At 63.1% G+C, this 57,306-nt stretch carries 50 protein-coding genes and 1 tRNA gene (1 of these 51 running past the window's edge); 25 read left to right on the top strand and 26 right to left on the bottom strand.

What is annotated here, in order from left to right:
* The 4 genes from JQ641_RS03400 to JQ641_RS03385 form a co-directional block, all read left to right on the top strand.
* A protein-coding gene (locus JQ641_RS03400; RefSeq protein ID WP_211994427.1) for a LysR substrate-binding domain-containing protein crosses the window boundary here: on the top strand, positions 1-518 show its 3' portion. 385 nt of this gene lie to the left of the window's left edge; the window shows 518 of its 903 coding nt (coding positions 386-903); the start codon falls outside the window, past its left edge; it ends in the stop codon at positions 516-518.
* Between the two features lie 17 nt (positions 519-535).
* Complete coding sequence (locus JQ641_RS03395) at positions 536-1,222, top strand: site-2 protease family protein (RefSeq protein WP_211994426.1); 687 nt, start codon at positions 536-538, stop codon at positions 1,220-1,222.
* Between the two features lie 66 nt (positions 1,223-1,288).
* A complete protein-coding gene (locus tag JQ641_RS03390) occupies positions 1,289-1,699 on the top strand; it encodes a hypothetical protein (protein WP_211994687.1) in 411 nt (136 codons plus the stop codon).
* Positions 1,700-2,271: 572 nt separating this feature from the next.
* Complete coding sequence (locus tag JQ641_RS03385; protein WP_211994425.1) at positions 2,272-3,492, top strand: ABC transporter substrate-binding protein; 1,221 nt, start codon at positions 2,272-2,274, stop codon at positions 3,490-3,492.
* Between the two features lie 132 nt (positions 3,493-3,624).
* Here JQ641_RS03385 and JQ641_RS03380 read toward each other — a convergent pair whose 3' ends face one another.
* From JQ641_RS03380 to JQ641_RS03370, 3 genes are all read right to left on the bottom strand, one after another.
* Positions 3,625-6,024, bottom strand: coding sequence for a hypothetical protein (locus tag JQ641_RS03380; protein WP_211994424.1), 2,400 nt, complete (start codon positions 6,022-6,024; stop codon positions 3,625-3,627).
* 183 nt (positions 6,025-6,207) lie between these two features.
* Positions 6,208-6,390, bottom strand: a complete 183-nt coding sequence (locus JQ641_RS03375) for a hypothetical protein (protein ID WP_211994423.1) — start codon at positions 6,388-6,390, stop codon at positions 6,208-6,210.
* Positions 6,391-7,062: 672 nt separating this feature from the next.
* Positions 7,063-7,470: a GFA family protein gene (locus tag JQ641_RS03370; RefSeq protein ID WP_192740635.1), complete on the bottom strand. Its 408-nt coding sequence runs from the start codon at positions 7,468-7,470 to the stop codon at positions 7,063-7,065.
* 155 nt (positions 7,471-7,625) lie between these two features.
* Here JQ641_RS03370 and JQ641_RS03365 point away from each other — a divergent pair, with 155 nt between their 5' ends.
* The gene (locus JQ641_RS03365; RefSeq protein WP_211994422.1) at positions 7,626-8,111 is read left to right on the top strand and encodes a DUF4240 domain-containing protein; all 486 of its coding nucleotides are present in this window, start codon (positions 7,626-7,628) and stop codon (positions 8,109-8,111) included.
* Between the two features lie 45 nt (positions 8,112-8,156).
* On the opposite strand, the gene JQ641_RS03360 is transcribed toward JQ641_RS03365, so the two are convergent.
* The 5 genes from JQ641_RS03360 to JQ641_RS03340 all read right to left on the bottom strand — a co-directional run bounded on the left by JQ641_RS03360 (position 8,157) and on the right by JQ641_RS03340 (position 13,036).
* Positions 8,157-8,969, bottom strand: a complete 813-nt coding sequence (locus tag JQ641_RS03360) for a DUF3658 domain-containing protein (RefSeq protein WP_211994421.1) — start codon at positions 8,967-8,969, stop codon at positions 8,157-8,159.
* A gap of 199 nt (positions 8,970-9,168) precedes the next feature.
* The gene (locus tag JQ641_RS03355) at positions 9,169-10,629 is read right to left on the bottom strand and encodes an ammonium transporter (protein ID WP_211994420.1); all 1,461 of its coding nucleotides are present in this window, start codon (positions 10,627-10,629) and stop codon (positions 9,169-9,171) included.
* Positions 10,630-10,665: 36 nt separating this feature from the next.
* Complete coding sequence (locus JQ641_RS03350; protein ID WP_008142813.1) at positions 10,666-11,004, bottom strand: P-II family nitrogen regulator; 339 nt, start codon at positions 11,002-11,004, stop codon at positions 10,666-10,668.
* A gap of 305 nt (positions 11,005-11,309) precedes the next feature.
* Positions 11,310-12,617, bottom strand: a complete 1,308-nt coding sequence (locus JQ641_RS03345; protein ID WP_211994419.1) for an ammonium transporter — start codon at positions 12,615-12,617, stop codon at positions 11,310-11,312.
* Positions 12,618-12,697: 80 nt separating this feature from the next.
* A complete protein-coding gene (locus JQ641_RS03340) occupies positions 12,698-13,036 on the bottom strand; it encodes a P-II family nitrogen regulator (RefSeq protein WP_192740630.1) in 339 nt (112 codons plus the stop codon).
* 32 nt (positions 13,037-13,068) lie between these two features.
* Here JQ641_RS03340 and JQ641_RS03335 point away from each other — a divergent pair, with 32 nt between their 5' ends.
* Entirely contained in the window at positions 13,069-13,311 is a 243-nt protein-coding gene (locus JQ641_RS03335) for a hypothetical protein (protein WP_211994418.1), read from the top strand.
* Positions 13,312-13,384: 73 nt separating this feature from the next.
* Entirely contained in the window at positions 13,385-14,299 is a 915-nt protein-coding gene (locus tag JQ641_RS03330) for a DUF4339 domain-containing protein (RefSeq protein WP_211994417.1), read from the top strand.
* 20 nt (positions 14,300-14,319) lie between these two features.
* On the opposite strand, the gene tesB is transcribed toward JQ641_RS03330, so the two are convergent.
* On the bottom strand, positions 14,320-15,183 hold the full coding sequence (gene tesB, locus JQ641_RS03325; protein WP_211994416.1) for an acyl-CoA thioesterase II: 864 nt from the start codon (positions 15,181-15,183) through the stop codon (positions 14,320-14,322).
* Between the two features lie 278 nt (positions 15,184-15,461).
* Here tesB and JQ641_RS03320 point away from each other — a divergent pair, with 278 nt between their 5' ends.
* Positions 15,462-16,682 carry a ubiquinone biosynthesis hydroxylase gene (locus JQ641_RS03320; protein WP_211994415.1) on the top strand — a complete coding sequence of 407 codons (1,221 nt, stop codon included), beginning with the start codon at positions 15,462-15,464 and terminating at the stop codon, positions 16,680-16,682.
* Between the two features lie 142 nt (positions 16,683-16,824).
* On the opposite strand, the gene JQ641_RS03315 is transcribed toward JQ641_RS03320, so the two are convergent.
* The gene (locus JQ641_RS03315; RefSeq protein WP_211994414.1) at positions 16,825-17,019 is read right to left on the bottom strand and encodes a Trm112 family protein; all 195 of its coding nucleotides are present in this window, start codon (positions 17,017-17,019) and stop codon (positions 16,825-16,827) included.
* A 44-nt stretch (positions 17,020-17,063) separates the two neighbouring features.
* Complete coding sequence (locus JQ641_RS03310; RefSeq protein WP_211994413.1) at positions 17,064-17,603, bottom strand: TetR/AcrR family transcriptional regulator; 540 nt, start codon at positions 17,601-17,603, stop codon at positions 17,064-17,066.
* 94 nt (positions 17,604-17,697) lie between these two features.
* Between JQ641_RS03310 and JQ641_RS03305 the strand changes: the two genes are divergently transcribed.
* The 3 genes from JQ641_RS03305 to JQ641_RS03295 all read left to right on the top strand — a co-directional run bounded on the left by JQ641_RS03305 (position 17,698) and on the right by JQ641_RS03295 (position 21,141).
* On the top strand, positions 17,698-18,048 hold the full coding sequence (locus JQ641_RS03305) for a hypothetical protein (RefSeq protein WP_211994412.1): 351 nt from the start codon (positions 17,698-17,700) through the stop codon (positions 18,046-18,048).
* 19 nt (positions 18,049-18,067) lie between these two features.
* Entirely contained in the window at positions 18,068-18,313 is a 246-nt protein-coding gene (locus JQ641_RS03300) for a Clp protease/crotonase-like domain-containing protein (protein WP_211994411.1), read from the top strand.
* A gap of 329 nt (positions 18,314-18,642) precedes the next feature.
* Entirely contained in the window at positions 18,643-21,141 is a 2,499-nt protein-coding gene (locus tag JQ641_RS03295; protein WP_211994410.1) for a bifunctional diguanylate cyclase/phosphodiesterase, read from the top strand.
* Positions 21,142-21,152: 11 nt separating this feature from the next.
* Here JQ641_RS03295 and JQ641_RS03290 read toward each other — a convergent pair whose 3' ends face one another.
* Together JQ641_RS03290 and trxA are read right to left on the bottom strand one after the other, a co-directional pair.
* Entirely contained in the window at positions 21,153-21,830 is a 678-nt protein-coding gene (locus tag JQ641_RS03290; protein ID WP_211994409.1) for an LON peptidase substrate-binding domain-containing protein, read from the bottom strand.
* An 89-nt stretch (positions 21,831-21,919) separates the two neighbouring features.
* Complete coding sequence (gene trxA, locus JQ641_RS03285) at positions 21,920-22,843, bottom strand: thioredoxin (RefSeq protein WP_192739452.1); 924 nt, start codon at positions 22,841-22,843, stop codon at positions 21,920-21,922.
* A 459-nt stretch (positions 22,844-23,302) separates the two neighbouring features.
* On the opposite strand from trxA, the gene JQ641_RS03280 reads away from it, so the two are divergent.
* The 7 genes from JQ641_RS03280 (at position 23,303) to JQ641_RS03250 (ending at position 32,198) form a co-directional block, all read left to right on the top strand.
* Positions 23,303-23,377 (top strand) — tRNA-Gly (locus JQ641_RS03280).
* A gap of 369 nt (positions 23,378-23,746) precedes the next feature.
* Positions 23,747-25,213, top strand: coding sequence for a caspase family protein (locus JQ641_RS03275; RefSeq protein WP_211994408.1), 1,467 nt, complete (start codon positions 23,747-23,749; stop codon positions 25,211-25,213).
* A gap of 139 nt (positions 25,214-25,352) precedes the next feature.
* Positions 25,353-26,639 (top strand): DUF2157 domain-containing protein, encoded by a 1,287-nt coding sequence (locus JQ641_RS03270; RefSeq protein WP_211994407.1) that lies wholly within the window; start codon positions 25,353-25,355, stop codon positions 26,637-26,639.
* Entirely contained in the window at positions 26,639-27,250 is a 612-nt protein-coding gene (locus JQ641_RS03265) for a GDYXXLXY domain-containing protein (RefSeq protein WP_211994406.1), read from the top strand. The genes JQ641_RS03270 and JQ641_RS03265 overlap by 1 nt, the downstream gene beginning before the upstream one ends.
* Before the next feature lie 106 nt (positions 27,251-27,356).
* Positions 27,357-29,684: a T6SS phospholipase effector Tle1-like catalytic domain-containing protein gene (locus JQ641_RS03260; RefSeq protein WP_211994405.1), complete on the top strand. Its 2,328-nt coding sequence runs from the start codon at positions 27,357-27,359 to the stop codon at positions 29,682-29,684.
* Positions 29,685-30,148: 464 nt separating this feature from the next.
* A complete protein-coding gene (locus tag JQ641_RS03255) occupies positions 30,149-31,411 on the top strand; it encodes a PQQ-dependent sugar dehydrogenase (RefSeq protein ID WP_211994404.1) in 1,263 nt (420 codons plus the stop codon).
* Between the two features lie 208 nt (positions 31,412-31,619).
* Entirely contained in the window at positions 31,620-32,198 is a 579-nt protein-coding gene (locus JQ641_RS03250; protein ID WP_211994403.1) for a c-type cytochrome, read from the top strand.
* A gap of 149 nt (positions 32,199-32,347) precedes the next feature.
* Here JQ641_RS03250 and panE read toward each other — a convergent pair whose 3' ends face one another.
* The 4 genes from panE to JQ641_RS03230 all read right to left on the bottom strand — a co-directional run bounded on the left by panE (position 32,348) and on the right by JQ641_RS03230 (position 35,607).
* Positions 32,348-33,268 carry a 2-dehydropantoate 2-reductase gene (gene panE / locus JQ641_RS03245; protein WP_211994402.1) on the bottom strand — a complete coding sequence of 307 codons (921 nt, stop codon included), beginning with the start codon at positions 33,266-33,268 and terminating at the stop codon, positions 32,348-32,350.
* A 149-nt stretch (positions 33,269-33,417) separates the two neighbouring features.
* Entirely contained in the window at positions 33,418-34,155 is a 738-nt protein-coding gene (locus tag JQ641_RS03240; RefSeq protein WP_211994401.1) for an SDR family oxidoreductase, read from the bottom strand.
* A 132-nt stretch (positions 34,156-34,287) separates the two neighbouring features.
* Positions 34,288-34,872, bottom strand: coding sequence for a 2-hydroxychromene-2-carboxylate isomerase (locus JQ641_RS03235; protein WP_211994686.1), 585 nt, complete (start codon positions 34,870-34,872; stop codon positions 34,288-34,290).
* A gap of 144 nt (positions 34,873-35,016) precedes the next feature.
* Complete coding sequence (locus JQ641_RS03230; protein ID WP_211994400.1) at positions 35,017-35,607, bottom strand: DUF2239 family protein; 591 nt, start codon at positions 35,605-35,607, stop codon at positions 35,017-35,019.
* Positions 35,608-35,785: 178 nt separating this feature from the next.
* On the opposite strand from JQ641_RS03230, the gene JQ641_RS03225 reads away from it, so the two are divergent.
* Complete coding sequence (locus JQ641_RS03225; protein ID WP_211994399.1) at positions 35,786-36,451, top strand: glutathione S-transferase family protein; 666 nt, start codon at positions 35,786-35,788, stop codon at positions 36,449-36,451.
* A 170-nt stretch (positions 36,452-36,621) separates the two neighbouring features.
* Here JQ641_RS03225 and JQ641_RS03220 read toward each other — a convergent pair whose 3' ends face one another.
* From JQ641_RS03220 to ggt, 3 genes are all read right to left on the bottom strand, one after another.
* Positions 36,622-37,992 (bottom strand): serine hydrolase domain-containing protein, encoded by a 1,371-nt coding sequence (locus tag JQ641_RS03220; RefSeq protein ID WP_349628490.1) that lies wholly within the window; start codon positions 37,990-37,992, stop codon positions 36,622-36,624.
* 31 nt (positions 37,993-38,023) lie between these two features.
* On the bottom strand, positions 38,024-38,914 hold the full coding sequence (locus tag JQ641_RS03215; protein WP_211994397.1) for an SDR family oxidoreductase: 891 nt from the start codon (positions 38,912-38,914) through the stop codon (positions 38,024-38,026).
* A gap of 213 nt (positions 38,915-39,127) precedes the next feature.
* The gene (gene ggt / locus JQ641_RS03210; RefSeq protein WP_211994396.1) at positions 39,128-40,876 is read right to left on the bottom strand and encodes a gamma-glutamyltransferase; all 1,749 of its coding nucleotides are present in this window, start codon (positions 40,874-40,876) and stop codon (positions 39,128-39,130) included.
* 129 nt (positions 40,877-41,005) lie between these two features.
* On the opposite strand from ggt, the gene JQ641_RS03205 reads away from it, so the two are divergent.
* Positions 41,006-42,394, top strand: a complete 1,389-nt coding sequence (locus JQ641_RS03205) for an MFS transporter (protein WP_211994395.1) — start codon at positions 41,006-41,008, stop codon at positions 42,392-42,394.
* 165 nt (positions 42,395-42,559) lie between these two features.
* On the opposite strand, the gene purH is transcribed toward JQ641_RS03205, so the two are convergent.
* From purH to JQ641_RS03190, 3 genes are all read right to left on the bottom strand, one after another.
* On the bottom strand, positions 42,560-44,152 hold the full coding sequence (purH, locus tag JQ641_RS03200) for a bifunctional phosphoribosylaminoimidazolecarboxamide formyltransferase/IMP cyclohydrolase (RefSeq protein ID WP_211994394.1): 1,593 nt from the start codon (positions 44,150-44,152) through the stop codon (positions 42,560-42,562).
* A 209-nt stretch (positions 44,153-44,361) separates the two neighbouring features.
* Positions 44,362-46,116, bottom strand: coding sequence for a heparinase II/III family protein (locus JQ641_RS03195; protein ID WP_349628489.1), 1,755 nt, complete (start codon positions 46,114-46,116; stop codon positions 44,362-44,364).
* Positions 46,117-46,233: 117 nt separating this feature from the next.
* A complete protein-coding gene (locus JQ641_RS03190; protein ID WP_211994392.1) occupies positions 46,234-47,580 on the bottom strand; it encodes an RsmB/NOP family class I SAM-dependent RNA methyltransferase in 1,347 nt (448 codons plus the stop codon).
* Between the two features lie 219 nt (positions 47,581-47,799).
* On the opposite strand from JQ641_RS03190, the gene JQ641_RS03185 reads away from it, so the two are divergent.
* On the top strand, positions 47,800-48,024 hold the full coding sequence (locus JQ641_RS03185) for a DUF1674 domain-containing protein (RefSeq protein ID WP_211994391.1): 225 nt from the start codon (positions 47,800-47,802) through the stop codon (positions 48,022-48,024).
* 51 nt (positions 48,025-48,075) lie between these two features.
* Positions 48,076-48,651 (top strand): thermonuclease family protein, encoded by a 576-nt coding sequence (locus tag JQ641_RS03180; RefSeq protein ID WP_211994390.1) that lies wholly within the window; start codon positions 48,076-48,078, stop codon positions 48,649-48,651.
* 132 nt (positions 48,652-48,783) lie between these two features.
* On the opposite strand, the gene JQ641_RS03175 is transcribed toward JQ641_RS03180, so the two are convergent.
* The gene (locus tag JQ641_RS03175) at positions 48,784-49,296 is read right to left on the bottom strand and encodes a L,D-transpeptidase (RefSeq protein WP_211994389.1); all 513 of its coding nucleotides are present in this window, start codon (positions 49,294-49,296) and stop codon (positions 48,784-48,786) included.
* Positions 49,297-49,719: 423 nt separating this feature from the next.
* Here JQ641_RS03175 and JQ641_RS03170 point away from each other — a divergent pair, with 423 nt between their 5' ends.
* Both JQ641_RS03170 and JQ641_RS03165 read left to right on the top strand, forming a co-directional pair.
* Complete coding sequence (locus JQ641_RS03170) at positions 49,720-50,547, top strand: DUF6600 domain-containing protein (protein WP_211994388.1); 828 nt, start codon at positions 49,720-49,722, stop codon at positions 50,545-50,547.
* A 13-nt stretch (positions 50,548-50,560) separates the two neighbouring features.
* Positions 50,561-52,093 (top strand): DUF6600 domain-containing protein, encoded by a 1,533-nt coding sequence (locus JQ641_RS03165; RefSeq protein ID WP_211994387.1) that lies wholly within the window; start codon positions 50,561-50,563, stop codon positions 52,091-52,093.
* A 217-nt stretch (positions 52,094-52,310) separates the two neighbouring features.
* Here JQ641_RS03165 and acs read toward each other — a convergent pair whose 3' ends face one another.
* A complete protein-coding gene (gene acs / locus JQ641_RS03160; protein WP_211994386.1) occupies positions 52,311-54,263 on the bottom strand; it encodes an acetate--CoA ligase in 1,953 nt (650 codons plus the stop codon).
* A gap of 374 nt (positions 54,264-54,637) precedes the next feature.
* Here acs and JQ641_RS03155 point away from each other — a divergent pair, with 374 nt between their 5' ends.
* Positions 54,638-55,819, top strand: a complete 1,182-nt coding sequence (locus JQ641_RS03155) for a DNA topoisomerase IB (RefSeq protein WP_211994385.1) — start codon at positions 54,638-54,640, stop codon at positions 55,817-55,819.
* A gap of 100 nt (positions 55,820-55,919) precedes the next feature.
* Here JQ641_RS03155 and JQ641_RS03150 read toward each other — a convergent pair whose 3' ends face one another.
* The gene (locus JQ641_RS03150; RefSeq protein WP_211994384.1) at positions 55,920-57,239 is read right to left on the bottom strand and encodes a GGDEF domain-containing protein; all 1,320 of its coding nucleotides are present in this window, start codon (positions 57,237-57,239) and stop codon (positions 55,920-55,922) included.
* Positions 57,240-57,306 lie beyond the last annotated feature (67 nt).

Here is a 57,306-nt window from a genome sequence, read left to right as displayed (position 1 = left end):
CCGGGCTCACAGCCTCGATGCCGGCAAGGCTCGGCGAGGCCTACGACCTCGTCATCGCAATGCATCCCGAAGGCCGCGGCGACGGCGAATTCCTGCGCCGCGAACAAGCCGTATGGGCAACCAGCGCTTCTCACCCGGTCGAACAGCAGGAGCCGCTGCCGGTGGCGCTGTATCCGCAGGGCTGCCTGTTCCGGAAATGGGCAATCGACGCGCTGGATGCCGCCAGGCGTCCGTGGCGGCTGGCTTTTGTCAGCCACAGCCTTGCCGCCGTGGAAGCGGTCGCAGCGCTGGGTCTGGCCGTGACCGTCGTCAAGGCCGGCACCCTTCCGCCGCGGTTGCGCGTGCTGTCGGACCATGACGGCCTGCCGAGACTGCCGGCTGCCGACATTTGCCTGCATCGCGCCACTGACCTATCACCGGCAGGCGCGCTGCTCGCCCATCATTTACGCACCGGCATCTCGAACCGTCGCGATGAGGTGTTATCAAGGCGCGCACGTGACAGCGTTCGCGTTGCCTGAACTGAGTGGACAGTCCCTTGTTTTCAAACATCTCATTGTACGCCGTATCGGTCTGGGTATTGCCGCTCCTGCTCGCCATCACCCTGCATGAGGCCGCCCACGCCTTCGCCGCCTATCGCCTCGGCGACAACACCGCCTGGCAGCTCGGCCGGGTCAGCCTCAACCCCTTCAAGCATATCGACCCGTTCGGGACCGTCATTCTCCCCGGATTGCTGCTGCTTTCGCAATCGCCGTTCCTGTTCGGCTACGCCAAGCCGGTGCCGGTGAATTTCCGCAATTTGAACCATCCCCGCCTCGACATGGTCTGGGTGGCGCTGGCGGGCCCGGCCACCAACATCGTCCTGGCCGTGCTGGTGGCCCTTGCCTTCCATATCATGCCCCTGGTGCCCGCGGATGCGGCGCAATGGACCGCGGACAACCTCAAAAATGCGTTCCTGATCAATATCGTGCTGGCGATCTTCAACATGCTGCCGATCCCGCCGCTGGACGGCGGGCGGGTCGCGGTGGGGCTGCTGCCGCGGGTGCTGGCTTACCCGCTGTCGCGGCTGGAACCCTATGGCATGCTGATCCTGATCGGCCTGCTGATCCTGCTGCCGATCCTGGGCAGCCAGCTCGGCCTAAATCTTGATGTTATTTCGGCAATACTGCGAACACTGACCGGCTATGTGATCCGTGCGCTTCTCTTTATCACGGGCAACGCATAAACCTTAGATAGAGAACGCCGGACACGGAGGAGTTGGCTTGGAGCCATGGTGATCAAAGCTGCCGACATGTTGATCGCACGACGCGCCGACACCCGCGCGAGGGCGGATTTTGCCACCTGGAAAATGCTCGCCAAGCTCAACGGCGCTTCCGCCCTGCCCGCCGAGGCGCAAGGTTTTCTCGTCAGCTACAGGCAGCTGCTCGAGAAGATGACGGATGCGGATGCTTCCGAGGCGACGATCCAGCTGATGTACAAGAGCTATTATGCGGAGATGGGCGGCGCCGGAACCCCGCCGGAAATTCCCGCGCGCTCCAGCGATCCCGCCGCCGACACCGGCAACGTCACCGCCTTTCGCCGGCCGCCGGCCAAGCCAAAGGCCGCGGCATCAGGACCACAGGCAAAACCGCGGCTTCCGGTGGCGCTGATCTTTGCGTGCCTCGTCGTCGTCTATGTCGGCATCCGCTATTACTGGCGGTAGGCGACCCTCGCGCAAGAAAGCGAAATGAGCAACGAAGCAGATCCGCTTGCACAGTTCGGGATCGACGCGGTCGATCTCAGATGGACGTTGCGGGACATTGCCGGAAGGCGATCGTTCAACAGGGATCATTTGGCGAAGCTGATCGAGCTTGGCCTCGTCGCAATGCGCGGAGACGCTCCGTACCTAACGCCAATTGGGCAGGATGCGGCATGGGGGAAACAGAGCTGACCGTGACGCTGCATACGGTTGCAGCGTAACGCGTGATTGCCGGGATGACGGTGGCCCTCGCCGCCGTACGATGCCTCCGAGCTACGGCCTTCTATTCCAGGGCGGCATGATTTTGAATCCGCGCTGATCGACGTGATACGTCTTCGCGACATTTTCGCGTCTCAGTGGCACGCAGCGCCGGCGCGTGCCCGGAATTCACCGCGACATGGAATATTCCCTGCACGCACGATCCATCGCAGCCCGCTAGGCGGCGAACACGATGCCGGGCATAATGGCGCTGCGAGTTTTGCAAACATTCAAAAATATCCTTGCAAAAATATCTTGAAAGATTCCTTGGAGGGGAAATGAAGCGATCCATTGCAGCTTTGGTGATGACCACGAGCCTGGTATTTGCAGGCGCAGCGTTTGCGCAAACGCTCGACAAGGTCGTCAAGGTCGGCAGCCTCGGAGATCAATCGGGCCTGTATGCCGACATCGGCGGCCCCGGCTCCAGCGTCGCCGCGCAGATGGCAATCGATGATTCCGGCTTGCTGGCGAAAGGCTGGAAGATCGAACTGATCTCGGCGGACCACCAGAACAAGCCTGATGTCGGCGTCAACATCGGCAAGCAGTGGATCGACGTCGAGAAGGTCGACGTGTTCGTCGATCTCGCCAGCTCCGGCGTCGGCCTTGCGATCGCCAACCTTGCCAAGGACAAGAACGTCGTCAATTTGAACTCCGGCTCGGCGTCGTCCGATCTGACCGGCGCGCAATGCTCGCCGAACACGATTCACTGGGTCTACGACACCTGGATGCTGGCCAACGGCACCGGCAAGGCGCTGGTCAAGTCCGGCGGCGACAGCTGGTTCTTCCTGACGGCGGACTACGCCTTCGGTCACGCGCTCGAACGCGATACGGCAGCCGTCGTCACCGCCAATGGCGGCAAGGTGCTCGGCGGCGTCAAGCATCCGCTCAACAATGCCGACTTCTCCTCTTTCCTGCTGCAGGCGCAGAGCTCGAAGGCGAAGATCATCGGCCTTGCCAATGCCGGCGGCGACACCACCAACTCGATCAAGCAGGCGGCGGAGTTCGGCATCGTCTCCGGCGGGCAGAAGCTCGCGGGCATGCTGATGTTCATCACCGACGTTCATGCGCTCGGGTTGAAGGTCGCGCAGGGCCTGAACTTCACCGAGACGTTCTATTGGGACGCCAACGACAAGACCCGGGCCTTCACCAAGCGCTTCAACGAAAAGCACAAGAAGGGCCCGCCCACCATGGTGCAGGCCGGCGTCTATTCCTCGCTGATCCATTACTTCAAGGCGCTGGAAGCGCTCGGCGGCAACCCGCATGACGGCCGCGCGGTGGTCGCCAAGATGAAGGAAATGCCGACCGACGACGACCTGTTCGGCAAGGGTACGGTCCGTGCCGACGGCCGCAAGATCCACCCGGCCTATCTGTTCGAGGTGAAGAAGCCGGCGGATTCGAAATATCCGTGGGACTATTACAACCTCGTCGCCACCATCCCCGCCGAGGAAGCCTTCATCCCGCTCGACAAGAGCGTCTGCCCGATGTTGAAGAAGACCTGATCCGGCGAGCGATCGCCGGCATTTTTGTTCGGGCGATTCCCGACGCCAGCAATCTCACGAAGAGCAATCTTCAGTATGATGTGGCCCCGCCACGCGGGAGCGTGACGGGGCCGATCATCATCGTCAACCGGCTCAGAACAGCTGGTGGGCGAATTCGCTCTCGGGCATCCTCAGCGACTCGAACTGCGCCATCAAGGTGGTGTCGAGATGCGGTTCCTGCTGCTGCGGCTGCGAATGCTGCATCATGCCTTCCAGCGTCTCCATCGCGTCGAACGATGCGTCGTGCAGGATATTCTGCAGCAAGGCCTTCAACTCGTGGCCAAGGACGATGGCCTCGCCCGGGTCTGGCGGCAGCGGTTGCGGGTTCAGCGCCGCCAGGGTGGCGTGACCTGCGAACGTGCTTTCCGTGGATTCGGGATCGCCGAAGGAAGGCACAATGGGTTGCGCCTGCAGCACCGGGATGTCCGCGTTGGCCACCGCCGAAGCGGCCGTGCCTTGCGTCAGCGCCTGCACCACCGTCGGAGAGTCGAGGCCATGTCCATCGCCTTGACCGGCCTGATCCCAGAAGCTGCTGACCGACGATTCCGCAGCCGGCTCCATGGTGAGGGCCGCATGCGCCGTCCCCGTGGGGGCCGCCTCCGCCGCATGCGCGGCGGCGTCGCCATTGGCATGGTTGCCGTCAGTCATGCCAAGCAGCTTGCCGAGCGCGCCAGCAAATCCCTTGTCGTCGGCATGATCCTTGATCCCGTCGGCGATCTGGGTAAGCAGCCATTGCGGATCATGCATCGTGTTCTGGATGGCATTGTCCACCTTGTCGATCAAGCCATGGGCCGCGTTGTCAACGGCGTGCTGTCCCCGTTCCATCAGCGACTCATCCTTGTGGGGCGCTGCGGACGAGGCCGCGCTTCCAGCGGTGCCGCCCGGCGGCGGGCTCGCGTTACCGTTGACGGCATCGAGCCCCTTGCCGGCCGCTGAGCCAGCGAGATCCCGCATCGCGCTCTTGATGCCATCGGCGGCAGCGTCGCCACCAGCCTTGATGGCATCACCGGGGATTCCGCCGAGCTCATTGCCGAGCCAGTTGGTGCCGTCCTGGAGACGGTCGCCAAGCCACTCGCCGCCGAGGCCACCGAGTTCCTTCGCGCCTTCCTTCGCCGCCCCCTCAAGATCGCCCTGGACGAGGTCCGAAGCCAATTCCGTCTTCTCGCCAAACCAGTCGCCGGCATCCTCGAGAGCCTCACCCACATCGCCGCCGAGCGTCTCGCCGACCGCCGAGACAAACCCGCCGCCCGCCTTGGCCATGGCTTCGTTCAGACCGTTCAGCACGGTCTTGATGCCGGATGCGATCTCGGCCAGCGCCTTGACGCCATCGACCTGGGATTCGCCGAAGTCTTTCAGCGCATCGACTCCGTCTTCAAGGAGTTCACCCAGGTGCTCCGCCGCGGCATCGAAATCGCCACGGGAGATATCGTCGACCACCTGGCCGGCATCATGGCCGAGCGTGTCGGCATTTTCTCCGAGCATGTTGACATACTCGCCGCCCCAGCTGGTGCCCGCGTCGACACCACCGTTGATGGTCTCGCGCATATGATCCAGCGTGCTGGTCACGGCTTCGCCGTAGTTGTGGATGACGTTGCCGTAAAATTCGCCAAGCGGACCTCCAACCGTGTCCGCGGCGATTTCCGCCCCGCCGTACAGGATCTTGACTTCGGCCTCTGCGATCGCGCCCACCACCTCGACGCCGCTGGTCACGATCTTGCCTGCTGCCTGCATGTAATCCTTGCCAACCTCGCCCGCCATACCAGCGGCGGTGCCGGCCATATCGAGCGCGCCCTCGGCCGCGGCAGAACCGGCTTCGACCACACCTTCGGCGGCACCCGCCGCAGCTTCCGCCACGTGTTCTGCGGCGTTGCCGACACCATCCACCAGGTGCTCGCCGGCCTCCAGGACGTCACCCTCAAGCAGCGCCCCGCCAGCCTTGCCGACGGTACTTACACCGTCGTTGAAGACATTGACGAAACCGTTGCCGAGAGCGCTGCCGGCATTACCGAGTCCGCCGCCAATGCCTCTGATCGTGTTGAAGCCTTCATCGGCAAGGGTCGAGAAACCGTCCGTAACAACCGTGAACGAGTTCGACCCGCGCTGCCACAAGGTCTCGCCGAGGTCGACGCCGATGTCGGCAATTCGTCTCGCGCCCGAGGTAAGTTCATACACCCCGAGGTCCACGAACTTGTTTGCGCCATTCCAGATGTCGGTCGGCGCCGATTCCAGGAAACGTCCAACCAGACCTGCTCCCGAGCCGATGCCGCTCCCGATGGTACTGAATGCCGACGTAGCAAAGTTGCCGATCTCGACTACGGCATCTTCCGCTGCATTCCAGCCCGCACTTGCGCCGCTGCCGACGGCATCGACGCCATCCGAAATGCCGCCTGCGATGGCATCAACGCCATCCGAAATGACCTCACCCGCATCCTCTGCCCGATCTCCCACCCAGTCGACGGCATCCCCGAAAGCATTCCCGATAGAGCCAAACATCCACGCCTCCATTGGTTTGAACGATGGCGCCGTGTTTGCCAGATCACACTCGGGCAGAACTGTGCGCCAAATCACAGTGGCGCCGCCTGCAACGAACCAGACGCGAAGATTGCACGACCAAGGCTTTCGCATTTGCGACGACGGATAGCGCTTGGCTAATTTGCGTGCTGATCAAGCGAATGATCAAACAAAAATGCCGGCGAGCGATCGCCGGCATTTTTGTTGGCGATCGGTTCGTGGTTTTCCCTTGCGACGAGGCAACGCGCCCGCCGGGAGATGTTCTGATTCAATTTTCAAACAACCCTTGCTGTCATCGCCCGGCTTGACCGGGCGATCCAGTACGCCGCGACTTCTCGGTTCAATCATCGCGGTCTCTGGAATACTGGATCGTCCGCCTTCGCGGACGATGACACTGAATATGAGTTTGCGTTCTCGCGGCCTGATAAGCCCGAGGTTTGCAAGTAACTTCCCGCCCGAAATAAGAGGGCGCAGGGAAGACCAGGTGCGCGCTGCACCCGCGGTCTCGTGTGCGATTTGCACTAAAAAAGCTGCACACGAGCATACAGGGCAGCGGTGAACACCCGGCCTTCCCTGCGCAATGGCTTTACGGCTTATGCCGTGATCTCCCCGGAGACGAGTTCTGGGTTGACTCCGTCGCTATCGTTTCCGCTCACGCTTCTCCGACAGCTTGACGCCGGCAACGGGCGCCAGGACCACACGGTTTTGCCGTACGCTTAATCCACGCCGTCGTCAGACGTGAACCAGCGTCCACCGCAACCCGCCCAACGTCCGTGACGACGGCCGACGCCCTCTGAGTGGGACGGGATGGCGATAGATGCGCACTGATTTGGGTCGGCCGACTACAGAAATATTTTTGATTTACGGAAATTTTCCGCTTGACACGATTTCTGAAACTCAGAACTGATTTGCCCGTCGGGTTGTTTTGTCGCAGCCTCCGTCATTGTAAGCGAAGCAATCCATGCCACCGCCTGGAGCAATATGGATTGCTTCGCTCCGCTCGCAATGACGATTGTTGATCTACCTTTGCGGCAACCGCTCGAAACTCGGCATGCCTTCGGGGACGTGGTGATAGGGCTGCTTGTCGACGGTGTAGATCGCGATCTGCGGGCCGTCGAACAGCGAGGGGTCGTCGAGCGTGCCGACCTTGACGACGACACCCGGCAGTCCCGGTGGCCGCGTCACGACATGGGTGCCGCATTCGGCGCAGAATTCCCGCGTCACCGCGCGTTCCAGATCGGTGCGCTTGAACTGCTTGGGAGTCTCCTTGGTGTATTTGAAACCCGCGATCGGCATCACCAGGAACATGTTGGTCGAGCCGCCGGTGATATACTGGCATTCGCGGCAATGGCACTGCGCCTTCATCATCGGGTCGCCCTCGGCCTGATAGCGCACTTTGCCGCAATAGCATCCGCCTTCGAGCTTCATGACGTCCTCCCGGTTATTGTTGCGGTCAATTCTGCGCCGCGTGAGGGATTTGGCAATGCTTTTTTAGCTCTGGTTTCTGTTCCATCGTGATTTCTGCCATTCCCGGATTAGTTTGTGCACGACGCCAAAGGCGAGCCCACTGGCAGGAGCATGCAATGGACGAGGACGGATTCTGGAAAATCGTGCAGCGTGCGCACGATAGTTCGGGTGGCGATATGGATCAGAAATGCGACGCCCTGCGCCAGCAAATCGCGGCACTGTCGAAGGACGAGGCGCTCGAGTTCGCGCGGTTGTTCAATGAAAAGATGGACCAGGCTTATGACTGGCCGCTCTGGGGCGCGGCTTACGTCATCAATGGCGGCTGCAGCGACGATACCTTCTCCGATTTTCGCGCCGCGTTGATTTCCCGGGGACGTCAGGCGTTCAAGCGCGCGCTGTCGGATCCGGACTCACTGGCGGACGACGGCTTTGATGAACTGGACTGGTTCTACGAAGGCTATCAATACGCCGTCACCGATGGCGTCGAAGCGGTTGCCGGCAATCCACCGCAACGGATTGCGCCGGCTCAGCCTTCCGGAACCGAGTGGCAGGAAGACGAGGTCTACGACCTGTATCCGAAACTCAGTGCGAAGTTCGGCTGACAGTTCGAGCAACCTAAGCGCTGCCGGGCTTTCCCTGCAGTTTGCCTATTGTGTTCTCGGCAGTCTCACGAGACTCTGCATTTCAAGAGCAGATTTGCCCTGAATTTCCAGCTGACCGCTCGCAGCCATGGCATCGATGCGTGCCGCCAGGACGATATCTCCGACCTGAAGGACTTCATCGTCCATCTCTGCAGCCAAAACCTCTCCGACGATTATCGCTACCTTTTGCCAATCGTTCGTTGCGTAAGACATCAACCGCTCGTCGAAGAAGGAGATTGGCGCCGATACAAGCTCGCCACCTTCGATCACACGCAGCGGCGCGTTTTCGAAGCGAAGCCGCTGCCAGAGATCCCGATATCGCTGCCGTTCGGTCGCCGGCAAAGGTTCGGCCAAATCCCAAAGCTTCTCTTGGCGTATCGTGTTCGCGTTGATCAAGCCGAGACTCATGGGCAAGGCGGGCGGTCGAGATAAGCCATTCTCCGGTGGGCAGGCTATTCTGACTTCGCTCAGGTCGACTACTTCGCACGGTGCGTCGTGCATTCGCCACAGCAACTCGAGAAAGCCGGCGTATTCCATGGCCGATCGTCGCGACAGCCAGGCGACCTTTCGGCGGCCAGGGGAAAGCGCCTCGCGCCAGAACGCCTCTGTTTCGGGAGCGATTTTGTTCCATCCGGTCCAGCCAAGTTCATCCTCAACCCATTTCGATCGCAACGGCAATTCGAGAGGATTTATTGGCCCGAAGCTGAGGCAGTCGAACGAGGAGATGACCTGATCGTCGCGGCCGGCATCTTCCAACGCCGTTCTCAGGCTCTTGGCGCCGGAAGGCGTGAAAACGACGTGGAGCAGGCCGTGCGTCATCGAGAGTCCTCGGTAGAGGCTTCCGATGCCATGGTCCGAGTTGAGCGTCCACTCAAGTTCGATTCAAGTTTCAAATTCGAAACAAAAAGAAAGGGGCTCCAGCTTGCGCTGGAGCCCCTCAACGGTCAGGGCATTGCCGGGTATGTGCCCGAACCGGAGTTGTGGGTGCGACCCCCAGGGGATCGCACCCCGGGAGAACTCACATATTGTAAGCGCGCTCGGTGTGCTCGGTGACATCGAGGCCTTCACGTTCGGTCTCGACGTTGACGCGCAGGCCGACGATGACATCGACGACCTTGAACAGGATCGCAGAGCCGATGCCCGACCACACCAGCGTGGTGGCGACGCCCCAGAACTGCGAGACCATCTGGGCTGCGAAGTCGTATTCCGCGATCTTGCCGATGGTGTAATCCATGACGCCGGTACCGCCGAGCGCCGGGTTCACCAGGATGCCGGTGCCGAGCGCGCCGACGATGCCGCCGACGCAGTGGACGCCGAACACGTCGAGCGAGTCGTCATAGCCGAGCGCATTCTTCACCACGGTGCAGAAGAACAGGCAGACGATTCCGACCACGAGACCGAGCACGATCGCGCCCATCGGACCGGCGTAACCGGCCGCAGGCGTAACCGCCACGAGGCCCGCGACAGCACCCGACAACGCGCCGAGCACCGAGGGGTGACCCTTGACGATCCATTCCGCGAACATCCAGGCCATCGCCGCCGCTGCGGTTGCAACGAAGGAGTTGGTCATGGCGAGCGCGGCGCCGCCGGAGGCTTCGAGGTTAGATCCGGCATTGAAGCCGAACCAGCCGACCCAGAGCAGCGAAGCGCCGATCATGGTCATGGTCAGCGAGTGCGGAGCCATCAGCTCCTTGCCGTAACCGACGCGCTTGCCGATCAGGAGCGCGCCAACGAGACCGGCGATGCCGGCGTTGATGTGCACCACGGTGCCGCCCGCGAAGTCGATCGCGCCCTTCTTGAAGATCCAGCCCTGGTCATCCCCGAACGCGGTCTTCGCCGCATCGAAGGCGGCCTGCGCAGCGGCCTTGTCCGTCGCGGCTTCGAAGGTCTTGAGCGCGGCAGAGATCGCGTCCGGTCCGGCCCAGTACCAAACCATGTGCGCGATCGGCAGATAGATCAGGGTTACCCAGAGCGGCACGAACAGCGCGACAGCCGAGAACTTCATGCGTTCGGCGAAGGCGCCGACGATGAGTGCGGGGGTGATGCACGCGAAGGTCATCTGGAAGCAGATGTAGATCAGCTCCGTGATGTTGACGTCTGCGGAGAAGGTCGCCGCCTGGGCGTCGAGGATCGTCTTGCCTTCCGGCGCGATCTTCAGGAACGCCTTGGAGAAGCCGCCGATGAAGTCCGATCCGCCGGTGAAGGCGAGGCTGTAGCCGTAGACCGCCCAGATCAGGACGACGATGCAGACCGTGTAGAAAACCTGCATCAGGACCGAGAGCATGTTCTTGGAACGGACCAGGCCACCATAGAACAGTGCAAGGCCGGGGATCGTCATCAACAGCACCAGCACCGTCGACGTGAGCATCCAGGCGTTGTCGCCCTTGTTGACTGTGGCTTCCGCGTAAGCGGAGGTTGCGGCGAACATGCCGACGGCGAGGGCCGTCAGTCCCGCGCTATAGGGACGTTTGAACGTCATTTGTTGTACTCCTGAGTGTCTGGGTTGAGCGCGAGATCAGAGTGCCGCGGCATCCGCCTCACCGGTGCGGATGCGAACCGCATGGTCGAGGTTGATGACGAAGATCTTGCCGTCGCCGATTTGTCCGGTTTTTGCTGCCGAGGTGATGGCGTCGATGGTCTTGTCGACCTGGTCCGAGGCCACAGCGACCTCGATCTTGATCTTGGGCAGGAAGCTCACCGCGTATTCAGCGCCGCGATAGATTTCCGTGTGGCCTTTCTGCCGACCATAGCCTTTGACTTCCGTCACCGTGAGACCGTGAACGCCAATGGCGGTCAGGGCGTCCCGGACTTCTTCGAGTTTGAATGGCTTGATGATCGCCATAACAATTTTCATGGGTCCTATCCCCGCTAGGCCCGGTTCAGACAGACCGGGCGTTCTCGACTGAGGTTCACCACGCGGAGAAGTTCACTTCGCGGGCACAGCCAGGACCCTTAGAATCAAATGCCGTGCCAGAACGGCGGATTTCCCTAACGGTTTATGAATCCGGGGCTTTTCGGCCTTTCGGGGAGGGGAACCAAACTGCGCCATTCCGTCGCGCTTAAAAAATAGGCACGGCTGGTCAAGGCGCGGGCACGCCAGACTCCGGACATAATCCTGCCCAGTGCGAGGGCAGAAAGGCGGTATCCAGATGGGTAGTTCTACTGAAGCGCCTCGCCGTGCTGCGAAATATCCAGGCCTTCGAGCTCCTGCTGCAGTGACACCCGCAGCGGCACGAACGCGCTCACCAGCTTGAGCAGCACATAGGTGACGCCGCCCGACCACACCAAGGTGACGCCGATGCCGTAGAGCTGGATCATCACTTGCTGCGGGTTGTTTTCGATCAGGCCGGCGCTGCCGCCGATGGCTGACGTTGCAAACACGCCGGCGAGCAGGGTGCCGGTCATGCCGCCGATGCCGTGGACGCCGAACACGTCGAGCGAGTCGTCATACTTGAAACGGTGCTTGAGCCAGGTGCAGGCCCAGAAGCAAACCAGACCCGCCACCACGCCGATGACGATACCATGCCACGGTGCTACGTAACCGGAGGCCGGCGTGATCGTGCCGAGGCCTGCGATCGCGCCGGAGATCATGCCGAGCACGGAAGGCTTGCGCCGCGTCGCCCATTCGATCGCGCCCCAGGTCAGCGCGCCGGCGCAGGCCGCCAGATGCGTTGCGGTGATGGCCATCACGGCGCGTGAATTCGCCGCCAGCGCCGAGCCGCCGTTGAATCCGAACCAGCCGACCCACAGCAGTCCGGTGCCGATGACGGCGAGCGACAGGTCGAACGGGGAAAGATTGTCGCTGCCATAGCCGTGACGCTGTCCCATCACCTTGGCGGCAACCAGACCGCCGATGCCCGCGGACAGATGCACGACGAGACCGCCCGCAAAATCCAGCACGCCCATGGTGGCGAGGAAGCCGCCGCCCCACACCCAATGCGCCAGGGGCACATAGACGAACATGAACCAGCCGATCGAGAACAGCAGATAGGCCGAGAACCGCATCCGGTCCGCCACCGCGCCCGCCACCAGCGCCACCGTGATGATCGCAAACGTCATCTGGTACAGCATGAACAGTATTTCCGGAATCGTCTTCGCCGCCGGGTTGACGCTGTCCATCGTGACGCCGATGAGGAACCAGCGATCCAGCGTGCCGATCCAGCGGCCATCGCCGACGAACGCCAGCGAATAGCCGAAACACACCCAGAGTATCGAGATGATCGCGACCGCAGCGAGGCTCTGCGCCATCGTCGCCAGCACGTTCTTCTTGCGCACCATGCCGGAATAGAACAGCGCCAGGCCCGGGATCGTCATCATCAGGACGAGCGCGGTGGCGACGATCATCCACGCGGTGTCGGCGGCGTTGATGGTCGATTCCTGCGCAAAGGCCGGTGTCGCCGGCCAGGCGTTCATCGCAAGAATGCTGAGCGCAGCGAGCTTCGCTGCACGAATCGAGAGTGCCCCCATGGAATTTCCCCGGCCTGTTGTCGTTTTTTGTTCGCGCGTCAGGCGTCGTTGCCGGCGCGCGTTGAACTGAAATGAAAACCTTAGAGCGCGTCGCTGTCGGTTTCTCCGGTGCGAATGCGAAGTGCGTGATCGATCGGCGTCACGAAGATCTTGCCGTCACCGATCTGGCCGGTGCGCGCATGCGCGGTGATGACCTCAACCGCCTTGTCAGCGACGTCGGAGGCGACCGCGATTTCGATGCGCAGCTTGGGCAGGAAGTTCACGACATATTCGGCGCCGCGATAGATTTCGGTGTGGCCCTTCTGGCGGCCGTACCCCTTGACCTCGGTGACGGTCATGCCGTGCACGCCGATGGCCGTCAGCGCCTGGCGCACCTCGTCAAGCTTGAATGGTTTGATGATCGCGACGACGAGTTTCATGGTCAGGCCTTCATGTCTCTTGGGATGCACTCTTGGAAGTTGCTCTTGGAAGTTTCTCTCGGAAGTTCTCGGATGGTCTTCTGGACGGTCTTCTTAGAGGTGTTTTTGACGATCTTTTTGACGTTCGTTCGGCGGGTTCGGCGGGCTGGCCGCCCGACGGTTCGCTGCCAAAATGCAAATCTGGCATCTTTCTATGCAAATGGCACAAAAAACTTGCAGGTTTAAGGGGAAAACATTTGCAGCCGGTGACCTCGGTCACTGTACAGGGAATATGATCCTCCGACAGAATGGGTTTTTCGCCAGCCGCCCCGCCGGCTTCCCCCGTTTCCACGACCAAAGGGATTAAAAATGTCGAACCGATCGTGGTTTTATGCAGCGAATGGCCAGCAACAGGGGCCCTTTCCGGAAGCCCAGCTGCGCGATCTCATTACACGGGGCACGGTCAGGGCCGACACGCTGGTCTGGTCCGAGGGAATGTCCGGCTGGCAGCGCGCGGGCGAAATTCCCGGCCTGATGCCGGCGGGAGGCGCCCCGCCGCCGGTTGCGCAACCGGGCGGCCCGCCGCCGATGAGCAGCGGCGCTGGCGGTTATGCGGGCGGAGGCGGTTACGGCGGCGGCCCGCTGTCGATCGATTTCGGCATCCTGGAGTTTGTCTGGCGCAGCCTCCTGATGATTATCGGAATGGTGTTGGTGATCCCGGCGCCGTGGGTCCTGGTCTGGTACCTCAACTGGCTCGTGCCGTGCATCAAGGTGCCGGGCCGGCCGAATCTCAGCTTCACCGGCAATGCGATGACCCTCGTGCCCTGGTACTTCGGGGCGATCGTGCTTCTCATCGCGGTGGCCTTGCTCGGCAGTGACGTGCTCAGCAATCTGGCGAACCTCGTCCAGTTTGTTCTCTACTGGCTTTTCCTGAAATGGTTCATCGCGAACCTCGCGTCCAACGGGCAGCCGCTCGGGCTCAGCTTCTCAGGTTCGATCTGGGCCTATCTGGGATACTCGATCCTCGGGGTGCTCGCCATCTTCACCATCATCGGCTGGGCGTGGGTTTATACAGCGATGATGCGTTGGGCTTGTCGCAATATCCAGGGCACGCAGCGTGAAGTCCTGTTCATCGGCACCGGGCTGGAATTCCTGTGGCGCGCGATCGTGGCCGGAATTGCCTCGCTCTTCATCATCCCGATTCCATGGGTGTATCGATGGATGTGGCAGTGGCTGGCGTCGCAGACGGTGTTGGCCGAGCGAGGCGCGCAGCCGAACGGGTAAGGCGTGATCGCTTGAAAACGCTATGCCCTGCGCTGGCGGATCGAGCCTTCCTGGGCCACCGACGCCACCAGCGTGCCGTCGGGCTTGAAGATCAGGCCGCGGGCCAACCCGCGGCCGTCCTGTGCGCTCGGTGAATCCTGCGAATAAAGCAGCCATTCGTCGGCGCGGAACGGCCGGTGAAACCACATCGCGTGATCGAGGCTGGCCGGCATCACGTTAGTGTCGAACAGCGTGCGGCCGTAGCGCGCCATCACGGCATCGAGCAGCGAGAAATCCGACGCATAGGCCAGCGCGCACATATGCAGCGCCGGATCGTCAGGGAATTTTGCCGCGGTGCGGATCCAGACATTGATGCGGCCGTCGTCGATCTTCTCGCCGAAATAGCGGCCGAGTTCGACCGGGCGCAACTCGATCGGCCGGTCCATCTCGTAATAGCGCTGGATGAACTCCGGCATCTCCTTGAACACCGGTTGTTTTGCTACTTCCTCGGCGGAGAGTTTTTCCGGCGGCGGCACGTCCGGCATCTTGTCCTGGTGGTTGAAGGCGCCTTCCTCCTCGGCATGGAACGAGACCATGATCGAGAAGATCGCGTTGCCATGTTGAATGGCGGTGACGCGGCGGGTCGAATAGCTCTTGCCGTCGCGCAAGCGCTCGACCTGGTAGATGATCGGTACCTGCGGGTCGCCCGGCAGGATGAAGTAGCAATGCAGCGAATGCGGCAGCCGGCCTTCGACGGTGCGGCACGCCGCCACCATCGCCTGTCCGATCACCTGGCCGCCGAACACCCGCTGCCACGCGGTCTTCGGGCTGTTGCCGCGAAACAAATTCACCTCGATCGGTTCGATGTCGAGGATCGAAATCAGGTCGGTCACGCTTGCGGACATGGCGGCACTTTCGGTGTTGTCGTCATTCCGGGGCGATGCGCAGCATCGAACCCGGAATCCATTAGGCGGCAAGTTACGTAGATGAATGGATTCCGGGCCTGCGCCATCCAAGTCGGCTGTTGCCGACTTGGACAATTACATTGGCCGAACCTCGGGTAAACCCGAGTTCGGTCGGCGCATCCCGGAATGACGTGATTGCCCTTGTTTCTCGCCCCTGTTTCACCCAGCTAATATCAGGTAGCAAGGGTCTCTGAGGGCGTAACCGGGTTAAGGATTGCATGCCGGCACAGCGAAGTATTGTCATCTGCGGCGGCGCCTTTGCGGGGCTGGCGCTGGCGCTGGCGCTGCGTCAGGGCCTGGGCCGTGATATTCCGGTCATCGTGGCCGATCCGGCGCTGGCCTCAAAGCCGAGCCGCGATCCGCGCGCCACCGCGATCGTCGCCGCCTGCCGGCGGCTGTTCGAGGCGCTCGGCGTCTGGGGCCAGATCGCGCCCACCGCGCAGCCGATAACAGACATGGTCGTCACCGATTCCAAGCTGGAAGACGCCACCCGCCCGGTGTTCCTCACCTTCGCCGGCAATGTCGAGCCCGGCGAGCCCTTCGCGCATATGGTCGAGAACCGCTATCTGATCGATGCGCTGGTGGCGCGCACCGAGGCCGAGGGCATCGAGCTGCGCGCGACCGCCGTTGCCTCGTTCGATTCACGCACTGACGGCGTCGACGTGACGCTCGCCGACGGCACGGTCATCGAAGCGAGCCTTTTGGTCGCCGCCGACGGCGCGCGCTCAAAGCTGCGCGAGCGCGCCGGGATCGCCACCCATGGCTGGGACTATGACCAATCCGGCATCGTCGTCACCGTCGGTCATGAGCGCGATCATGGTGGCCGCGCCGAAGAACATTTTCTGCCCGCAGGACCGTTCGCGATCCTTCCCTTGACCGGAAAGCGCTCGTCGCTGGTGTGGACCGAGAACCGCGCGGAAGCCGCGCGCATCACCGCGCTCGGCGAGGACGAATTTCACGGCGAACTCGAGCAGCGCTTCGGCCTGCATCTCGGCGAGGTCAAGGTACTCGACAAGCCGCGCGCATTCCCGCTCGGCTATTTCGTCGCGCGCTCCTTCATCGCCGAACGCCTGGCGCTGATCGGCGACGCCGCGCATGTGATCCATCCAATCGCGGGGCAGGGTCTCAACATGGGACTGAAGGATGTCGCAGCGCTCGCCGAAGTCGTGGTCGATGCGGCGCGGCTCGGTATGGATCTCGGCCAGGCCGACGTTCTCGAACGCTACCAGCGCTGGCGCCGCTTCGACACCATGGCGATGGGAGTTGCGACCAACTCGCTGAACTTCCTGTTCTCGAACGAATCGACGCTGCTGCGCACCGTGCGCGACATCGGATTGGGCCTGGTCGATCGCGCGCCACCGCTGAAAAGCCTGTTCATTCGCCAGGCCGCGGGATTGTCAGGTGAAGTGCCGCGGCTGCTGAAGGGCGAGGCGTTGTAGGGCTCTTGTCGTCCCGGCCTTGAGCCGGGACCCATAACCACCGCAGTCAATAATAAGAAAAAGGTGTCGGCTTCCCTGCCTGAACGAGAGGTCACGGCGTATGGGTCCCGGATCGCGCTTCGCTTGTCCGGGACGACATAGACTAATCGATCTTCCTGGCCTCTTCCGGCAGCATGATCGGGATGCCGTCGCGGATCGGGTAGGCGAGTTTGGCGGAGCGGGAGATCAGTTCCTGCGTGGAGGCGTCGAACTCCAGCGGGCCCTTGGTGATCGGGCACACCAGGATTTCCAGCAATTTCGGATCGACGGTGCTGTCGAGGCGTTCGGTCGAATTCATTGTGTGATCTCCAGCTTGGCCGGTCCCTTAGCACACCAAATTTGTCATCGCGAGGTGGCTATCCGCAGCATTTCGTCGAGCATGGCCTGTTGCTGCGCTTTCGGCAGCGGCTGGTCCGACAGGGCAAAACCGAGAAACGCCCAATAGAGGATTTGCGCGCGGGCGCGGGCCACTTCCGCGGACAATCCGGACTGCGTCAACAGGCTCTCGACATAGCCGAGCCTGCGGCGGTCGATCGCCTGCACCGCCGCCCGCGCCGCGGGATCGACGCTGGCCCAGGTGCGGACCGCGTTTTCCAGCGCCAGTCTTGCGCCGAACACCCGGCGCAGCAGCACCTCGAGCGGATTCTCGTCCTTTGATGCGGCCTCGACCCCGGCGATGATCTGTTCGGCGGCGATTTCGCGCCATTGCTTGAGGATCTCGGCATGGAACGCGGAAATATCCGCGAAATGCCAGTAGAAACTGCCGCGCGACACCCCGATCGCCTTGGCCAGCGGTTCCGCCTTCAGCGCCGTGAAGCCGCTTTTCGCCAGCGTCTTCAGACCCCGGTCGACCCAATCCTGCCCCGAGAGTTGATCGCCCATGTTCCCGTCCTGCGACATCCTTCCATACACTACTGTATTGACAGCCGCCAAGCGGCAAGTCATAACCATACACAACTGTATGGAGACCTGTCCGATGCGCGATATCATTCTGCAATGCGCCGGCGTCGCCGGAATAGCGGTGTCCCTGATTCACGGCGTGCTCGGGGAAACCAAGGTGTTCGCCAAAGCGACCATTCAGCCCGAGAGCCTGCGGACCCTGATCCGGCTGGTGTGGCAGGCCGGCACCGTGGCGTGGATCGGCGGCGCCGTGCTGCTGATCGCAGCTCCTTCATTCGGCTCCGAGAGCGCGCGGCACTGGATCGTCATTACCGTGACCGCGATCTACGCCTTTGCCGCCGCGGCGAATGCGTGGTGGTCGCGCGGACGCGGCTTTGGATGGAAGGCGCTCACCGCCGTCGTTGCGCTTGCGGTCGCGGGATACTAGGCACCTTCCTGCGCCGACCTTGCGGACGGCGGCCCTGGCCACGGCGCGCGAGATCGCATCACTCAGCCCGCACGCGGTCCGCGCCGCCAAGCGGCGGCTCCATCAAGCCGTCGCGCGCGACGCCGAAGCGGCACTCACCGCCGAAACCTGCGAGCGGAAGGCGTTGCTCGGCAGCGCCAATCAAGTGGAAGCGGTGCGGGCAAATCTTGAAAAGCGCCTGCCGAATTTCAGCAACCCGTTAATACCGACCGGGAGTCCACCCTGATCGCAGCGAACGCATCCAGGGCCAATCACCGCAGCTCCGTATCACTACGGGGCAAGCTCCGTACCGCTACGGATGCGCATCGTCGCGAGTTCCATTTCGCTGCGCGACAAGTAGTCCCGCGCGCGGTTCCGGATCGCGCGATTCAATCGATCAAATGCCCACTAACGGGCAGATAGATCGAGGTTTTCCGTAGAATCCCTGATGTATTCAACCATTATACATTCGCTCTTTACGTGCGGATAACTACGCCCTCGGAAGCTGCAAGAAAATTAAGGAGTCGAATAGCCAGCGCGGGTAACCATGGTGAGGTACAACCATGGCCGAATGACATGTTCCGCGTTCTTAGCTGCCTTACGGTCGAACACGACTGGCGATTTGTTCTCCTCGCCGGCCTCGTTTGCTTCGTTGCAAGCGTCGTCGCCATCCATATTTTTCATCGCGCGATCTCGTCGCAATCGAGGACGCGGCTGATCTGGATTGCAATTGCGGGCGCCGCGATCGGGTACGGGATCTGGGCGACGCACTTCATCGCGATGCTCGCCTACGAGCCCGGCGTTGCGACCGGATACGGCGTGGCCTTGACGGCACTGTCGCTCGCCGTGGCAATGATACTGACTTCCGGCGGGTTCGGTTTCTCCGCCAATGCGCCCGGCCGGTGGCGAGCGCCCATCGGAGGCGGAATCATCGGCGCGGGCATTGCCAGCATGCACTATCTCGGCATGTGGGCGCTCGAAGTCCCGGGCCGGGTCACCTGGTCGCTCGATCTCGTGTTCGCCTCCATCCTTGTCGGCATGGCGTTCGGTTATGCGGCGCTCGCGTTCGCGGTCCGCTACAAGGATTTGTGGGGAACATTTGTCGCGGCGGTTTTCCTGACGCTCGCAATTGTCTCGCATCATTTCACGGCAATGGGCGCGGTGGAGATTGTCCCCGATCCGACGCGGGCACCTGACGAGATGTCACTTTCCCCCGCCTTCCTCGCCGTGGCGATTGCGGGCGTGGCACTGACGGTGCTCGGGATGAGCCTGGTCGGCGTGCTGGCGGATCGCCGCCTCGCCAACCGGACGCGCAAGTTCGAGGAAATCATCGATCAGCTATCGCTCGCGCGGCAACAGGTCGAAGGCTCGCAAAGGGAACTGCAGGAGCAGAAGCTCAGGCTGGATTCGGCGATCAATAACATGGGCGAGGGCCTCTGCATGTTCGATGCGGAGAAGCGGCTTGTCGTCTGCAACGATCGTTACGCCAAAATGTATCAGCTGCCGCCGGAACTGTTGCGGGCGGGAACATCACACCGGGAAATCATCGAGCATCGCATCAGCAACGGCATCCTCAAGGCCGGCACCAATGACAGCGCCGCAAAGGTGATGTCGGCCCTGAATGCGCTGCCATCCAACGTCCCGGCAAGCCGTGTCGACGAGCTAGCCGATGGTCGATTGATCTGCGTTACGAGGCAACCGATGTCCGGCGGTGGCTGGGTGGCGACGCACCAGGACGTCACCGAGCAGCGCAGGTCCGAGGCCAAGATCACGCATATGGCCCATCATGACGCGCTGACCGATCTGCCAAATCGCGTCCTCTTGAGGAAGCGATTGGAGCTCGCCCTTTCCATCACGCGCAGGGGTGGCGCCGATCTCGCGGTGCTCATGCTTGATCTTGACCGCTTCAAGGAGGTCAACGACACGCTGGGGCACCCCACGGGAGACGCGCTGTTGCAAGCCGTTGCCGCGCGGCTGCTGGCGTGCGTCAGGGAAACGGCGATGGTCGCGCGGCTGGGCGGCGACGAGTTCGCCGTCATTGAGTGCGTGGAAAATCCGCTGGTGGAAGCCGTGGCGCTCGCCGAACGTATCAAGGCCGCGCTGTGCGAACCTTTCGATCTTGGCGATCACCGGGTCACCGTCGGAACCAGCATCGGCATTGCCGTCGCGCCACGCGACGGAACCGATTCCGATGAAATTCTCAAGAAAGCGGACCTCGCTTTGTACTCCGCCAAGAATGGCGGGCGCGGTTCGTTCCGCTTCTTCGAGCCGGAACTCGACGAACTCATGCATGCGCGCCGCAACCTCGAACGGGATATGCGCAGCGCGATTGCCAACAATGAGTTCGAACTGCGCTACCAGCCGATCGTCAATTTCCAGAGCGGCAAGATCGGCGGCTTTGAGGCGTTGCTGCGTTGGCATCATCCCCAGCGCGGCTGGGTGATGCCCGGCGACTTTATCCCGCTGGCGGAAGAAACCGGCTTGATCGTGCCGATCGGAGAGTGGGTGCTGCGGACGGCGTGCGCGGAGGCGGCAAAATGGCCGGCCCATCTCAAGATCGCGATAAATCTGTCTCCGGCTCAATTCAGAAGCAAGGATCTGGTTCGGGTCATTGTCAGCGCCCTGGCGAGTTCGGGAATTGCGCCACCAAGACTTGAGCTCGAGGTGACCGAAACGGCCATCATGCACGACAGCGAAGCGGTGTTCGCTGCGCTCGGCCAGCTGCACGAACTGGGCGTGCGAGTTGCCCTGGATGATTTCGGCACGGGCTACTCATCGCTGAGCTTCTTGCAAAAGTTCTCGTTCGACAAGATCAAGATCGACCGCAGCTTCGTCAGCGAGCTGACCAGCCCGCAGGAAGAGTCGCGCGTCATCGCGCGTGCGGTGGTTCGATTTGCCGTAAGCCTCGGCAAGACCACCACGGCCGAAGGCGTGGAAACCCAGGAACAATGGGACATCCTCCGCGGAGAGGCCTGCGTCGAATCGCAAGGCTATTACTTCAGTCCGCCGGTAACGAGCGCCGAAGTTGCGAAAATGGTGCGCTCGCGGGCCAAGGCAGCCGCGAACGCGGCGTAGCCGGCGCGGGCTTACTGCAGCCCCGTATCGCCGCCGCTGGTGCGCTTCTTGGCGAGGTCCATCTCTGTCACCGCGATCAGGATTTCCGCGCGCGTCTTCAAATCGGGCGCTTCCAGCATCGCCTGCTTTTCGGCGGGGCCATAGGGCGACATCATCGCCAGCGCATTGACCAGCGCCTCGTTGGGCGCGCTCTCGATGCCTTCCCAATCCACTTTCAAATTGTTGGCGTTGAGAAAATCGGTCAGCACCTCGAGCAGCGCCTCGCGGTCGACGGCTTCTTCGCCCTTGCGCGCGGTGAAGTCGTCAACGAAGGGGAAGAAATCCACCTTGCATTGCCGGTACGCGGTCAGCACCGTCAGCTCTTCGACCACCCGAAAGCGCGAGACGCCGGTGAGTTCGAGGATGTAGCGGCCGTCGCCGGATTCGGCGAGCTGGGTGATGCGGCCGACGCAGCCGACCTTGAACAGCATCGGCCGGTTCTCGTCCTTGCTGTGGGAAATATCCGGCTGGATCATCCCGATCAGGCGGTGGCCGTCGCGTAAGCTATCGTCGACCATCGCAAGGTAGCGCGGCTCGAAGATGTTGAGCGGCATCTGGCCGCGCGGCAGCAGCAGTGCACCCGGCAGCGGAAACACCGGAATGATTTCGGGAAGCTCGCCGGGTCCGCGGTATTCGGCATTGATCGGCATCTGCGGCCCCGGCTCTACTGCATGAGAGGTCTATGTCTTGTGCGTATTCTTAATCCAGAACCGGTGTCCACGGTTGCGGAATACACAACTCACGAGAACAGGATCGTCGACAGCCGCCTGCGTCCATCCACGGTCGCTTCATCGGCGCCGCCCCACGCTTCGAAGAACTGCACCAGCTGCTTGCGCGCGCCATCCTCGTTCCACTTGCGGTCCCGCTTGACGATTTCGAGCAGCTGATTGGTCGCTTCGGCACGGTTGCCTTGGGCGTTGAGCGCGGTTGCCAGATCGAATCGGGCCTGATGATCAAGCGGGTTTGCGGCGACTTTCTGTTCCAGCTCGGTGACCGGGCCGACCGATTGCGCCTGTTCGGCGAGATCGATCGAGACCTGCACGGCCTTGACGGCGGCGTCATTGCGTTTGGATTCCGGCACCATCGCGATGGTCTGCTTGGCCTGCTCGATGGCACCGGTCGTCACGTAGCATTTCGCGAGACCCGCCAACGCGGCGATATTGGTGGAATCGATCGACAGCACCTCGGCATAGATCTGCGCCGCGGCGGCCGCATCGCCTTCCGCCAGCACGGCTTCGGCCTCCTGCAGAATTTCGGCAATGTTCGGTTCGCCCGGTGCGGCCATGCCCTTGGTGAGCTTGTCGATGAAGGCGGTGACCTGGCTCTCCGGCACCGCGCCCATGAAGCCATCGGCGGGCTGGCCGTTGACGAAGGCGATCACGGCCGGGATCGACTGGATTCCCATCTGGCCGGGGATCTGCGGATGCTGGTCGATGTTCATCTTGACCAGCTTGACCTTGCCCTTGGCGGCGCGGACGGCCTTTTCGATGATCGGCGTCAACTGACGGCACGGACCGCACCACTCCGCCCAGAAGTCGATCAGCACCGGCTGGCGCTTCGATTCCTCGATGACGTCCTTCACGAAGGTCTGGGTGGTGGTGTCCTTGATCAGATCGGGTACGGCCTGCGGCGCGGGGCCGCCGCCCTGCTCAATTATCGTCACGATGTATCCTCGCCTGATGTCTTGAGAATTGGTCTCGAAAGCTGTCCCAGAGAATGGCGCCCTTCTAGCACGGAAGGGCGCGAAGTTCTCATCCGCTAGATGGCGGCTTGGTCACAAAATTCAATCGGGCCCGGCCGCGGCGTGCCGCCCCGAACGACGGGCGGCCTGCCCATCACGTGTCCAGCCGGCGCGACGAATTGACCGGGAGGGCGGATCGGGGGCATCCGGGCGGAAGTGACGAATCGCCGGGATTCCCGACAATTTGACCAGGGAATTCGCGCTGGGGAGATCGGGGAACCGATTACCGCGGTTTGGGCGCCGTTTCGGACCGATTCTCGCCAATAAATTAAGAAAATCGGGCTATCCCGGTGGCTTCGGCCGCGTTCGCACTGTTGCATTCACGGCCTGCATTTGGCATAGCTCTGCCGTTGCCGGCGAGCGATCGCCGACATCTCGGATGCGGGTGTAGCTCAGTGGTAGAGCACGACCTTGCCAAGGTCGGGGTCGAGGGTTCGAGCCCCTTCGCCCGCTCCAAGATTTTCCAATGACACAACGGAAAGTGCGGAGCCGTCCGAATTCGTTCGGGGACATTCTCGGGTATTTTCCGGGGACGTTGCCCCGCACCAATCGGTGCCAGCAACCAGATCAGCCAAAAGCGGAAGGCCAGTCGGCGTCGACCAGGAATCATGCTGGTCATCGTTCGCGACGCCGTTACGCGCGCAAGGCGGTCAGTCCAACAGTCCGGGTTGGAATGGGCCAAGATGACTGACGCAGCTGCAGGCCATTCCAACCAACCATGCTTCACGCTATTCTGACGTGATTAGGACGGAATGACGCTTTGGAAACTATTGGGTAATTTTGCGAACGCGACCCCTTGCTGAAAAATACGATGAGGGCATCGCCATGGGAAACTGGACCAGGTTCCTCGCAAAGCTGATTTTTGCAATTTCAATCATGGCCGCGGGGTTTTCCGGGACGGCACACGCGCAAAAGCGCATTGCGCTCGTCGTCGGAAACTCGGCCTACAAGAATGTCTCTCACCTCGATAACCCGAAGAACGACGCGAGATTGATCGCCGACACGCTGCGTGCGCTCGGCTTCACCCTGACCGGCGGTGCTGCCCAGGTCGACCTCGACAAGGCCTCGCTCGACCGGGCGGTGCAAAGTTTCGGCAATCAGCTGATGGGCGCCGAGGTCGCGCTGTTCTACTTTGCGGGTCATGGCGTCCAGCTGCGCAATTCGAACTATCTCATTCCCGTCGATGCGAACCTCATCAAGGAGTCCGACGTCGATTTCCAGATGGTCGATGTCGGTTTGGTGCTCCGGCAGATGGAAGGATCGGGGACCAAGCTCAATCTCGTCATCCTGGATGCCTGCCGAAACAACCCCTTCGGTGGCCGCGGCTTGCGCGCTGCGTCCAGAGGCCTTGGCCGGATCGACGCGCCGGAAGGCACCATGATCTCCTTTGCAACGCAGCCCGGCAACGTTGCGCTCGATGGTAACGATGGCAACAGCCCGTTCACCAAGGCGCTGGCGACAACGATGCGGAAGCCGGGCCTCGACATCTTCCAGACCTTCAACGAGGTGGGAATAAGCGTCAAACGCGCCACCGCGGGCGCCCAACTGCCGTGGGTGTCATCCTCGCCGATCGACGGAAGTTTCTATTTCACTTCGCCGAAGACCGGTGCGCCGTCGGCGGCTGCGCCGGCGCAGGTCGACAAGGCAAACGAAGCAGCGCGGGCCTGGAGCTTGACCAGGGACACCACCAGTCAGGCCGTGCTGTCCGACTTCATCCGGCAGTTTGGAGGCACCGTGTATGGCAGCATGGCGCGCGCCCGTCTGGAGGAATTGAAAAAAGACCAGATCGCCGCGATCACGCCCCCTCCAGCATCCGGAAAGCCCTCGCAAGCTCAGGAAGCGGCTTTGCCCGCGATAGCAGCCGACGCAAAATTACTGGGGAGGTTTGATCATTGGAGCGCGTACACGGCGACGGCGAGAGGCTCGCGCATCTGTTTTGCCCTGACGGCTTCGCCGAAAGCCAGATCCGGGGGCAAGGCCTACGCAATGGTGACGACCCGCCCCAACGACAAAGTCGTCAATGAGGTCTCAATTCTCACGGACTATAAGGTGATGGGTGGGTCCGACCCCTCTACGCTGGAGGTCGGTAGTGAAAGCTACGCGATGTACGGACAGGGCAACAGCTATTGGATCAAGAATCTCTCCGACGAATCCCGCCTCGTCGGTGCCATGCGCGTCGGCACGGAGATCGCGTTGAAGGGACGCACCGCGGAAGGGTCGGCGAAGAATGATTCCTATTCGCTCAAGGGCTTTGCGCAAGCGCTTGACCGGGCCAACAGGGAATGCCGTTAGGAGAACCGTGCGAGGCGCTGGGCCTTGCCGCCTTCTTTCCTGCTCTGCCGAACCTATGTGCCATCTTCGGATACCAAGGATGGCAGCGCCGTGTTATGCGGCGCCGCAAGGATCGTCGTGACGCAAGCGAGGGTGGCAATTGTTTGAACGGGGATATCGGCAGCGCCTTGAGGCGGACCTGGTCAAATGGGTCGCAGACGGCGTGATCTCGGGCGACGCGGCCCATTCCATCCGCAAGGCGCGATTTGGCGAAGAGGCGACCTCGCGCCTGCCCGCCATCTTCGCGATGCTTGGCGCCTTGATGCTGGCCGCCAGCGTCAGCGCCTTTGTTGCCGCGAACTGGCAGGAGATTCCACGCCTGGTCAGGCTGGTCGGCATCCTCACGCTGATTGCGGCCTGTTTCCCGATCGCCCTTCTGCTCGGCCGGCGCGCGATCCCCTGGGGCGCCGATGCCGCCGTGACATTCGCCACGCTGTGCTTTGGCGCGGGCGTGGCGCTGGTCGGCCAGATGTATCATCTGCCGGGAGATTGGCCGGCTGGCGCGATGCTGGTGGCGATCGGCGCAGTGATCGCGGCCGCGCTGACGGGCAAGAGCGGTCCGCTGGTGATTGGCTTTGCGGCGATGGCGGCCTGGACGCTCGGAAGGTTCGACGACGCGGAATGGCGCGAAATCCATTGGCCGTTTTTCCTGCTGTTCGTTCCGGCATTTGCGTTGGCGCTGGGCCGCGAAAACCGCCTGGTGGCGCACGCGGCCGTTCTGGCGCTGGGCCTCTGGCTGGCCGCAACGATATGGTCGCCGGCGGATCGGCTGATCCATGGCGGCATTGCGTTCTCGGTAGCCTACATCGCGATCGGCCTGCTGGCGCTGGACCGGGACTGGCCCGCCGAGTTCCGGGCGCTGTTGCCATGGGGCGGCTGGGCCTTCGGCGTGCTGCTCTGCTTTGAAATCGAGCTCGTTCTGGAAAAATATGTCCGCTTCGCGCACGCCATCGATGCGCATGTCGGCCTTGGTTTTGTCGCGGCGGTGCTCGCGCTCGCGGCCCTCGCGGTGCTTGCGCGGGACAGGGACAAGGGGCGGCTTGTGATCATCGCGGCCTGCGCCATTGGCTTGACGATTCCGCTGATGCTGGCGGGCGGCCCCGCCATTCCGAGCCGGGTGCTGATTCCCATCGCCGTGCTCGTCAGCGCGGTGGCCTTGATCGCAGGCGGCCTTCTCGTCGGCTTGCGGACATTTGTCATCGTCGGCTACGCGGTGTTCGGCGTTTCGATATTGATCCTGCTCTGGCGCACGGTCGGCACGTTGCTCGACCAGTCGTTGTTCTTCCTTGCTGCCGGCGTCGTGCTGCTGGGCCTCGCCCTGGGGGCGCGCAAACTCGCAAGCTGGTCTAGAGGTGCCAATGAGCAACCCTCGGGGAGTGCGGCCTGATGAGTACCGTCGACAGCCTGATCGGGCGCGTGCCGCTGCTTCCGCGCTACATCCTCGCCGCGCTGCTGCTCTGCGGACTGATCCTCGCGATGGTCTATCAACGCGCGGAAATATTGCGAAACGGCCAGGAAGTCCGGCTCGAGATCGTACCCGTCGACCCGCGCGACCTGTTTCGCGGCGATTACGTCATTCTCGATTATAAAATCTCATCAGTTGACTTGCCAAAGGACGCGACGAGTGAGTTCAAACGGGGACGAAAAGTATTCGTGACCCTGCGGCCCGACGAGAACGGCAAGGCGCGGGCGGTCGCGATCTCATCCGAGCGGCCGGCGGCGTCCGGCGCCGATATCGTCATTCTGGGCACGGTGAGCGCGGGATCGGTCTGTCCGCCTAACGAGGCGGGGCTCAGGGTCTGCAAGCCCGGAATCCGCGCCGCGCTCGTGAAATATGGGCTCGAGAGCTATTTCGTGCCGCAGGGCGAGGGCAAGAAAATCGAGACGACCGAAAAGACACGGCTGGAGATAGTCGCGGCCGTGACGCCTTCCGGCCAGTCGGCGATCAAGCGCCTGCTGATCGACGGCAAGCCCGTCTATGACGAGCCGCCGTATTGACTGAAGGCGCCCTGCCCGCGGTATGCTTCTCTATTCGAAGAGAACGTGGCAACCTCTAGTACCCTAGGTTGCATGTTCATTTCATGCCGCGGGCGAGGCATGTCCCATGAGCCGAAAAATCATTCTGCTGTCCGACGGCACCGGTAATTCCGCGGCAAAAGTCTGGCGCACCAATGTCTGGCGCACGTTCGAGGCGCTGGATCTTTCCGGCAACGACCAGGTCGCGTTCTATGACGACGGCGTCGGCACCTCCTCGTTCAAGCCGATGGCGATCCTCGGCGGTGCGTTCGGTCTCGGCCTGCGCCGCAACGTCATCGCGCTCTACAAGTTTGCCTGCCGGAATTATCGCGACAAGGACGACGAGCTGTTCGGCTTCGGCTTCAGCCGCGGCGCCTTCACGATCCGGATCGTGATGGGGCTGATCGACAGCCAGGGCCTGGTCAAAGCCGACAACGAAGCCGAACTGCACAGTCTCGCGAGTGCGGCCTACCGCGCCTATCGCCGGGATCGCTATCATGACCTGAGGCTGGAAGCACCCTACCAGTGGTTCCGCAACAAGTTCGGTCCGCACTACCCGCCCAAGGAGGTTCGCAGGAACGTCAAGGTCAGGTTCATCGGCGTCTGGGACACGGTTGCCGCCTACGGCATGCCGGTCGACGAAATGACCCGCGGCATTCATAAATATCTCTGGCGGCTCGAACTGCCGGGCAAGCATCTGCCCGCGAGCGTCGCGCGCGCCTGCCAGGCGCTGGCGCTCGACGAGGAACGCACCACCTTCCACCCGCAGCTCTGGGACGAGACCGCCGGCACCAATGGCGGCGCGGCGGTGGCGGATCCCTCAGCAAAGCGCTTCATCAAGGACGAACGTATCAGCCAGGTCTGGTTCGCCGGCGTGCATACCAATGTCGGCGGCGGCTACCCCGACGATGCGCTGGCCCACATCCCCTTCGTCTGGATGATCACCGAGGCGAGGCGCTGCGGGCTCAAATTCAAGTCGGATTATGCGGGCCAGCCGCCGAGCCCAGACCGCATGATATCAGATCCCGATACGTTCAAGAACGCGATCTCGAAGCGAGACAAGGACGGACGGCTCTACGATCCGCGCAAGGGCCTTGGCGGATACTATCGCTACGGGCCGCGCAAGCTGGTGCCGGCGTTCTATCCGAAGAAACTGGAAGAAGACGAGGTCGACGTCGTCAGCGCCAAGATTCACGAAAGCGTCTTCAGGCGCATCGAGAACAACGCGCATGGCTACGCCCCGGTCGGCCTGCCGCCATATTACGACGTCGTCAAGGAGGACGGCGAGATCGTCGCGCCCGACAAGTTCAGCATCGCGCCCGCCACGCAACCCTTTGAGACGAGCCCCGCCGCGGCGCAACGCGCGCTGGCGCAGGAGCATGTCTGGAACTGGGTCTGGCTGCGCCGCATCACCTATTTCGCCACCGTCGGCGCGACGCTGTGGCTGCTCGTCTTTCCGCTCCTCAGCAGCGCGCAACGCTACGACGAATATACCAGTCCGATCCGCTGGGTGTCCCACCTCGTACGGTTTGTCGGCGGATTCCTGCCGGGCTTTGCGACGACCTGGATCGACGGTTACGCGCGCGCGCCGGGCTGGTTCGCCTTCATCGCTGTCCTGGTCACAGGCCTGCTGGTCCTGTCCTCGAAGATCGCGGCCCGAACGTCGAACGTGATGGCCTCGATCTGGCGCAAGTCGCCGGAAGCGCCGTCAGGGCTCCCCGACAACTGGATCTATGATCTGCGCAGCAGCCCGCTTTACATCCGCATCCAGGACACTTTGAAGCAAAAGATCGCTCCGGGCTTCTTCGCGGCGGTGTTCGTCTATCTCGGATTTGCGCTTGTCAGTCACCTTGCTTACGACGGCTGGGACATGGCCGGATATACCTGCGTGCATCGCGATACCGATCCGAAACCCGCGGTGCTGGCCGTCAACCAGACCGCGCGCGTCGAATTCAAGACGTCGGATTTGTGCAAGGCGACGGGCATCCTGCTGCAGCATCGCGGCCGCTATTATGTGACCATTCAGCCCGGCGGCAAAAACGGCGAAGACAAGCAATGGTTCAATGGCCTTGCCCGCATCGGCACGCCGGTCGGGGGCTTCTCCAGCAAAGAGCGGCCGCAATGGTACGAGCGTGTCTATCTCTCGCTATTGCTGCCGATGCGGCGGGAATTATCCAAGGACTGGTTCCGCATCGTGCTGCGTTTTGGCGATGTCGGCGGCGAGGAGGACTCCTACGAACCCGATCCCTATGACGACATCATCCAGTTCAATATCACGCCGACGATTGCGCCCAACGGCAAGGAAGAACTGTTCGTCTTCGTCAACGACGCCGTGATCGGCATTCCCGGTCTTTACGATTTGCTCTACCGCAACAATCACGGCACCGCCGTGCTGTCGGTAACGCGAAGAAGGTAACGGGACGGTCGCCGGAAATCGCATCACGCCAAATTGACCAAGCCTTTTCGCGGAAAAGCTGGATCGTGCCCGGCTGAATGATTCTTGCCCGCGCCCAGCGAGCTGCCGCGCCACGGCAGAGCCTATCAGGTCTCTCCCACAGAGAACGAACACACGCAGGGCTTGCAGCTTTTGCGGACGCCCGCCCATCGGACGCGCATCGTTCGATCCGGGCGTCACGTTCGCTTGCAACAAATATTGCGGTGCAGCGCGCACCTTGCACAAAGTCCGAAAACAAAACCCGACGAAGAAAATTTTGCACTCAATCTAATTTCGTCTGACAGGGTAGCGCAGCCCACGCTTTTCTCCTGCAATGGATGTGCTACCATTTTACGGTCTATTCCACCTCACCTGACCAAGTTCGCCTCTCGAACGTTCAAAATAATAACAGGCGCAGCCCCCCAGGCTGCATAGGGAGTGACGCGATGAAATCGGCTTTCCATCGATCTATTCTTGCGCTCACGGCGATCGTCGTCGTGGCGGGGGCCAGCCAGGCCAACGCGCAGCAGAAGGCGCTGAAGAAATACGAATCCGGCACCAAGGAATTCTGGACCAACCCGCCGCCCGACTGGTTCCTCGGCGACGAGACCGAGGCGCAGAGGGGGCAGGCGCCGCCGTCCGGCCCGCCGACCGGCGCATCGGAGGCCGAACTCGCCAAGCTGATCCCGAAGATCAAGTTGCCGGCGGGCTTCAAGATCGAGGTCTACGCCTCCAACGTTCTGGAGGCGCGGCAGATGGCCCGGGGCGACAAGGGCACGCTGTTTGTAGGCTCCTTCAGCCTCGGCAATGTCTACGCGATCAAGGACAATGGCGGCAAGAGAGAGGTCAAGACTGTCCTCAAGGGCCTCACCATGCCGACCGGCCTCGCCTTCGTCGATGGCGCGCTCTACGTCGTCGCGATCAACAAGTTGATCAAATACGAAAACGCCGAAGCCAATCTCGACAATCTCGGCGCCGGCAAGGTGGTGTATGACGACATGCCATCCTACGTCGCGCATGGCTGGAAATACATCGCGGTCGACAAGGAGGGCTGGTTCTACCTGCCGTTCGGACCTCCCTTCAACATCGGCCTCCCGCCCACCAGCCTCTCGCAGATCCGCCGCGTCGATCCCAAGACCGGCAACGCCGAAATCTGGGCGCTTGGCGTCCGCAACAGCGTCGGCGGCGACGTCGATCCACGCACCGGCCGCTACTGGTTCACGGAAAACGCCCGCGACTGGATCAGCGACGACCTGCCGAGCGACAAGCTCAACATGATCTCGAAGATCGGCGAGCATTTCGGCTATCCCTATTGCCATCAGGGCAATATGCCGGATCCGAAATTCGCGATGGGTCACAAGTGCTCGGAATTCACCCCGCCCGTGCTCAATCTCGGCGCGCATGTGGCGCCGCTCGGCATGAAGTTCTATACCGGCAGCCAATTCCCCGCCGAGTACAAGAACAACATCCTGATCGCCGAACACGGCTCCTGGAACCGGAAAAAGTACCAGGGCGCCCGGATCAAGCGCGTCATCGTCGGTCCCGACGGCAAGAACGCCAAGCAGGAAATCTTTGCTTCCGGCTGGCTCGAAGGCGACCAGGGCTATCTCGGCCGTCCCAACGACATCATCATCGACAAGGACGGCTCGATCCTGGTGTCCGACGACTGGGCCGGTGCGATCTATCGCATCAGCTACGCCAAGAAGTAAGGCTTTCACGATCAGGGGCTGCGGTTGCTCGGGAACGAGTGGCCGCAGCTTCGCGTTTTAGGAAACCCAACATCCGTCATTCCGGGATGCGCCTCTTGGCGCAGGCCCGGAATCCATACTCATTATCGTGGTTATGGATTCCGGGCTCGCGCTTTGCGCGCCCTCAGATGCGCAATTGCGCATCGGGGAATGACGAGAGGAGATAATGATGCGGAATGCGTTAGCCGGAAGCCTGCTTGCAGCCATGATGATCTGCAGCCCCACCCATGCCGCCGATATCGCCGCCGGCAAGGCGAAAGCCGAATTGTGCGTTGGCTGTCACGGCGAAAACGGCATCTCGCAGCTGGAAAACATTCCCTCGCTGGCGGCGCAGCCGGACATGTTCATCCAGTGGCAGTTGGTGTTCTACCGCGCCGGTGCCCGCAAGAACGAGCAGATGCAGCCGATCGTCGAGCAGCTCAACAACGAGGACATCCGCAATCTCGGCGCCTATTTCGCGCAGCTGCCGCCGCCGAAGCCGCCGGCCGACGACAAGCCGGATCTGTCGAAGAAGGGCGCGCAGGCGGCGGTGGGCGGGCGTTGCGCGGCTTGCCACCTGCCAGACTACGCCGGCACCAAGGCGGTCGCCCGCGTCGCCGGGCAGCGTCAGGATTATCTCTCAAAGGCGCTGCACGACTACAAGTCGGGGGTGCGGTCCGGCGGCGGCATGGCGGCGATGGCGAGTGTCGCCTACTCCCTCAGCGAAGAGGAGATCGAGGCGCTGGCGCATTATCTGGCGCATCTTTAGCTGTCGTCCCGGCGAAGGCCGGGACCCATACTCCGTGAAGTTTCTTGTCTTAGAAGGCATCCAACGCCAGCGTACTCACCGACAGGCCGCGGCGTATGGGTCCCGGCCTTCGCCGGGACGACGCCAAAATTAGATCCCGCGGGTTGTCACTACCCCCGCTGCTTTTCATACGCCTTGAGATGGGTGTAGGCGATGCGCAGTTTTGGCACCGGAATTTTCGCGGCGTCGGCGCGGGCGACGAGATCGCCAATGACGTGATCGGCTTCGACCGGAAAACCTCCCTTGATGTCGCGGAACATCGACGCCGTCATCGGGGAACCTTCGGCGGTCAGCAGACCGCGCGTGCGCTGGAAGAACGGGCCTGTCGGCTCGTGACCTGCGGCCTTTGCGATCGCGCTGGTCTCATCGAGAATGCCGAGCAGGAAATCCCTGCCGCCCGTCACCGCCAGGATGTTGCCGACGGATGTGCGCATCAGGCAGGTCGATGCCGCGAGCGAGGCGAGGAACACCCACTTCTCCCACATGTCCTGCATGATGTGCTCGCTGGCAACCGCGCCGATGTTGCCGCTGGTGAAGATGTCGGAGATCGCACGGACGCGATCCGACATCTTGCCGTCGCGTTCGCCGAAATTGAGCGACTGCATCGGCGCCAGCTGCACCACCTCGCGCGCCTCGTTGAGCGTCGCGGCAATCGCGCAGAGGCCGCCCAGCACACGCTCCGCGCCAAATCTTTCGTCGAGCACGTTCAAGTGCAGCATGCCGTTGAGCAGCGGGATGATCGAGGTATTTGGGCCAACCGCCGGCGCAAACGATTTGATGGCGTCCTCGAGGTCGAACGCCTTGCAGCTCAGCAGCACCACGTCGAACTTCTCGCTGAGTTTGTCGGCTTGCACCGTCGGCGGATTCTTCAGCGTGACGTCGCCGGCAGGGCTCTTGATGACGAGGCCGGCGGAGGCGAGTTCAGAGGCGCGCTTGGGTCGCACCAGGAACGTCACGTCGCGCCCGGCCTGAAGCAGCCTGCCGCCGAAATATCCGCCGATGGCGCCGGCGCCGACCACGAGAATGCGCATTGGTTGGTCTCCTTATTGTTCTTGCTTACTTGTATCAGAGCGCTTGAGGCATCACCTCGTCATGCCCGGGCTTGTCCCGGGCATCCACGTCTTGACGGTATAGCAGCAAGCAAGACGTGGATGGCCGGGTCAAGCCCGGCCATGACGAATTACCACTTCTCCCCGAACGGGCGAATCTCCAGCTCGAACGTCCAGGCGCTGCGCGGCTGCTGGTACAGCTGCCAATAGGACGCCGCGACCGAGGCCGGCGGCATTAGCAAATCCGGATTGTCGAGGGCTTCCTTGCCCCAAAGCTGTTCGCGGCGCGAGCGCACCCAGGCGGTGTCGACGCCGGAATCGATGATCAGATGCGCGACATGAATGTTCTTCGGCCCGAGCTCCCGCGCCATCGATTGCGCCACCGCGCGCAGGCCGAATTTGGCGCTGGCAAAGGCGGCAAAACCGCTGCCGCCGCGCAGGCTCGCGGTGGCGCCGGTGAAGAAGATATTGCCCTGGCCGCGCGGCAGCATCAGCCGCGCCGATTCCCGGCCCGCCAGGAAGCCGGCCCAGCAGGCCATTTCCCAGACCTTTCGAAACACGCGGTCGGTGGTCTCCAGAATCGGGAAATTGACGTTGGCGCCGACATTGAAAATGCAGACCTCCAGCGGCGCGTGCGCGTCGGCCTCGTTGAGGAAGGCGGCGACCTCGCCTTCCTTGCGCGCATCGAGCGAGCGCGCCACGATCGACCCGCCTGACGCCTCGATCTCCTTCTTCAGCGGCTCCAACTTGGCGCCGTCGCGCCGGCCGGCGAAAACGGTGAAGCCTTCGGAGGCGAATTTCTTGGCGATTTCGCCGCCGATGTAGTCGCCTGCGCCAATGACAGCGACAGTTGCGTTGCGTTTTTGCATTGGTGAACTCTCCACTTCCCTCATCCTGAGGAGCCGCGAAGCGGCGTCTCGAAGGACGAAATCAAGAATTCGGCCTGCATGGTTCGAGACGCCGCGCGAAATGCGCGGCTCCTCACCATGAGGGTTAGGGACCTATCTGCCCGCCACCATCTCCTCGACCTCGCGCAACTGTTCCTTGCCGAAGAACATCTCCTTGCCGACGAAGAACGTCGGCGAGCCGAACGCGCCGCGCTCGACGGCGGCCTGCGTGTTCTCGATCAGCTTTGCCTTCACATCGGCGTCCTGTGAACGGACGAGGAGTTTCGCCGCATCGAGCCCGGATGATGCCAGCGCCTTTATGGCCACTTCCGGATCGTCCATCTTCTTCGGCTCGACCCACATGTGGTGGAACGCGGCCTCGACATATTTTTCAAATACGCCTTCCATCTGCGCCGCGACGGCCGCGCGCATCAGGTTCAGCGTGTTGACGGGAAAGAACGGATTCCAGGTGTAGGGCTTGACGCCAAAGCGCTTGACGAAGCGTTCGGTCTCGATCGCGTGGAACTCGCGCTTGTTCTTGATGCCGGCGAGCGTCTCGGCCGGCGACTTGTTGTTGGTGGCCTTGAAGATGCCGCCGAGCAGCACCGGGACATACTCGAATTTCGTGCCGGTCCGCTTTTCGATCGCCGGGATCGCCTCGTGGCTGAGGAAGGCGTTGGGGCTGCCGAAATCGAACATGAATTGCGGGTTGGGGCTCACGGCATCCTCCTGACGGCTTCTTATATGATTACTATCATCCAAATGAGCCTAGCCGGTCGATACTGCGAGATCAACAGATAGAGCGGGCTGACGCCGTCAGCCCGCTCTATCGTTTTCGAGAAGTCATGTTCCCTGCGCGGCCTGGTCGCTGTAGGCGAGCTTGACGATGTGGTCGCGCACATCAACCGGCCAATCGGCGATCAGTCCGGCAAAGCGTCGCCGGTCGTCGGCGAACAGAGCGCGCGAAGCTTCCTCGAAATTGACGAGGTTGCCGCCCATCGCAGACATGAAGTGGTAGGCCGCATCGCGCGCCGCGCGCAGGCGGTCACGATCACCGCTGATGCGGCGGGCTTCGTCCACCAGTTTGCGCAAGGCGACCGACGCGCCGCCGGGTTGGGTGTTCAGCCATTCCCAGTGCCGCGGCAACAGCGTCACCTCGCGTGCCACCACCCCGAGTTTGGGCCGGCCGCGGCCGCGCGGCTCCGTCGGCGCGAGCTCGGGAGCAGGGGCCGCTGGCTCGGTGCGCGGAAGCCTCGCGACGATTTCGTCCTCGCTGCCGCGCAGGTCCAGATCGAGCGGTCGGCCGCTGCTGTCACTGAAGATGTGGACCGAGCTAGCCGGCCGGCCGGCACGCTTGATCGCGAGGGCCACCTGGGCAAGAGAGCCGGTAATGAAGCGCCGCTCGCCCTCGAAGGCGGTAAAGCTTTGGGTCATTTTGCGTTTCCGAAACAGCCACATCGGATATTTATACCCGGGTATATTTCATAAGTCAATATTACCCGGGTAGTTATGATCCCTTGGCCTATGTGCAGTCCTTTTGTCTAGGGCTGGCAAGTCGCAAAACCGGCCAAGGCCTGATACGGGAACATCCGCAATTCCCGGAGGGACAGCCATGCTGACGGTGCACCATCTCAACAACTCCCGCTCGCAGCGCGTGCTGTGGCTGCTCGAAGAACTCGCCGTGCCCTACGAGATCGTGCGCTATCAGCGGCAGGCTGACATGCGCGCGCCGAAAGAGCTGCGTGCCATTCACCCGCTCGGCAAGTCGCCCGTGATTACCGACAACGTCAACACCGTCGCGGAGTCAGGCGCGATCGCGGAATACATCATAGGCACTTATGGTAACGGCAAGCTTATTCCCCCAGCGAATACGCCGGAGCGGCTGCGTTACACCTATTGGCTGCACTATGCGGAAGGCTCCGCGATGTCGCCGCTGCTGCTGAAGCTGTTGTTCACGCTGATGCCGAAGCGCGCGCCGGCCCTGTTGCGTCCGCTGGTGCGCAAGGTCTGCAATACGGCGCTGACGACACTGGTCAATCCGCAGCTCAAGCAGCACATGGATTACTGGGAGGGCGAACTGGCGAAAAGCGAATGGTTCGCCGGCAGCGAGTTCTCCGGCGCCGACATCCAGATGAGCTTTCCGCTGGAAGCCGCCGCCGCGCGCGGCGGGCTGGAGCAGGGACATCCGAAGGCGATGGCGTTCCTCGAACGCATCCACGCCCGCCCGGCCTATGCGCGCGCGCTGGAAAAGGGCGGGCCGTATGTGGTGGGGAGGTGACCCTTCTTACCTCTCCCCGCTTGCGGGGAGAGGTCGGATCGCCTCGGCGACGCGAAGCGTCGTCCGGTGCGATCCGGGTGAGGGGGTACAGGCCTATCAATTGACACCAGTGCTCGTGGAGAGAGCCCCTCACCCCAACCCTCTCCCCGCAAAGAGCGGGGCGAGGGAGCTCAAGGCCCCACCGCCGCGATCACTTCCTTCGCCAACCTGGCGAACCCTCCGACGTCGCCGGTGGAATCGACGCTGTCGCCGAGGCGCACGACGACGAGGCGCTGTGACGGCATGATCACGATGCGCTGGCCGAGATCGCCCGCTGCAAAGAACGCGTCGCGCGGAATCCCTGATCGCACGCGTTGCCTGGCGCTTTCATGCTCGCTGCGATTGGTCCAGAACCCGGCGCCGTAGTCGGTGTCGAGGGTGGCGGCGGCCGAGAAATCCACCCAGTCCTCGTGCAGCAGGCGTTTGCCGCCGACAACGCCGTCGTTGACAAACAGCAGTCCGAACCGCGCCCAGTCCCGTGCGCTCGCCAGCATGTAGGTCGATCCCTGCAGCGTGCCTGTCGCGTCGAATTCCAGCGTGACGTTGCGCATGCCAAGCGGATTGAATAATTCGCGCCACGCAAACGCCAGGCTCTGCTCCGGTCCCCCGGCGGCATCGCGAATGATCCGCGCCAATAGCTGCGTCGTCGGGCTGGAATAGGCCCAGCGCGTGCCCGGCGGCGCGACAAGCGCAGCGTTGACGGCGAAGCCGGCCATATCGTCCCGCAGATAGACCATCTCGCTGAAGCTGCTGGCTTCATCGAGCGCCAGCCCGGTGGTCATGCGCAGCAAATGCTCGACCTCGATCTCGCGCCTGAGATCGCCGCGCCATTCCGGTATCGGCGCGGGCATCGAGGGCGTGACAAGGCCTTGCTGCGTCAGCACCCCGATCAAGGCATTGATCACCGACTTGGTCATGGAATAGCCGAGCAGCGGCGTGTTGACGCCGATGCCGCCGGCGTAACGCTCGGCGATCACCTTGCCGTCATGCACCACGACGACAGCCTTGGTGCGCCGGAACGGCGGTTCGGCCGGCTCCTCGAAGGCATGATCGAGCGCGGCCTTCAATGCGGGATTGGACGGCGCCACGACATCGGGGCCGGCAATCTCGCCCAGAAGCGGCGGCGATTTCGGTACCTTCAATGCGTCAATGTCGCTTCTGAGGATATAGGGCTCCTTCGTTCCGTGCCGCAGTACACAGCCGAGCCCTTCATGATAGACGGCGCGGCTGCCAAACATCCACGCCGCCGACGCATCGACACTCATCGCGGTGCGATCAACGTGGAACTGCAGCGCCGTGCGCAGGCGGCGCAGTCCGGGACGTTCGATGGTTTCCGAAAACACGGTTTGCGGATCGAGCCCGGAGACGAAGGTCTTGGCACAGACATTGTGCGCGACCACGGCCGTGGCGACGCGGATCGCGCGATCGGGACGGTAGATGATGCAGGCCGTCGCCGACACGGTCAGCAGCAACGCGACAGCGGTCCAACTTCGCCAACCCACACGCCTCTCCGCTGCCCGTCGGTTTCCAGCGCTACGGTTTCGCGGCGGCGACCGAGGGCAGCGCCTGCACGGTGACGCCGGGCGGCGGGACGTCGTCATCGGGAACGAAGAAGTCCGGCATCAAAGGCACCGACTTGTCGACGCGGTACGGCTCGAAGTCACGCACGCCGCTGGCGTAGAGCACCTTGTCGTCGATGCAGAACTGCCCGGTGAACTCGCGGGACGGCTTGGTGAAGATGACATAAGCGGCGTCGCCCATGATTTCAGGCGTGCGGCTGGCGCGCATCATGGCATCGCCGCCGAGCAGATTGCCGACGGCTGCGGTCGCGATCGTGGTGCGCGGCCACAGCGCGTTGACGGCGACGCCTGCGGACTTCAATTCACCCGACAGGCCGAGCACGCACATGCTCATGCCGAACTTGGCCATCGTATAGGCGGTGGAATGCTCGAACCATTTCGTCTTCATGTCGAGCGGCGGCGACAGCATCAGGATGTGCGGATTGGAAGCCTTTTTCAGATGCGGGATGCAATATTTCGACACCAGGAAGGTGCCCCGCGTATTGATGCCCATCATCAGGTCGAACCGCTTCATGTCGGTCATCTGCGAATTGGTCAGGCTGATGGCGCTGGCATTGTTGACGCAGATGTCGATGCCGCCGAATTCGGCGACGGTCTTGTCGATCGCGGCGATTACCTGGGCTTCGTCCCTGATATCGCAGAGCACCGGCAGCGCCTTGCCGCCGGCGGCGCGAACCTCGTCGGCGGCGGTGTAGATGGTGCCCTTGAGTTTTGGGTGCGGCTCGGCAGTTTTAGCGGCGATCGCAACGTTGGCGCCATCGCGCGCGGCGCGCAGCGCGATTGCAAGCCCAATGCCCCGGCTGCCACCGGATACGAACAGCGTCTTGCCTTTGAGGGATGTCATGGGAGCACTCCAGGTTAGGTTCGCACGAATGGCTATGCTCCCTCCCCCCTTGCGGGGGAGGGTCGGGGAGAGGGGTGGCGTCATCGGCACTGCCCGTGTGAACCCCTCTCCCTAACCCTCCCCCGCAAGGGGGGAGGGAACCGACCGAGCAAGATCAAAGGACAATCCTACGCCGATCGCATGATCAGGCAAACGGCGGTTGTGGCCATACGCCTACTGCCCCGCCGCTTCCGCACCGCGGGTGCGCGGATCGGGGGCGCCGAGCAGGCCGGCCGGGGTCACAGCGATGGAATTGGCCGAGGTCTGGCCGAGCGGCACGATCACCTGATGCCCTCTGGCCTTCAGCGCGTCGAGCGTCTCCTGCGGAAAGCCGCGTTCCGCGCGCACTTCGTCGGGCATCCATTGATGATGCACGCGTGGCGCGGCAACGGCCGCGGCGATATCCATCTTGTAATCCAGTGCGTTCACGACGACCTGCAGCACCGCCGAAATGATGCGGCTGCCGCCGGGCGTACCCGTCACCAGCACCGGCTTGCCGTCTTTCAGCACGATGGTCGGCGACATCGACGAGAGCGGCCGCTTGCCCGGGCCGGGCAGATTGGCCTCAAACCCCACCAGCCCGAAGGCGTTGGAGGCGCCGGGCGCGGCGGTGAAATCGTCGAGTTCGTTGTTGAGCAACACGCCGGTGCCGTCGGCGACCAGGCCGACGCCATAGGGGAAGTTCAGCGTGTAGGTGTTGCTGACGGCGTTGCCACTGGAGTCGACGACCGAATAATGCGTGGTGTTGCTGCCCTCGCGTTGCGGGGTGATCTTCAAGACATCGGCCGATGGCGTTGCGCGTTCCGGATCGATGCTGGCGCGTTGCCTCGCCGCATAATCCTTGGCAAGCAGGACTTGCATCGGCGCGTTGACGAAATCGGGGTCGCCGAGATAGCGGGCGCGGTCGGCATAGGCGCGCTTCATCGCTTCGATCATGACATGCAGCGAGGGGGCCGAGCCCTGCTTCATGTCGGACATCGGAAAGCCCTCGAGGATGTTCAGCGTTTCCAGCAACACCGTGCCGCCCGACGACGGCAGCGGCATCGAGACGATGTCGTAGCCGCGGTAATTGCCGCGCACCGGGGCGCGGAGCAGCGCCTGATACGATTTCATATCGTCTGATGTCATGATGCCGCCGGCATCGCTGACGGCCTTCGCGAGCTTTTCGGCGACCGGCCCTTCATAGAAGCCGCGCGGGCCCCGTTCGGCGATCGCGGTCAGCGTGGCCGCCAGATCGGGCTGGATCAGCCGGTCGCCGTCACGCAGCTGCTCACCATCGGCACGCGAGAAAGATTTTGCGGAATTCGGCCAGCGCGCCATCCGGCGATACATGTCGGAGAGCGTGTCGGCCATGTCGTCGGCGACGACAAAACCGTCGCGGGCCAGTTCGATCGATGGCTGGATGATCTGCGCGAGGGTGAATTTGCCGGAGCCGTATTTTTCCAGCGCCAGCGCCAGGCCCGCCACGGTGCCGGGCACGCCGATGCCGAGCGCCGAATTGCGCGATTTGTCGGTGTCGGGTTTGCCGTCCGCGCCGAGATACATGTCGCGCGTGGCCGCGGATGGCGCGGTCTCGCGATAATCGATCGCGACGTCTTCGTTGCGCTCGGCGGAATGTATCACCATGAAGCCGCCGCCGCCGATATTGCCGGCGCGCGGATAGGTCACGGCCAGCGCGAAGCCGGTCGCGACCGCGGCGTCGACCGCGTTGCCACCCTGCCGCAAAATGTCGGCGCCGATACGGGCCGCGAGTTTTTCCTGCGCCACCACCATGCCCTGTTCGGCGGATACGGCGCGAACCGTGGCAAGGTCCGGCGGTGTATAGAGGCGGCGTTGGTCCTGCGCATGCGCCGTCGTGATGGATGCAACGACGAGCGTGATGGTCACCAGCGCGCTACGCCACTTATTCGTGCAGAAAATCATCCAAAATCCGCCGCAGTTGGAGCTGGTGTGATGCTTGGCAATAGCACACGCATGATAATCGCATGCTATATGGGTTCGAATTCGACGGGCAAAACGCCTTGTCGTGATCGATGAAGGAAATTCCTGGGTATGACGGTGATTTCTCCGCAGGCATCTGGCGCTGATATCCCAGGAAAATATCCGCCCCGCACCGCCGTCGTCAGCTGGATCTTCTTCGATTGGGCAGCCCAGCCCTATTTCACGCTGATCACCACCTTCGTGTTCGCGCCGTATTTCGCAGGCTTCGTCGCGCCGGATCCGGCGACGGGGCAGGCGCTGTGGGGATTTGCCACCGCGGCCGCGGGACTGATGATTGCGCTGATGTCCCCGATCCTGGGCGCGATTGCCGACGCCAGCGGCCGTCGCAAGCCGTGGATCGCGGGATTCGGCTTGCTGCTGGTGATCGGCTCCAGCCTGATGTGGTTCGGAAAGCCCGGCGATCCCAGCATTATACCGACACTGCTGCTGTGTTATGCGATCGCAAGCGTCGGCGTCGAATTCGCAACGGTGTTCAACAACGCGATGATGCCCACGCTGGTGCCGCCGGACAAGATCGGACGGCTGTCCGGCACCGGCTGGGCCACCGGCTATATGGGCGGTATCCTCAGCCTGATCCTGGTGCTCGGTTTTCTCGCCGCCAATCCGCAGACCGGACGCACGCTGTTCGGGTTCATGCCGCTGTTCGGCCTCGACCCGGTGACGCATGCGGGCGACCGCATCACCGGGCCGTTGACCGCGCTGTGGTTCATGCTGTTCACGCTGCCGATGTTTTTGTTGACGCCGGATTATCCGGCAAAGCTTCCGGTGCGTGCGGCGTTGCGCGAAGGTTTGAGCGAGCTGAGGCAGACGCTGCGCGAATTGCCGAAGCAGAAATCGCTGGCGACGTTTCTGCTTGCCAACATGATCTATACCGACGGGCTGGTGTCGCTGTTTGCCTTCGGCGGCATCTATGCGGCCGGCACGTTCGGCTGGCACACGATCCAGATCGGCACCTTCGGCATTGTCGCGGCGATCGCGGGCGTGTTCGGGGCCTGGCTCGGCGGCAAGCTCGACGACCGCGTGGGGCCGAAGCGCGTCATAGCGATCAGCCTCCTGGTGCTGCTGCTGGCGCTCGCCGCCATCCTGCTGGTGGACAAGGATTCGATCCTGTTCGTGAAGGTGGACCCGCCCGTCCCCGGCGGACCGCTGTTCTCGGGTGCGGCCGAGCGCGCCTATCTCGTCCTCGGATGCCTGATCGGCGGCGCCGGCGGTCCGCTGCAGGCGGCGTCGCGCACGTTACTCATTCGCCTCGCGCCGCAGGATCGCATCGCGCAATGTTTCGGGCTGTTCGCGCTGACCGGAAAGGTCACCTCGTTCATCGGCCCGCTGCTGATCGGCGTTGTTACGGCGGTGACCGCGAGCCAGAAAGCGGGGATGGCGCTGCTGGTGGTGTTTTTTGTCGTCGGGCTGGCGCTGTTGTGGCGGGTGCGGGAGAGGTGAGGTTGCCGGTCACACATCTTCTTCCCAGCATTCAGTTGTCATCATCCGCGAAGGCGGATGATCCAGTATTCCAGAGACAGCCGTAATTGACCGAGAAGCCGCGGCGTACTGGATACCCGCCTTCGCGGGGTATGACGACCTCAGTTGAGGCCGGGACGACAGTAACTAATGCCGGAAATGCCGCACGCCGGTGAACACCATGGCGATACCGTGGTCGTCGGCGGCCCTAATCACTTCATCGTCGCGCATCGAGCCGCCGGGCTGGATCACCGCGGTGGCGCCGGCTTCGATGCAGGCCAGCATGCCGTCGGCAAACGGAAAGAACGCGTCTGATGCGACCACTGAACCCTTGGTCAATGGTTCGGCGAGCTTCAGTTCAGCCGCGGCATCGAGCGCCTTGCGGGCGGCGATACGCGCGGAATCGACCCGGCTCATCTGGCCGGCGCCGATGCCGACGGTGGCGAGATCCCTGGCGTAAATAATGGTGTTGGACTTGACGTGCTTGGCGACGCGGAAGGCGAATTTGAGATCGCGCAGTTCGGCGTCCGTGGGCGCGCGCCTGGTCGCGACCTTCAGCGCCATGTCCTCGATCACGGCGTTGTCGCGGCTTTGCACCAACAGACCGCCGGACACGGTCTTGGCGGTGAGGCCCGGCTTGCGCGGATCGGGCAGGCCGCCGACCAGCAACAGCCGCAGGTTCTTCTTTGCGGCGACGACCGCGATGGCTTCCTCTGTCGCGTCCGGCGCGATGATGACCTCGGTAAAGATTTCGGTGATGGCGCGCGCAGCGTCGGCGTCGAGCGTGCGGTTGACTGCGACGATGCCGCCGAACGCCGACGTGGAATCGCAGGCCAGCGCTCTTTTGTAAGCGCCGAGCAGATCGCTGCCCTCGGCAACGCCGCAGGGGTTGGCATGCTTGACGATGACGCAGGCGGCGGTGCGGGCCGGGTCGAACTCGGCGACGCATTCATAGGCCGCATCGGTATCGTTGATGTTGTTGTACGACAGCTCCTTGCCCTGGAGCTGGCGCAAGGTCGAAACGCCCGGCCGCTTGTCGGGCGTCGCATAGAACGCCGCGGTCTGGTGCGGGTTCTCGCCGTAGCGCAGCGACTGGATCAGCTTGCCGCCGAAGGCGCGGAAGTCCGGCGCGTCGTCTTTCAGCTGCAGCGCGAACCAGTTCGAGATCGCGGCGTCATAGGCCGCGGTGCGCGCATAGGCTTTTGCGGCGAGGCGGCGGCGCAACTTCAATGAGGTCGCGCCGTTATTGGCGGCGAGCTCGTCGAGCACGGATTGATAGTCGCTGGCTTCGACGACGACCGCGACATCGTCGTGGTTCTTCGCCGCGGCGCGGATCATCGCGGGGCCGCCGATATCGATGTTCTCGATGCAGTCCTCGTAACCGGCGCCTTTGTCGACGGTGGCCTCGAACGGATAGAGGTTGACCACCAGCAGATCGATCGGCGCGATGCCGTGCGCCTTCATCGCATCAATGTGTTCCTTGTTGTCGCGGATCGCGAGCAGGCCGCCATGTACCTTCGGATGCAGCGTCTTGACCCGGCCGTCCATCATCTCGGGGAAACCGGTGAGGTCAGAGACGTCGCTGACCTTCAGCCCTGCTGCGGCGATCGCTTTTGCCGTGCCGCCGGTGGAGACCAGATCGACGCCGTAGCCTGCAAGCGCGCGGGCGAATTCGATCAGCCCCGTCTTATCGGAAACGGATAATAGAGCGCGGGTCACTCGGCGCGGATGGTCGGTCATGGCAGGCTTCCTGGCTGGTAAGCCAGCCCGGTAGCACGGTTTTGCCGGTCATGAAACCGCGGCCGACACCAGGATTCGGGAAAATACAGGGGATATTGGCATGCCAGTTCTTCGTCATTGCGAGGAGCGAAGCGACGAAGCAATCCATCCATCCGTTATGTCGCGCGATGGATTGCTTCGCTTCGCTCGCAATGACGGTGGTAAATGCCCTACAACGGCAATTCCGGCTCGCGGCGGGCGTTGCGGCGGGCGTTGGTGGCGGCCGCGGAGGTACTCGAGCGCACAAAATTCCAGCGGATCGAGGTGGCCTGCCGCGAATCCTGCCGGATCACGATCTGGGCGGTGCGGCGGGGACCGTCATTGCCGGCCAGGAACACGCTGTCCTCGAGGTCGACCTTGTCGTCGAGCGCCTCGAAGGTCCAGACGTCGCGGTTGGGCAGCACCAGCATGACGCCGCGGGCGTCGGAAAGCCGGCTCGCCTTCACGGACGGGTGCAGATGAAACCGCAAGGCAAAGTCGGTGCCGTTGCCCTTGATGCGCGAGCCCGGCGCCGGCGACAGCGTGTCCTCGCCGTCAAGCCGCGCGCCGTCAGGCGCCATCATCAGCACGCGGCGGTGCACGACGCCAAATTTCGGCAGATAGCCGTCATGCGACGTGGTCAAGAGATCGCCGTTCTCCACGGCTTCGCGATAACTTTCCACATTGGCCGGGCCGCTGGTCACCGGCGCCCCCTGCAACAGCCGCTTCATCGCCGATATCTCGACGAACTGGCACGACGACGTCTCGTGATAGGTCAGGGTCGAATGCGCCGCGGTGCTGCGTGCAAAGCCGCGCCAATTGTCGCGGCCGGTTGACGGCATTCCGCAATTGACGACGATCCGGCTCGGCCCCGAGGACAATTCGAACGCCAGGCAGCCGGCATGCGCGTCCTGGCTGATATTCGGCGGCGGCGGCGCGCCGGTGTCCATGATGACGGTGGTGGTGCCGGCATCGAGGCGCTGAAAGCCGGTATGCGGCATGTGCGCCATCGGCACGCCGTGGGTGTCGTCATAGGCCAGCAGCGTCGCCACCAGATCGTTCGGCGCGTTGCTCATGCCGTTGAACAGCGCAAAGGCGCCGTCGCCATGGCGGAAGAAGCGCAGCATCGGCATCATGCGGTCGATCGCGTTCAAGAGCGCCGGCGGCGGCGCGATATTCCTTGCAGCAAAAGTCTGGCGCAGCGGCAGCATGTCGCTGAGCAGTTCGACCAGCGCGCCGGGATTGCGCGAGATGTGCCCGCCGTCGGGCAGGATCTGCCGCTGCAATTCGTCGGACAGCCGCCGGCTCGCGGAGCGGATATGTTTTGCCTGGTTGGCGAGGCACAGCGAGGCGTAGCAAAGCGCGATCAGCACCTGCACCCGCGGCACGCCATCGGCGATGTCGAGCATGGTGTAGCGCAGATAGCGGATCTCGCGGGTCAGCCCGCGCAGATATTTGCGATAGAATTTGCCGTCGGTATCGCCGAGCACCAGCGGGGCCTGCGACAGCAGCGAGATGACGCGGCGTGCCAGCACATCGGCGCGGCGCTCGAGCGGCCGCTTGCGTCCGGGATTCGAAATCCAGTCGTCGACCAGCGAACGGGCGTTGGCGCGGGTCAGCGCGGTATCGGCCGCACGCAGATGGCGCAGCCAGCCGAAGCCGAGCAGCGCCACTTCCCAATCTTCCGACGGCGGCTCGAGATCGAAGATCGAGCGACCGTGGCAGGTCACGATCTTGCCGGCGAACACGAAACGGCCGGCGTAGATTTCGGCGGCGCGGGTGGCGTCGGCGGTACGCAGATCATGCGGCGCGATGATCAGCCGGTCGGCGCGGCCCGGCCACAGCCGCGACAGCCCCAAGGTGCTGCCGCTGGCGCGCGCGATCACGCCCCGCGTAAAGCGGCTCGCGACCAGCGTCGTAATGCGTCTGCGTTGAGCGACCGACACGCCTGACCTTGATGGGAGGAGATCTTGTGGCGAATCCTTTGTAATCCGGAAACGCGCCCAAAACACCATCTTGAAAGTGCGCGAATCACCCGATGGTCGCGAAAAACAGGTGCAAAATCAGGATTTAACCAGCCGCGCGGCGTAAAATCCATCCAGCCCGCCAAGCCGCGGGTCGTCGTGGGGCAGATGGCAGGGCAGGGTACGCAAATCGCCGTCCGCTGTGACGATCTCGGCAAGGCCTGCGACTTCGCCGGCGTCGACCGGCGCCCGGCGCACGGCTGATTCGGTCGCGAGCAGCGCCGCCACCGCCTGTTCGCCTTCTTCCGGCTCCAGCGAACAGGTGCAATAGACCAGCGTCCCGCCCGGCCTGAGCAAGGCGACCGCCTTTTTCAGCAAGCGGAGCTGCAACGCGCTCAGTGCGGCGATGTCGGTTTCCTGGCGCAACCAGGCCACATCAGGGTGGCGCCGGATGGTGCCGGTCGAGGTACAGGGCGCGTCGACCAGCACGCCGTCGAACGTGCCGTCGCCTCCAGGCCATTCGGCGCCATCGGCCACCACGTCATTGGCCTGCAGCGACAGCCGCGAAAGATTGTCGCGCAGCCGCGTCATCCGCGGCGCCGAACGATCGACCGCGGTGACGCGTGCGCCGCCTTGTGCGAGTTGGGCGGTCTTGCCGCCGGGCGCGGCGCAGAGATCGACGATGCTCTTGCCGTTGAGGTCGCCGAACAGCCGCGCCGGCAGTGCGGCGGCGGCGTCCTGTACCCACCATTGGCCTTCGGTGAAACCGGGCAGCATCGTCACGGAACCCTGCAACAAAGTGCGCACGGTCCCGGTCGGCAGCGTTTCGCCGTGCAGACGGGTCGCCCATTGCGACGCGTCCGACTTCACGGTGATGTCGAGCGACGGTTCATGGCCGATCGCAATGGCCATCTCGCGCGCGGTGGTCTCGCCATAGGCCGCGATCCAGCGCGCCAGCAGCCACGGCGGAATGTCCAGCGTCTGCGCCTTGACTTCGTCGATCAGCGGCTGGCCTTCGCGCGCACAACGGCGCAGCACGGCGTTGACGAGCCCGGCATATTTCGCGGCGCGTCGGTCCGATTGCACCAGCCGCACCGACAGGTCGACGGCGGCATGATCGGGCACGTCCATCCAGAGAATCTGCGCAGCGCCGATCAGCAGCGCGCTTTGCGCGCGCGGCGCGTCGGTCGGAACGCCGCGATTGAGCAGGCGCGACAACAAATGACCGAGCGTGCCGAGCCGCCGCAGGATCGTTGCGACCAGCCGCCGCATCAGCGCGCGGTCGCGATCGGCGAGCGATTTCAATCCGGGATGGGCGCCGGCGCCGTCCAGTTGCTCGTCGAGGGTGCGGTGCTTGTGCAGCACGCCGTCGAGAATGTCGGCCGCGATACGCCGCGCCGCGAGACCGGGAACTTCGGCAGGAACTGCGAATCTTGAAGGGGGCATGGAGAAGGAATATCTCGGAAGGTGCTGAACAGGGTTTCGGCGCATGCCATCGAAGTGAAGAGCTTGGAAGTGAAGAGCTCGGAAATGAAAAACTGCTTTGGCATGCGAATATGCCAAATGTAAGAATCGCGCCGGCGATTTCTTGATTGTGATGCCGGCGATGCGTTCGTCGCTGTGCTACGAGATCGGCCGCAGGAAAGTTTTGCCGGAAATTTTGCCATGACCGACGATCCCCGATCACCGTCTGCAGTTCTTCCCGGCGCCGCCCCCGGCAAGTTGCTGACGCCGGCCGCCCAGCGCGCGCTCGCCGAGGCCGAAGCGCGCCGGAAAGCCGCTGAGGCCAACGCCGCTCAACCGGCACAAAAGGAATTGCAGGGTCCGAAGGGGCCGGAGCCGACCCGTTACGGCGACTGGGAGCGCAAAGGCATCGCTTCGGACTTTTGAGGCGAATTCGTCCTTGCCGGAATAGCCGACTCAGCCCACCATATTGGGAATATGTCCCCATATAGAAGAATAAATACTTATCAGACTCCCTGGAGGCGCCGGTTATCGGCGATATTGCCCTGGGTATTCGTGATCGGCGTCGCCGCGGCGTCGATGGTGCCGCTGCGGCATTGGGTGCATTGGCCGTTTCCGCCTGTGGCCGACAGCCAGGCGGCGCGCGACGCCGAGATGATCTGGAAGAGTGCCGGCCGTCCCGATGTGCGTCACGCCGTCGACGTGATCCGCACTGTCGATGGCGACACCTTCGAGGCGCGGGTGCATTTGCCGGATGGACTCGCGCTGAACACGCGCGTCCGCCTGCGCGGCATCGACACGCCGGAGCTGAAAGCGGCCTGTCCGGAGGAATTGCAGATGGCGGAAGCGGCTGGTGACGCGTTGCGCGGCCTGCTCCGCGAAGGCGCGGTCACGATCTCGAATATCGGACCGGACAAGTATGGCGGCCGGGTGTTGGCCGACGTGGCGACGAGGAAGACCACCAGCGTCTCGGCTGCGTTGCTGGCCGGTGGGCATGGGCGCAGGTACAGCGGCGGTCATCGCAACGGCTGGTGCGCGAACGCGGGAAAGTAAGAAAAGAAAAAGCCGCGCAAGGGCGCGGCGCTTGGTAGTTCGTCATTCCGGGGTGATGCGAAGCATCGAACCCGGAATCTCGAGATTCCGGGTCTGGTCCTTCGGACCATCCCGGAATGACGGAGACTGGTATCAGCGCGTCACCGTCACCTGCGTGCCGACCGAAACGCGCTGGTACAGATCGGTGATGTCAGCGTTGAGCATGCGGATGCAGCCATAGGAGACAAAACCGCCGACCGAGCCCGGCGCGTTGGTGCCGTGGATGGCGTATTCGCCGCCGGCGAGCGTCATTGCCGCGACGCCCATCGGGTTGCTCGGCGAGCCGCCGGGAATGACGTTGGGCATGTTCGGCTTGTCGCGCTTCACTTCGGCGGGCGGCGACCAGGCCGGGTTCTGATACTTGCCGTCGATGCGGGTGGTGCCTTCCCACTGTTTGCCGGCGCGGCCGACGCCGACCGGATAGCGCACGGCGCGGCCCTGATCGAGAATGAGATAGAGGCGGCGCTCGCTGGTCTTCACGACGATCGTACCCGGCGTGTAATCGCCGCGGACGCCGACTATCTCCGGCCGCGCTTCTGCCGCCGACGACATCAAAACGCTCACCCCGATGGTGGCGGCCAGCGCCACCGCAATCCTCATCGACATCAATTTCTCCCGCCCACTCGCCCCCGTCAGGGGGTCCTCAAATGCCCACGCAAACCTATCAGAAATAGGGGTTTGCCGTCTCACCCACGCATTTTTAACCGCGTGTCTTAACCGGATGGTTTCCAAGCCGGCCGTGAGACCCGTTTCGATGGCGGAACCAAAGGAAATGTTCGAATTAAAGTAAATGACTTGAAAACAACACTCGTCCGGAAACGTCCCGGGCAGCGGTCACCGCCCTGACGATTGCGTGAGGCGGCCGGGTCTGGGCTGGGCACCAAGGAAATTGCCCAAACGCGACGCAGCCGGTGTCGCCGGGCCCTCGTCCCGAACATGACGAAAAATTAAACCGGAATCCCCGAACGCGGCGTCGCGACGACGCGGCTACCTGCTGTGGCCCATTTTCCGGGTGCAGGAGTTCGGCTCATGCGAGCGCTGGTTGAGATCATTTTGCTGCGCCGAGGCGTCCGCGCCGGTGGCGGTCGCCTCACAGCAATGCTGGCTGCATTGCTTCTGGGCTTGTTCGCGCTTTCGGCAGGCGCCGTGGCGCAACCATCCTACGACGTCAGGGAGGAAGTTCGCGACGAACCGGTGCAGGCCGAAGCCCGCGCGGTGCTGTCGCAATATGGACGCTTCGTGCAGCACGCCCGCTTCGGCGAGGTGTGGGTGCCGACGGTGACGCCGCAAGGCTGGCATCCCTATCCGCCGTGCCAATGGGTCAAGACCAAACAATATGGCTGGTACTACGACGACAAGACGCCGTGGGGCCAGATCGTGCACCACTATGGCCGCTGGTTCTGGGATCAGCAGATCGGCTGGGCCTGGGATCCCGGTTCGGAGTTCAGCCCCGGATGGGTGGTGTGGCGGTCAAGCCCCGAATGGACGGGCTGGGCGCCGATGCCGCCGGACCAGGCGTTCCCCAACATGTCGTCCGATCAGTTCAACAACAGCGATCAGTGGATTTTCGTCGAGACCGCGAAGTTCAACAATGGTTGCGACGCGGCTCAGACGGCGCCAGTCGAACGCATTCCGGTCATTCTGCGTCAGACCAAATGGATCACCGCGTACGAGTTCGTGGACGGCATCGTCGTCATCGTGCTGCCGCCCTATCTGATCGGGCCGTTCGTCCATGTGCAGATCGGATTCGGTCCGTGGCCGGCGTGGTTCATGGTCCAGATGATGAAGAACTCCAATTTCGTGTGGCAGAAGACGTTGAACGTCGCGCAAGTCTGCGCGCCGTCGAACGCGAAGTGAGGGAGCAATCATCATGACCCTCGCCCGGAAAATCTCGATCAACACCAGGACAATGCTCACGGCGATGTTCGCCGCCGCGCTTGCCGTCCTCGTGCTGTCAGCATCGACGCCATCAGCCTTCGCACAAGCGCCTGCGCAGAGCTCGGCCCAAGATTCTGCGAACGTCGTGCCACAGCAAGGCGCGGCGAAGATGCAGGACGAATTCCGCGGCGTGCTCACGCAGTATGGCCGCTTTGTCCAGCACGCCAAATACGGAGAGGTGTGGATTCCCACGGTGACGCCGCAGGGATGGCGCCCCTATCCGCCCTGCAACTGGGTCAAGACCCGCAAATATGGCTGGTACTACGACGACAAGACGCCGTGGGGCGCGATCGTCCATCACTACGGACGTTGGGTGTCGGATGCGCAGATGGGATGGATTTGGACGCCGGGTGCGGAGTTCAGCCCGGGTTGGGTTGTCTGGCGCACGTCGCCGGAATGGGTCGGCTGGGCGCCGATGCTGCCGGACCAAGACGTCCAGACGGTTTCCACCGCCGACTTCAACAGTGCCGCCTACTGGACCTTTGTCGAGACGCAGAAGTTCGCGCAAGGCTGCAACGGCGCGGCGCCGCCGCAGCAGATCCCGGTGCTGCTGACGCAGACGGCCTACGTCACCGACGTCAGGCTCGTCTACGGCATCACTGTTATCGTGTTGCCGGGATACGTGGTCGGCCCGTGGTTCGACATCGACGTCTTCTTTTCGCCGTGGCCGGCCTGGTTCCTGGCGCAGAATTTGATCGACTGGAATTTCATCTGGAACAACCTCGCCGTCATGAGCGCGGTGGCTCCGGACTGCTCGCCAGTGAGTCCAAAACAGGGCGGCGGATACAAACCGTTGCCGGTCCACAACCCTGTGTCGCCGCTGCCGCCGCGTCTCGATCAGCCGATCGACAACGGTCCGCCTGTCATCGTCGTGGTCCCGCCGGTGTGCCCGCGCGGCACGGTGCTGGATCATGGCGCATGCCGGTTGCCGGACTTCTGCCGACCGGGAATGGTGCGGGTGGGCCATCTGTGCGTCTTCCCGACGAGACCCGATCCGTTGCCGAAGCCGCCGGTGACCGAAAATCCCTGCACCGGGCTTAGCGGCATTGCGCTGCGACGCTGTATCCACGCGCACCGGCCACATGGCGGTGACGGCAAACCGCCGGTGACGGGTCCGGTTACCGGTACCGGCGACGGCCGGCCGGTCGGCAAACCGCCGTCGTCGAACGGCGGTCAGACCGGACACAACCCGGTTGGCGGCGCATCCGGGGCAGGCAAACCCGATGTGCGGATTCCGAACGTGATCCGACCCAACGGCTCGGGTGACAATGTGCGGATCAGGGAGCCGGTGCAGTGGCCGAACCGCCCGCCGGCGAGGACCTCGGCGCCGATGCGGCCGAATCCCAGTCCGGTGGTGATCGCACCGAGCGGCGGCGGCCTCAACAAGACGACGGTCGGCGCTGCACCGCAGATCGTGCATCGGCCGCCGCCTACGTTGCCGGAGAGAAAGACTCTCACGCGGTGAAGTGTCGATTGACTGTAGTGAGGTTAAGTAGCAACCGCGACGGGACTGCGCTCCCTCTCCCGCTTGCGGGGGAGGGCGGGGTGGGGGTGTCACCACAACGAACACTCCCAATGCGGAGAGAGCCCCCACCCGCCGCGCTTCGCGCGTCGACCTCCCCCGCAAGCGGGAGAGGTGCAGCGAGCCTGCCGCCAGAGCGCTCCAACTTGCCAGTCGAGCGCTACGCCCCCGCGCCCTTCTTGTTCTGCCGGTTGTGCACGAGGTCGTCGACCACGGCGGGATCGGCCAGCGTCGAGGTATCGCCGAGGCTTGACGGTTCGTCCTCGGCGATCTTGCGCAGGATGCGGCGCATGATCTTGCCGGAGCGGGTCTTCGGCAGGCCCGGGGCGAACTGAATGAGATCCGGCGAAGCGATCGGGCCGATGTCCTTGCGCACCCACGCCACCAGTTCCTTGCGCAGCGCTTCGGTCGGCTCCTTGCCGGTCATCAGCGTCACATAGGCATAGATGCCCTGGCCCTTGATGTCGTGGGGATAGCCGACCACGGCGGCTTCCGAGACCGCCTCATGCGCCACCAGCGAGCTTTCGACTTCGGCGGTGCCCATGCGATGGCCGGAGACGTTGATGACGTCATCGACGCGTCCGGTGATCCAGTAATAGCCGTCGGCGTCGCGGCGGCAGCCGTCGCCGGTGAAGTACTTGTTCTTGTAGGTCGAGAAATAGGTCTGCTCGAAACGCGCGTGGTCGCCATAGACCGTGCGCATCTGGCCCGGCCAGGATTTGGCGAGGCAGAGATTGCCTGATGTTTCGCCGTCCAGCACCTTGCCGTCGGCATCGACGATCTCGGGCACCACGCCGAAGAACGGCCGCGTCGCCGAACCCGGTTTGAGTTTTGTCGCGCCCGGCAGCGGCGTGATCAGAATGCCGCCGGTCTCGGTCTGCCACCAGGTGTCGACGATCGGGCAACGCTCGTCGCCGACCACGCGGTGATACCATTCCCAGGCTTCCGGATTGATCGGCTCGCCGACCGAGCCGAGCAGACGCAGACTCTTGCGCGAGGTCTTCTTCACCGGCTCGTCGCCGCCCTGCATCAGCGCGCGGATCGCGGTCGGCGCGGTGTAGAAGATGTTGACCTTGTGCTTGTCGATGACGTTCCAGAACCGCGAATTATCCGGATAGTTCGGCACGCCTTCGAACATCAGCGTGGTCGCGCCGTTCGCCAGCGGTCCATAGAGGATGTAGCTGTGGCCGGTGACCCAGCCGACGTCGGCGGTGCACCAGTAGATGTCGCCGTCGTGATAGTCGAACACGTATTGGTGCGTCATCGACGCGAAGACGAGATAGCCGCCCGAAGTGTGCAGCACGCCCTTGGGCTGGCCGGTGGAGCCGGACGTATAGAGGATGAACAGCGGATCTTCCGCGTGCATCGGCTCGCACGGGCATTCCGTCGTCACCATCTTGGCGGCTTCGTGATACCAGAAGTCGCGGGTCGGGTTCATGTCCACAGTGCCGCCGGTGCGCTTGACCACGACGACCCAGTCGACGCCGCCGCTCTTGGCAATCGCGGCATCGACATTGGCCTTCAGCGGCACCTTCTTGCCGCCGCGCAGGCCTTCGTCGGCGGTGATGACGACCTTGGACTGGCAATCGGTGATGCGCTGGGCGAGGCTGTCAGGCGAGAAGCCGCCGAACACCACCGAATGAATGGCGCCGATCCGCGCGCAGGCCAGCATCGCATACGCCGCTTCCGGGATCATCGGCAGGTAGATGGTGACGCGGTCGCCCTTCTTGACGTTCCTGGTGCGCAGGATGTTGGCCATCTTGCAGACTTCGTCGTGCAGCTGGCGGTAGGTGATGTGTTTGGACTCGCCCGGATCATCGCCCTCCCAGATGATCGCGGTCTGGTCGCCGCGCTTGTCGAGGTGGCGGTCGATGCAGTTCCAGGCGACGTTCAGGACGCCGTCCTCGAACCACTTGATCGAAATATTGCCGGGGGCGAAGGAGACGTTCTCGACCTTGTGGAACGGCTTGATCCAGCCGATCCGCTTGCCCTGTTCGGCCCAGAAGGCATTGGGGTCGGCGACCGAGCTCGCATACATCGCCCGATACTTGGCGTCGTCGATGAAAGCGCGCTTCGACCAGTCTGCCGACACGTCGTAAATCTTCTCGGACATCTTCCCCTCCGCTGATTGCGAGCCCTACCCGTAAGCGGTCGCAAGCCGTCTTGATTATTACGATGATTAGGCGTCACAGGGGGCCCGGACAAGGCGGAAACATCTGCGACCTTGGTCGGTTCCCGCGCTCCCGCAGTGCCCCGGCCAGCCCGGTCCGGCCATCACTTTCGCGTTTTGGCGCGACCCAAAATCAACGTTATCGCGCGAATGGCTCCCATGACCGGTATCTAATAACCGGCAATCGCGGAATCGGGACTCGCAAAGGGGTTCGTTACCCCCTAAATGGCGTTTCCGGGGTGACAGGGCCCCGCCGGAACCAAGCCGTATCAAGCGGCATTACCGGAAAGAACAGGCGGAGCAGGACAACGACGGTCATGATGGATCAGGTGAATTTCGAGGCTACGCGGCCCAATTCCGCTGATCCTGCCGTCGCTTTGGCAGAAGCGCTTGGCCAGTTGCCGAAAGCGCCGCTGAAGGCACCCGCCAAGATCCCCTCGCCGAAGGAAAAGCTCGCCAAGCATGAGCTGAAGATTACGGTCGAGTCGCTGGCGCAGGAACTCGGCCTCAAGCTCGGCGACCAGAACGAGCTGACGATCCGCCGCATCAAGCGTGGCAAGACCTATTCATTTGTTCGCGCCAACGGCACGGCGGTCCGTCATGCCGGCACCATCCGGCGCCTGAACTCGATGGCGGTGCCGCCGGCCTATCAGCAGGTGCGGTATTCGCCCGATCCGACCTCGCATCTGCAGGCGGTCGGCGTCGATGCCGCCGGCCGGCTGCAATACCGCTACCACGCCGATTGGGAGAAGGTCCGCGAGCAGCGCAAGGCGCATCGCCTGGCGCGCCTGGTCGCGGCCTTGCCGAAGATCCGCCGCAACGTCTCGATGCATCTGTCCGGCGACGAGCCGACGCGCGAGTTCGCGCTCTCGGCCGTGATCGAACTGATCGCCCGCACCGCGATCCGGCCGGGCAATGAATCCTACGCGCGATTGAACGGCACCCGCGGCGCCACCACGCTGCTGAAGTCCAATGTCACGCTGGAAGACGACAGCTTCGTCCTGACCTTCAAGGCCAAGGGCGGCAAGGCCGTGCGCAAGGAATGCGACGCGGCCAAGCTCGTGCGCGCGATCGGCATCCTGCGCGGCGTGCCGGGCAAGCGCATGTTCCAGTATCGCGATAATTCCGGCACCGTGCGTACGGTGTCGACGACGACGGTGAACGGGTTCCTGCGCGAGATCGCCGGCATCAAGATTTCGCTGAAGGATTTTCGCACCCTGATGGCGTCAGCCGTGGTGCTGGAGTCATTGTCGCGGATCTCGCCGGCGGCGAGCGCCCGCGGCCGCAAGAAGCAGGTGCTGGAGGCGGTTCGGGCCGCGGCGGATGAGCTGTCGAACACGCCCGCGATCTGCCGCAAGAGCTACGTCCACGACACCATCGTCACCGCCTTCGAGGACGGCATCCTCGAGCGCTTTGCCGCGACCATGAAGGGCTACCGCTCGCAGTCGAAGCGCGAAGCGCTGCTGGCACAAGTCGTGACGGCTGCTGCTGCGGCGTAAGCCACGACGCCGTAGGGTGGGCAAAGCGAAGCGTGCCCACCATTTTACGATAGTCACCTTGGATAGATGGTGGGCACGGCGCAATGCGCCTTTGCCCACCCTACACGCGCTGCCTCGGCTGTACGGCAACGGCCTGCGCATCACGCGCATCCTCGCCGGCCGCATGCGCATTCGACAAAAACACAATATTCCTGCCGCCGCGCTTGGCGTCGTACAGCGCGTCGTCAGCCCATTTGGCGACCATCTCCGGCGCGGCGTTTTCCTGCGCGAACGCGACGCCGAGGCTGATCGTCACCACGCAGGTCGAATCGTCGGCGGGATGGATTCCGGGATTGACGATGCCGAGCCCCTCCACGGCGCTGCGGATGCGTTGCGCGATCGTCCAGGCCAGATCGGGCGTGGCGTGCGCGAGAACGACGAGGAATTCCTCGCCGCCATAGCGGAACACCGCATCCAGGCCGAGCCGGACCGAGTCCTCGATTGTATCAGCCACCCGCCTGATGCAGGCGTCGCCGGCGGCGTGGCCGGCGGTATCGTTCAGGTGCTTGAACAAGTCGATATCGGCCATGATGAACGCGATACTGGCTTTCGGAACCGTCGGGTCGCGCCAGAGCCGGTCGATCAGATCGGTCGCCGAACGGCGGTTGCCGAGCCCGGTAAGCGGGTCGCGCGTCGCCAGAATTTCCAATTGATGGTTGGCGCGCCTCAGGGCGTCGCTGCGATACTGGTTGCGCAAGGACAGCAGGAAGGCTTTTTGCCCGAGGATCGACTGGGTCTTGCGCGCGATCGTCGCCGCATACATGCCCATCGCATAGAAGATCGACGTGCCGACCGCTTCCTTGGATTCGATCACGGGATTGAAGATTTCAAAGCCGAAGAAGATTCCGATCGAGCAGATCATCAAAGACAGCGTCCAGAGATAGTCGACGCTGAACACAACGATCGCGATCGTGTTGACGTACATGATGCAGGTGAGGAAGCGCTCGTAATTGCCGCCCGCGGCGACCGCGAGGAAGCCGTAAGCAATCATCACTGATGTCATCAACAGCAGCAGCGCCAGGCCTTCGACCGCGGCGCTGCGGGGTTTTCGCCAGACCAGATAGGCACAGCCGTGCATCGCCGGAACCAGCAGGCCGCTGATGATGGTGGTGTGGATGAGGAAGTCGGGCGCGAGCAGGTAGCTGATCGGCACGAACGCCATGCTGATCAGCCCGACCCAGACCATCCACGCGCGCGCGATCTTGCTGCGCTGCGGCCAGTCCTTGCTGCGATAGGCGCGAACCATTTCGGGAGAAAACCGGATGTCGCGGGTGCGCTGGGACAGCAGCCGCTCGGTCTCGGCTTCGAGCGCCGGCGTCACGAGCACATCCGCCGCGTCGTCAAGCGGCGTCGCGTTCAGGCTGCTGGAACCCGATCTCAAGGCGTATCTCTCCCGCTGGCGTGCTTGCCGCACGCCCGGGAGTAAGCGCCCGAAATGCTAAATTTCC

This window comes from Bradyrhizobium sp. JYMT SZCCT0180, assembly GCF_018130165.1.
Lineage (GTDB): Bacteria > Pseudomonadota > Alphaproteobacteria > Rhizobiales > Xanthobacteraceae > Bradyrhizobium.
Note: the sequence above shows the minus strand (reverse complement) of the source record. Positions and strands in the feature narration are given on the sequence as shown.

What these genes read in the sequence shown, in the direction of transcription:
- JQ641_RS03260 (WP_211994405.1), top strand. Translation starts at nt 27,357, where the DNA reads ATGAGCCGAAAAATCATTCTGCTGTCCGACGGCACCGGTAATTCCGCG.
- JQ641_RS03240 (WP_211994401.1), bottom strand. Translation starts at nt 34,155, where the DNA reads ATGCAAAAACGCAACGCAACTGTCGCTGTCATTGGCGCAGGCGACTAC.
- JQ641_RS03190 (WP_211994392.1), bottom strand. Translation starts at nt 47,580, where the DNA reads ATGCCCCCTTCAAGATTCGCAGTTCCTGCCGAAGTTCCCGGTCTCGCG.
- JQ641_RS03340 (WP_192740630.1), bottom strand. Translation starts at nt 13,036, where the DNA reads ATGAAACTCGTCGTCGCGATCATCAAACCATTCAAGCTTGACGAGGTG.
- JQ641_RS03275 (WP_211994408.1), top strand. Translation starts at nt 23,747, where the DNA reads ATGGGAAACTGGACCAGGTTCCTCGCAAAGCTGATTTTTGCAATTTCA.
- JQ641_RS03265 (WP_211994406.1), top strand. Translation starts at nt 26,639, where the DNA reads ATGAGTACCGTCGACAGCCTGATCGGGCGCGTGCCGCTGCTTCCGCGC.
- JQ641_RS03310 (WP_211994413.1), bottom strand. Translation starts at nt 17,603, where the DNA reads ATGGGCGATCAACTCTCGGGGCAGGATTGGGTCGACCGGGGTCTGAAG.
- JQ641_RS03385 (WP_211994425.1), top strand. Translation starts at nt 2,272, where the DNA reads ATGAAGCGATCCATTGCAGCTTTGGTGATGACCACGAGCCTGGTATTT.
- JQ641_RS03380 (WP_211994424.1), bottom strand. Translation starts at nt 6,024, where the DNA reads ATGTTTGGCTCTATCGGGAATGCTTTCGGGGATGCCGTCGACTGGGTG.
- JQ641_RS03170 (WP_211994388.1), top strand. Translation starts at nt 49,720, where the DNA reads ATGCGAGCGCTGGTTGAGATCATTTTGCTGCGCCGAGGCGTCCGCGCC.
- JQ641_RS03175 (WP_211994389.1), bottom strand. Translation starts at nt 49,296, where the DNA reads ATGTCGATGAGGATTGCGGTGGCGCTGGCCGCCACCATCGGGGTGAGC.
- panE (WP_211994402.1), bottom strand. Translation starts at nt 33,268, where the DNA reads ATGCGCATTCTCGTGGTCGGCGCCGGCGCCATCGGCGGATATTTCGGC.
- JQ641_RS03215 (WP_211994397.1), bottom strand. Translation starts at nt 38,914, where the DNA reads ATGACATCCCTCAAAGGCAAGACGCTGTTCGTATCCGGTGGCAGCCGG.
- JQ641_RS03290 (WP_211994409.1), bottom strand. Translation starts at nt 21,830, where the DNA reads ATGCCGATCAATGCCGAATACCGCGGACCCGGCGAGCTTCCCGAAATC.
- JQ641_RS03180 (WP_211994390.1), top strand. Translation starts at nt 48,076, where the DNA reads ATGTCCCCATATAGAAGAATAAATACTTATCAGACTCCCTGGAGGCGC.
- JQ641_RS03365 (WP_211994422.1), top strand. Translation starts at nt 7,626, where the DNA reads ATGGACGAGGACGGATTCTGGAAAATCGTGCAGCGTGCGCACGATAGT.
- JQ641_RS03370 (WP_192740635.1), bottom strand. Translation starts at nt 7,470, where the DNA reads ATGAAGCTCGAAGGCGGATGCTATTGCGGCAAAGTGCGCTATCAGGCC.
- JQ641_RS03255 (WP_211994404.1), top strand. Translation starts at nt 30,149, where the DNA reads ATGAAATCGGCTTTCCATCGATCTATTCTTGCGCTCACGGCGATCGTC.
- JQ641_RS03375 (WP_211994423.1), bottom strand. Translation starts at nt 6,390, where the DNA reads ATGATTGAACCGAGAAGTCGCGGCGTACTGGATCGCCCGGTCAAGCCG.
- JQ641_RS03225 (WP_211994399.1), top strand. Translation starts at nt 35,786, where the DNA reads ATGCTGACGGTGCACCATCTCAACAACTCCCGCTCGCAGCGCGTGCTG.
- JQ641_RS03230 (WP_211994400.1), bottom strand. Translation starts at nt 35,607, where the DNA reads ATGACCCAAAGCTTTACCGCCTTCGAGGGCGAGCGGCGCTTCATTACC.
- JQ641_RS03360 (WP_211994421.1), bottom strand. Translation starts at nt 8,969, where the DNA reads ATGACGCACGGCCTGCTCCACGTCGTTTTCACGCCTTCCGGCGCCAAG.
- ggt (WP_211994396.1), bottom strand. Translation starts at nt 40,876, where the DNA reads ATGATTTTCTGCACGAATAAGTGGCGTAGCGCGCTGGTGACCATCACG.
- JQ641_RS03165 (WP_211994387.1), top strand. Translation starts at nt 50,561, where the DNA reads ATGACCCTCGCCCGGAAAATCTCGATCAACACCAGGACAATGCTCACG.
- JQ641_RS03315 (WP_211994414.1), bottom strand. Translation starts at nt 17,019, where the DNA reads ATGAATTCGACCGAACGCCTCGACAGCACCGTCGATCCGAAATTGCTG.
- JQ641_RS03295 (WP_211994410.1), top strand. Translation starts at nt 18,643, where the DNA reads ATGTTCCGCGTTCTTAGCTGCCTTACGGTCGAACACGACTGGCGATTT.
- purH (WP_211994394.1), bottom strand. Translation starts at nt 44,152, where the DNA reads ATGACCGACCATCCGCGCCGAGTGACCCGCGCTCTATTATCCGTTTCC.
- JQ641_RS03305 (WP_211994412.1), top strand. Translation starts at nt 17,698, where the DNA reads ATGCGCGATATCATTCTGCAATGCGCCGGCGTCGCCGGAATAGCGGTG.
- JQ641_RS03390 (WP_211994687.1), top strand. Translation starts at nt 1,289, where the DNA reads ATGTTGATCGCACGACGCGCCGACACCCGCGCGAGGGCGGATTTTGCC.
- JQ641_RS03355 (WP_211994420.1), bottom strand. Translation starts at nt 10,629, where the DNA reads ATGACGTTCAAACGTCCCTATAGCGCGGGACTGACGGCCCTCGCCGTC.
- JQ641_RS03235 (WP_211994686.1), bottom strand. Translation starts at nt 34,872, where the DNA reads ATGTTCGATTTCGGCAGCCCCAACGCCTTCCTCAGCCACGAGGCGATC.
- JQ641_RS03205 (WP_211994395.1), top strand. Translation starts at nt 41,006, where the DNA reads ATGACGGTGATTTCTCCGCAGGCATCTGGCGCTGATATCCCAGGAAAA.
- JQ641_RS03345 (WP_211994419.1), bottom strand. Translation starts at nt 12,617, where the DNA reads ATGGGGGCACTCTCGATTCGTGCAGCGAAGCTCGCTGCGCTCAGCATT.
- acs (WP_211994386.1), bottom strand. Translation starts at nt 54,263, where the DNA reads ATGTCCGAGAAGATTTACGACGTGTCGGCAGACTGGTCGAAGCGCGCT.
- tesB (WP_211994416.1), bottom strand. Translation starts at nt 15,183, where the DNA reads ATGTCCGCAAGCGTGACCGACCTGATTTCGATCCTCGACATCGAACCG.
- JQ641_RS03320 (WP_211994415.1), top strand. Translation starts at nt 15,462, where the DNA reads ATGCCGGCACAGCGAAGTATTGTCATCTGCGGCGGCGCCTTTGCGGGG.
- JQ641_RS03350 (WP_008142813.1), bottom strand. Translation starts at nt 11,004, where the DNA reads ATGAAAATTGTTATGGCGATCATCAAGCCATTCAAACTCGAAGAAGTC.
- JQ641_RS03330 (WP_211994417.1), top strand. Translation starts at nt 13,385, where the DNA reads ATGTCGAACCGATCGTGGTTTTATGCAGCGAATGGCCAGCAACAGGGG.
- JQ641_RS03185 (WP_211994391.1), top strand. Translation starts at nt 47,800, where the DNA reads ATGACCGACGATCCCCGATCACCGTCTGCAGTTCTTCCCGGCGCCGCC.
- JQ641_RS03250 (WP_211994403.1), top strand. Translation starts at nt 31,620, where the DNA reads ATGCGGAATGCGTTAGCCGGAAGCCTGCTTGCAGCCATGATGATCTGC.
- JQ641_RS03155 (WP_211994385.1), top strand. Translation starts at nt 54,638, where the DNA reads ATGATGGATCAGGTGAATTTCGAGGCTACGCGGCCCAATTCCGCTGAT.